Here is a 57671-nt window from a genome sequence, read left to right on the forward strand (position 1 = left end):
CTGCCCAGTCACGACTAGAACCCATCCCATAGTCCTTACCAGCAATTACCAGGCTACCAATTCCAGCCTCCTGATACTTCATAGCAACATCATAAATCGGCAGAATTTCGCCATCATACTTGGTAAAACCACCAATTTTTCCATCTGCCAACTCATTTTTAATCCGGATATTGGCAAATGTTCCTCGCATCATGACCTGGTGGTTCCCACGGCGACTACCATAGGAGTTGAAGTCAAAGTATGAAATCCCATTATCCTCTAGGTAGCGAGCAGCGGGACTGAGTCGCGCAATGTTCCCCGCTGGTGAAATGTGGTCGGTAGTGACAGAGTCTCCAAATTTGGCCAGGACTGCTAGATTGTCCAAAGGCTTGATAGATAAATCTGCCTGCATATTATCAAAATATGGTGGGTTTTGGATGTAGGTTGACTTGTCATTCCAGGCATAATTTTTATCCGACGTCGTTTCAATGGCATTCCAAGCTTGACTATCTGTAAAGACCTGTTGGTATTCTTCCTTATAAAGGTCACGGGTCACATACTGCTCGATATAGGCATCTACTTCCTCACGACTTGGCATGATGTCTGAGAGATAGACAGGTTGACCATTCTGGTCTTGACCAAGCGGCTCCGTCGTCAAGTCAACATTCATGTTTCCTGCAATGGCATAGGCCACTACAAGGGGCGGACTTGCAAGGAAATTAGCTTTGACGAGCGGATTGATACGGCCCTCAAAGTTGCGGTTTCCAGATAAGACTGCCGAAACCAGCAAATCTTCTTCCTTAATGGCTTCTGCAACTTCTACTGGCAAATCACCGGAATTCCCGATACAAGTGGTACAACCATAGCCGACCAAGTTAAATCCAAGCGCATCCAGATAGGTTTGGAGGCCTGAATTTTTCAAGTAACCTGTAACAACTTTTGAACCAGGTGCCAGAGAAGTCTTGACCGTTTTATTGACTGTCAGGCCTTTTTCAACCGCATTCTTAGCCAGTAATCCTGCCGCTAAAAGTACGTAGGGGTTAGATGTATTTGTACAAGAGGTAATAGCTGCAATGGCTACATGACCTGTCTGAATCGTCTCATCTCCATCCGCATAATGCACCGTCGCTGTCTTATCTAGCTCTGCCTTGTCCAAACCAAAACCACGAACACCAACTTCACGAGTGATGCTGGCAGCAAATTCCTCCTTGGCATCGGTCAATTCAATCAAATCTTGTGGCCGTTTTGGTCCAGAAATAGACGGCACCACCGTTGACAAATCCAACTCCAAAACCTTGGTGTAGGTTGGGAAATTGACCTCATCGTAGAACAGATGATTGACCTTGGCATAAGCCTCCGTCAAGGCGATATGGTCCTCTGAACGGTTGGTCAGGCGCATGTAGTTCAAGGTCTCAGCATCGATCGGGAAGTAACCACAAGTCGCGCCATACTCAGGTGCCATGTTGGAAACCGTCGCCCGGTCAGCCAGTGCCAATGAAGACAGACCCGGTCCAAAAAATTCAACAAACTTGCCGACAACATTTTCCTGGCGGAGCAATTGTGTCACCCGTAGAGCCAAATCTGTCGCTGTCGCAACCTTGGGCAGACTGCCTGTCAAATGAACACCAATCACTTCTGGAATTGGGAAATAAGACGCCTCTCCCAACATAGCTGCCTCGGCCTCAATACCTCCGACACCCCAGCCCAGAACACCGATACCGTTGATCATGGTCGTATGGCTGTCCGTACCGAACATAGAATCTGGATAAAGTAGGCCATCCTGCTCGATGACAACATCACTGAGGAACTCAATATTGACCTGGTGGATAATCCCTGTTGCAGGTGGCACAGCCCGATAATTCTCAAAAGAGTTTTCCGCCCATTTTAAGAATTCATAACGCTCGTTATTGCGCTCAAATTCTAGCTCAATATTTTTTTCCAGAGCCTGGTCCGTACCGAAGTAATCGACCTGCACAGAGTGGTCAACCACCAAATCAACTGGAATTTCGGGGTTAATCAAATCAGGACTGCCACCCGCCTTAACCACCGCATCACGCATGGATGCAAGGTCAACCACAACTGGAACCCCTGTAAAATCCTGCAAAATAACACGACTAGGCTTAAAAGGAACCTCACCCTGTGGAGCTGCAGCCTGGTAGGTCACCAAATCTTTAATGTGACTTTTGGTCACATCTACACCATCTTCCTTACGAAGTAAGCTTTCTAACAGAATACGAATCGTATAAGGGAGTGCCTGAATATTCACACCATGTTCTTGGGCAACCTCTCCCAAATCATAGTAAGAGAATAATTGTTGTTTGTGTTCAAAATTCGATTTGTTCTTTTGAGTCATGTCTGCTACCTCTATGTATTCATTATGTATATTATACTGGAAGTTGCTTTTTTTATTCAAACACAACTTAACCATGAATGTCATATTTTGTGACATATGGTGATTTCGCATAGAAAACAGCTCTACTACGGCTTAAACAAAGCTTGTAGACCTCATTTTCAGAAAACACTACATGTAGTATTTTCTTGTTCGTTATTCGTCTATATTTTGTGATTTGTTTAAGCTAACCCCTTGACTTTAACCCCAAAATCTTGTATTCTAGATTGGTAAATTTGAAGGGAATTATGCAATTTCCTTGTAAACAAAGGAGAAATCGAATGGTTACTATCTATTCAAAAAATGATTGTGTACAGTGCAAGATGTCTAAGAAATTCCTAGACCAACACGGTGTGGAATACAAGGAAATCAACCTGGATGAGCAGCCAGAATTTATTGACCACGTCAAAGGACTTGGTTTCTCAGCAGCGCCAGTGATCGAAACCGAAAACGACGTTTTCTCTGGTTTCCAACCTGCAAAATTAAAAGCCTTAGTATAAGAACCCTGTTATAGAAAGAGATTGCGACTATGAGTTTGAAAGATTTGGGCGATGTGTCCTACTTCCGTTTAAATAACGAAATCAACCGTCCTGTCAATGGACAAATCCCCCTCCACAAGGATCAGGAGGCCCTTAAAGCCTTTTTCAAGGAAAACGTTATCCCTAACAGCAAGCAATTCGATAGTATTTTGGATAAAATCAACTATCTTGTCGAGGAAAATTATTTAGAAAAAGAATTTTTGGAGCAGTACAGCCCAGAATTTCTCATTAAAATTGACCAATTTTTGAAAGACCAGAACTTCCAATTTAAGTCTTTCATGGCAGCCTACAAGTTTTATAACCAGTACGCCCTCAAGACAAACGACGGTGCTTACTATCTGGAAAGCATGGAGGACCGCGTCCTCTTCAACGCCCTCTATTTTGCGGAAGGTGACGAAGAATTGGCCTTGGATTTGGCAAACGAGATGATCCACCTGCGTTACCAGCCTGCAACTCCTTCCTTCCTCAATGCTGGTCGTGCTCGCCGTGGTGAATTGGTATCCTGTTTCTTGCTTCAAGTAACAGACGACATGAACTCTATCGGTCGGTCTATCAACTCTGCTCTGCAATTATCCCGTATCGGTGGCGGTGTCGGTATCTCCCTCAGCAACCTGCGTGAGGCTGGCGCTCCTATCAAGGGATATGAAGGAGCTGCATCTGGTGTCGTTCCAGTTATGAAACTTTTTGAAGATAGTTTCTCTTATTCCAACCAGCTTGGTCAGCGTCAAGGTGCCGGTGTGGTTTACTTGGATGTTTTTCACCCAGATATTATCGCTTTCCTTTCGACTAAGAAGGAAAATGCGGATGAGAAAGTTCGTGTAAAAACCCTTTCTCTCGGTATCACTGTTCCTGATAAGTTCTACGAATTGGCTCGTAAAAATGAGGACATGTACCTCTTCAGCCCTTACTCTGTTGAGCTAGAATACGGCGTGCCATTCAGCTATTTGGACATTACAGCTAAATATGACGAGTTGGTGGCCAACCCTCGCATTCGTAAGACAAAAATCAAGGCCCGTGATTTGGAGACAGAAATTTCAAAACTCCAACAAGAATCAGGCTATCCGTATGTCATCAACATTGACACGGCCAACCGCAGCAATCCAGTTGACGGTAAAATCATCATGTCCAACCTTTGCTCAGAAATCCTGCAAATCCAGACACCAAGCGTCATCAACGATTCGCAAGAATATTTGACAATGGGTACTGACGTTTCATGTAACTTGGGTTCAACCAACATTGTTAACCTCATGAAATCACCTGACTTTGGTCGTTCTGTTCGTGCTATGACACGCGCCTTGACCTATGTTACTGACCATTCGCACATTTCTGCTGTGCCTTCGATTGAGGCAGGTAATGAGCGTGCACATTCGATTGGTTTGGGTGCCATGGGACTTCATTCTTACTTGGCGCAAAACTTGGTGGACTACGGTTCAAAAACAGCCGTTGAATTTACCAATATCTACTTCATGCTCCTCAACTACTGGACTTTGGTAGAATCAAACAACATTGCACGCGAACGCAAGGCGACTTTTGATAACTTTGAAAACTCAAAATACGCAGACGGCACTTATTTCGATAAGTATGTGACAGGCGACTACCAACCACAATCTGACCGTGTTAAAGAATTGTTCCAAGGTATTTTCATTCCAAGCGGACAAGATTGGGCTGACCTGCGTGATAAGGTGATGGCAGACGGTCTTTACCACCAAAACCGCTTGGCAGTTGCACCAAACGGCTCTATTTCCTATATCAATGATGTCTCTGCTTCCATCCACCCAATTACTCAACGGATTGAAGAACGTCAAGAGAAGAAAATCGGTAAAATCTATTATCCAGCAGCAGGCTTGGCAACGGAAACTATTCCGTTCTACAAATCAGCCTACGACATGGATATGCGCAAGGTGATTGATGTCTACGCTGCTGCTACTGAGCACGTCGACCAAGGTTTGTCACTGACCCTCTTCCTCCGCAGCGAATTGCCAAAAGAGCTTTACGAGTGGAAAAATGAGAACAAGCAGACAACCCGTGACCTCTCTATCCTGCGCAACTACGCCTTCAACAAAGGCATCAAGTCTATCTACTACATCCGCACCTTCACCGACGACGGAGAAGAAATCGGATCAAACCAATGTGAAAGTTGTGTAATTTAACGTGGCAAGTGTTGTTGAAACTAACGTTTCTAACAACACTACGGAAAGTTCTATGGAACATTTCCTAGCCACCTTACTAACTTCCACAAAATAGTTAACTAACGTCCTTTGGGCGTTTTTTAACAGAAATATGATACAATAGTTTCAACACTTTATGATAAGGAAAGAGATGAACATGTCACAAACCTACTACAAAGCCATAAACTGGAATGCCATTGAAGATGTCATTGACAAATCGACCTGGGAAAAATTGACCGAGCAATTTTGGCTCGACACGCGTATCCCTCTGTCCAATGACTTGGATGACTGGCGCAAATTGACTGCCGAAGAGAAAGACCTGGTTGGCAAGGTCTTTGGTGGTCTGACACTCTTGGATACCCTTCAATCTGAAACAGGTGTTCAAGCCCTCCGCCAAGATGTGCGGACACCACACGAAGAGGCTGTTTACAACAACATCCAATTCATGGAGTCTGTTCACGCCAAGTCCTACTCTTCTATCTTCTCCACTCTTAACACCAAGTCTGAGATTGAAGAAATTTTCGAGTGGACCAACAGCAATGAATACCTGCAACGCAAGGCTAAAATCATCAACGAAATTTATGAAAATGGCACAGCGCTCGAGAAGAAAGTAGCCAGCGTATTTTTAGAGACTTTCCTTTTCTATTCTGGTTTCTTCACTCCGCTCTACTATCTTGGAAATAACAAGCTGGCCAACGTTGCAGAAATCATCAAACTGATTATCCGTGACGAATCAGTCCACGGTACCTATATCGGCTACAAATTCCAGCTCGGTTTCAATGAATTGACCGAAGAGGAGCAAGATAAGCTCCGCGACTGGATGTACGACCTGCTCTATCAGCTTTATGAAAATGAAGAAGGCTACACTCGCTCGCTCTATGATAGCGTTGGTTGGACTGAGGAAGTTTTGACCTTCCTACGCTACAATGCCAATAAAGCCCTCATGAACATGGGACAGGACCCACTCTTCCCAGATTCAGCGGATGATGTCAATCCAATCATCATGAACGGTATTTCGACCGGTACATCCAACCACGACTTCTTCTCTCAAGTTGGTAACGGCTACCTGCTTGGTGAAGTAGAGGCCATGCAGGATGATGATTACCTTTATGGTTTGTAAAATAGATAAATAAAAAAGCAGTCTACCACTGCTTTTTTTCTATACCCCAACCAATATCATGCCGTAGGCAATCAGGTTGTTGACAAAATGGAGCGCCATTGAATAGCGGATATCTCGTTTGAGCAAGAAAATCCATCCCAGATTGACTCCCATTGTAAAGTAAATCAAGAACTGCGGAATGGTTGCTGGTCCGTGTGGTAGGCTGAACAAAAGCCCTGACACAACCAAGTAAATCCCCACTGTTTTCATGCTCTGCATTTTCGGAAAGAAATAGGTGGCCAGAAAACCACGGAAAATCAATTCTTCCAGGATAGGGGCAAATACCACTACGGAGAAAAAGGCAAGAATGGGGTAAGCAGAAACAAACTGCACCACTATCATCTGGTTTTGGCTTTCCTCTACAGGAATGAGAAACTGAATGACAAAATAGACCAGGTAGACCAGAATCGGCCAGTGTAGCTTGTGGAACCAGCTGCTTTCGACGGTGTAGGCAATGGTCTTGCGTGGATAGACGACCTTCCAGAGGACCACAGCGAGGATTGTGGTCAGCACGATGCCGATAATGCCGCTAATCCAGACTGCTTGTTCCACAATTGGAGCTGGTAGCTCTGCTGCTAGTTGGTCCTTGAAGATGCCCAGCGAGATAAAGCTGCTGGTGACCTGGCTTGCTAGGAAATAAAGCACTATTAAGCCTAAGTGTTTGATAAATTTTAACATAGATAACCCCTAATCTACTTTTCTAAATTCAGCAATAGCATCTAGTCTGACCAAGCGAGTCGTGGTCTTACCGGCCTTGCCTGTCTGACTGAGCTTGACCCAATCCTCATCGCATGCCTCAATCGTAAAATCCTGTCCAATCCCATCTTCAAAGACTACATGAACTGTAGCACCAACCAATTCTTCCACCATTTTTGACATGACATTTCCTCCATTTATTTGTTTTTTGAGTTTCTTGATCTGTTTGGCCAATTTCTTGACTTTTCCATCGTAGGAAAAATAGGATACAAACAGGAAACCAACCGCTGCAAGGGCAATATACTCCATACTTTCACCTCCGACTTATCCTAATGAACCATTCATGAGCATTTGCATCAAAAGCATGAGCAAAAATCCGATGATATTGTTGATGAAATGCACCAGCATGCTGTACTCCAAGCGTTTGCCTAGGCGGTAAATGAGACCTAGCACCAGCCCCATGCCCCCATACATAATCCAAGAACCAAGCCCTGTCGGAGCGTGCATGAGACCAAAGAGTAGGCTGGATAAGATGAGACCGAAGATAGATTCCTTGCCAAAGATTTTACCCATGATAAAGCCTCGGAAGACGATTTCCTCGACAATAGGAGCAAAAATAGATGTCAATAAAAACAAGATAATCGGAGGAAATCCCATATCTTCAATGGCTTGCTGATTGACTGTGTTGAGCCCTTCACCCGACAATTGCATGACAATGCCTGCTATGATTTTAACAGCAAAAACTGCAATAAATCCAAGGCCTACATAGGCCAACATCTTGAGAAAACCGTCCTGCCAAAATTTCGAAAGTAACTTCGCTTTACCTGCTAAGAAGATTTCCAAACCTGTCACTACCAGCAAGGCAGCGCTTGCCCAGACTAGATTGAGCCCTTGGTAATTGTCCAACCGAACTAAAACAAAGGTCGCTCCGATATTTAATGCAAAAGCCAAGAGAAACCATAAAATATAGGGCCAATTTTTCACCATATTCCATTCTTTAATTTTCATCGCAATCTCCTTTATATACACTAAGTCAGTTTTCATTACTTTCTTTTTCGATCAATAGCAGAGCAGGCAAGCCCAAAACCATCGGCAGAAGGATATTCAGATTTGACAAATCAATCTGCCCAGTAGCCAGCCATTCTCCGAAAACATAGCCAACTGCGTACAAGCCAAGACCGATAAAGGAAGCAAGATAAATTTTCTTAAAGACTTTCATTGTTGATACCTCCATTTACATTAAATGAATGTGATTTTCTTACGATTGGCAAAGTAGCAACTAACAAATCCTACTAAGGTCAGAAGAACAACTGTCATGGGAGTGACAAACTGGAAATACTCTGCTGCAGATGTTCCACTTTCCTGTGGAATTTGTAACTGCCAGATACCAATACTAACCAGCAGACTGTATACTGCAATCTGTAAGGTTTGATACAGAGTTCGTTTCATCATTTTCTTCCGAGCCATTTTTACATCATCCTTGGCAACCATCAATTTATCCAGACCCAACTGTTTGATAATGGCGTCCTGTTTGAATTGAGAATAGACAAGTGTCAAAAAGAGGCTGATTCCCATGACATCTTCTCCCAGCGCAAAGCTAACTAGGAAGCTGACCAGTGTCACTGTCATAAAGAGCATATACATATTGTTGCCGAAATTGGTCAAGGCCGCATAAGACACCTCGTCTAACTCACCAACAATATCATAGAAATAACGAATTGCTCGAATGTGTAGATTTTCCTTTTTCATAACTATCACCTAAAACTCTTTCAAAAATTCTTATTTAAAATAACGTCGGACCATACGAACCTGCATGATATTGATGTAAATGTGAAGAAAGGCAACAACTAGAAAGGCTGTAATTTGTCGCTCCTGCAATAGCATGCTGAGTACAAATAGGAATAGATACAAACCTGGTAACACGATTTGATTCAAAGTGAAGACGATTTGGAAACTCATTTCGTAGTTTGCTTGTTTTTCACCTTCGTCCATCGCCTCAGCAAAGTCTTTCATTTCTTTCACCGTAGCAAAAGCGGACAACTTATAGTCACGAATTTTCTGAGTTAGTTTCACAATAAAAACCTGAGAGATGAGAAGGATAACATAGAAAACTACGTCAAGAATGGACCCATACATAACTGCACTCTCTTCTAAGAAAGTGACCCCGAATCCTAAAACCAAATTTAACAATGTCAATGATACAGCAACATTGAATGATATGGTCGCATATTCTAGATTTCGATACATTTTCATATATAGGTCATCAATCAACTCTTCATCCTCATCTGAAATAGAATGGTAAAGTTTATGAGTTTGATTAGCCTTAAGACCAAAATATACGGTTCCAGCGAAAATCAAAAACGTAAAGATACGCAAGCAAATTAGAAAGTTATCTAGATTGACAAAAGACGGCAATCCAAGCTTAGAACTCAATACTCCAAAAAAGCCACAAAATGCACCAAAGATAGCTCCTGAAAGTAAATAGATAAGATTCCTCACCCATCTTTGTTTTGTCGTTAATTGTTTCCCTTGTTTCATTCTTCTACCTCCACTAATTGAAAAACATTCTCCACATTTTCGTTAAAAATCTGTGCTATACGCATGGCAATGACCACCGAGGGCGTGTATTCTCCCCGCTCAATCAAGCTAATGGTCTGCCGTGATACTTCTGCTAATTTTGCCAACTCAGTCTGGTTGAGGCTATCCCGTGCCCGCAACTCCTTGAGCCGATTTTTTAAGACATATTCCATGAGTTTTCCTTTCTAGGCTTGGTAGATAATCAAGCCTGTTTCTGTGTCTTCGACAGCTATATTTCCCTCGGCAAACTTAACCAATAAAAGATAGGTATAGTAGAAATCGCCTGCACAAGCCGCTGCATGTATAGTAGCCAATATCAGATAAAGAGATACATCCATTCCCCCTAAGCTCGCTAGTATTGTCAAGCCTAGACTAATCACAACAAAGGGTGCTAGGGAAATCACCAACATTTGCATCCGATTGTAGAGGGAACCTGGACTGGTAGCATAAGCCATGCCCGATTTCCATTTAAACCCGTATTTGACAGGATTTTCAGGACAAAAAACCTTGAAGAAGATGCCGTGGATAGCCTCATGCACTACTATCAAAAGAGGAAATAGAACCATCCCTATCCATAACTCTGGTAAGGTAAGTGGCAAATTTTGTTCTACATTAGCCAACAAGGAAAAGGCTAACTTACCGAATAGAAGAGCAAATGGGAAAATTAGAACAGTCGAAAGAATATTCAATCCCCAAACAAACTTCTTATTTTCCATGATATTGACTTCATATAATTTCTTTTTTGCTTCCATTTTTCTTCTCCTTCTATTTCACCTAGCCCAAATTCCATAATCCTAGAGCAACTCCAATCAGTAAGCCGAATATAGTTGCCCCTGTAATCATAATCGCTGCCGTATCTGCTGAAATGTGTCGTTTCATAAGGTTTCTCCTATCTTTCCCTAGCTTTTGTCACTTTTTCTTGGGATTAACATGTTTTAAATAGAGCAACAGTGTCGCCATCAAAGGTGGAATTAAATAACTATCTTCATTCAAATTAAAGTCAAATCCTAGTAAGGCTAGAATTTTAAAGACCAAAATATTTATCAAAAAGAGTGCGAAAAACAGTAGGACTACTTTCATTCCATTTTTAACTGTCTTGTTCATTTTTCTTCTCCTTTTCTCTGCTGAGAGTGACATCTAAAAGAAGGAGAGAATTCATCATCATCAAGAGTATCATGGTATCTATCTCCCGACCAAATACGATGTTTTTAACTAAACTATAAATCAAATATAGTGCAACTAGAACCTGCACTCCTCGCACAACGCTTGTTCCTGTAATCAAAATTCCTTTTTTATTGTTATTGTTTTTCATAACGACCTCCAAGATCAATCAATACGCTTTTCTGTTTTCAATTCCTTATCCTAGAACCAGGCCGTCAAAGCCTGTCCAAACTCCAATCCAATGTGATAGAGAGTAAATATGATCTCTTTAATATCAATCAACGTAATAATAAGTAGAGCTAGAAGAACTTTCTCACGTTTGGTCCAATTATTGAAATTCACTTCAGATTTTGTAGGTGACATTTTTTTACTCATGATGATTTCCCGCTTTCTTTATTTTTACTTACTTTATTCTTTTCCCGTTTTTCTCTTTTCTGCCAGCTAGTTTCCACAAGTTCTCATCTGTCACTACGATGGCACAAATGGCAAGAACGACATGAGTATTATCCAACTGCTGCCACTTCATGATGTCAGCCAGCAGGACAAAAACTAGATAGGCAATTGCCAGTACTTGTACGAAGCGCGCAATGTGAAGATTGTTTAACTTTTTCATAATAGTTTCCTACTTTCTTTTTATATGATGATTTCGCTTTCATCTCTTATCTTGATATCATTGTAACACTTCTTTTTCTTTTTGACAAGTATATTTGTCAAAAAAATAATAAAAATTGTCAAAAAGTTTATGAAGATAGTCAAAATGTAGCTGATAATGGGCAATTAGACAAGCAAAAAAGCCCAAATGGGCTCGAATTTATAATTCTGATAAATACTTTCTCAAATCCTCATAGGTTGATGAAGGCAGGTGTACGCCGGGGTTAGCCACAATATAACTGGCGACACGATTGGCAAAGTCGAGCAACTGGTCCAAGGATTTTCCACTAGCTAATCCTGCCAATAGAGCGCCAACATGACTATCCCCCGCTCCCACCGCGTCTACCACTTGCGCTGGATAAGACCTTTGCTCATGCCATTGTCCATCGTAGGCCAAAGCTCCAGCCTCTCCTCTGGTTACCACCAGCGCTTGCCCGGTGCGTTCATTTAAGGTCTGCACAGCCTGCCTGATGTCAGTTTGACCTGATAATGTCAAAGCCTCTTGCTCATTGACATGGAGGATAGGAGACAAATCCAAGACTTGCTCCATGCGCTGCTTATCTATCAAATGTCCTCGCGGTCCCGGCGCAAAAATGAGCTGGGCAGGAATAGTTTCCAAACTGTCCACTAATGCCTGACCTGTTTCTTCCTCCACTTCTAAACCACAAACGTAAGCATAATCGTACTCCGATAAATCCAACTTGTCCAGCCAAGTGGGGTCAAAATGGTATTCCACACCATGGTCGGACAGAAAGGTCCGTTCTCCGTCGCTTTCGATAAAGCAGTAACAACAGCCGTTGGCTCTTTCCACTAAAACCCGTGGTTCAATTCCAATTTTTTCCAGCTCATTCCTGACAAAATGACCGTAAATGCCTGTCCCTACCGGTGAAATGAAATCATAGTCCACACCCATGTGGTGCAGGATATTGACCACATTGAAAGCACAACCGCCCAGAGACAGGACCTGTTTGTCAATATGCGCATCGCCTTGCCGCCCCGGTAACTGATCCAGATAAATCATCACATCACAAACGGTCGAACCGATTACCAAACATTTTCCCATAGCAAAACCTCCGCTATAGAGATAGTATAGCACAAAAACTCCCCTATCCAGAGATAAGAGAGTTTGAGAATGTTACAAATTTTCAGCGACAGCCTTCAACAAATCTGCAATCTTAGACGCATCGCTACCACCTGCCATGGCCATATCTGGCTTACCACCACCACGACCTGCTACGATTGGCGCAAGGACTTTGATGAGGTTTCCTGCATGTACATCGCTTGACTTACTTGCCACAAGGACATTGACCTTGTCGCCGATGGCCGCAACCAACACCAAGACATCCGAGTAGTCTTTCTGCTTCCAGTTGTCAGCGAAGGTACGGAGAGCACCTGCATCTGAAACTTGGACCTGGCTGGCAATGTAGCGAATGCCGTTAGCATCTTTGACATCTTTGAAGACATCTCCAGCAGCTGCTGCCGCTGCCTTTTCTTTAAGAGCTGCATTTTCTTTTTGCAAATCGCGGAGCTCCGCAGCCAGTGCCTCCACTTTTGTCGGCACTTGGTCGATTTGTGGCACCTTAAGAGTCTGTGCAACAGATTTGAGAGCATCCTCGCGGTCACGAAGAGCTAGGAAAGCTTCCTTGCCTGTCACCGCTAAAATACGGCGGGTACCTGAACCGATTCCCTCTTCTTTGACAATCTTGAAGAGACCGATTTCAGCTGTATTGCCAACGTGGGTACCGCCACAAAGCTCGATAGAATAGTCACCGATTGTAACCACACGGACCACTTTGCCATACTTCTCACCAAAGAGGGCCATGGCACCCATTTCTTTAGCCGTATCCACATCCGTTTCAACTGTGACAATATCCAAGGCTTCCCAGATTTTTTCATTGACTTCATTTTCAATGCGACGAAGTTCATCAGCTGTCACCGCTTCAAAGTGTGTGAAGTCAAAGCGGAGGAATCCTTCCTCGTTCAAGGAACCAGCCTGGATTGCATGCTCACCGATGACATTATGAAGGGCAGCATGGAGCAAGTGAGTTGCTGTGTGGTTTTTCTCAACGCCACGACGACGATTTGTGTCGATTTCAAGCGTGTAAGTTTGACCAAGAGAAATGCTGGCAGAGAGTTCTACGGTGTGCAATGGCTGACCATTCGGTGCTTTCTGCACATCCACAACTGTTGCAAGGACATCACCTGAAGCATTTTTAATCACACCACGGTCGGCAACCTGACCACCCATTTCTGCATAGAACGGGGTTTGGTCAAAGACAAGTAGGGCTTGACCTTCTGACACAGCTTCTGTCCGCTCATTGTGCGCGATAATGACTTCCAATTTGGCATCTAGGCTATTTTGTCCATAGACAAAGGTTGAGCTTTCGGTAATACCTGCCAGGGTTTCATTTTGCATACCCATTGAGCCACCTTTAACAACGGCGGCACGGGCACGGTCCTGCTGTTCCTTCATGGCAGCCTTGAAGCCTTCGTGGTCAATCTTGTAGCCAGCATCTTCTGCCAATTCCTCGGTCAATTCCACAGGGAAACCGTAGGTATCGTAGAGTTTGAAGATATCCTTACCTTCAAGAGTGTCCTTACCAGCTGCTTTCAAGTCAGCCAAAAGTTCCTCTAGGTGACCGCTGCCAGCATCAATGGTGCGAGCAAAGGTTTCTTCCTCACGTTTAACGATTTTCTCGATAAAGTCACGTTTTTCAAGCACTTCTGGGTAGTAGCTTTCCATGATATTGCCAACCGTTTCCACCAATTTGTACAAGAATGGCTCGGTGATGCCCAAACGGCGACCGTGCATGACCGCACGACGAAGCAAACGACGAAGGACATAACCACGACCTTCATTTCCTGGAAGAGCACCGTCACCGATGGCAAATGATAAAGCACGGATATGGTCTGCGATGACCTTGAAACTCATGTTATCACCATCTTGGTCATAAGTTTTGCCAGAAATCTTCTCTACCTCGCGAATGATTGGCAAGAAAAGGTCGGTTTCAAAGTTGGTCTTAGCCCCTTGGAAAATAGCTGCCAAACGCTCCAAACCTGCGCCCGTATCAATGTTTTTGTTTGGCAATTCCTTGTACTCTGAACGAGGAACAGCAGGATCAGCGTTGAATTGTGACAATACGATGTTCCAAATCTCGATATAACGGTCGTTTTCAATGTCTTCTTCCAGCAAACGAATGCCAATGTTTTCAGGGTCAAAATCTGTACCACGGTCGAAGAAAATTTCCGTATCTGGTCCAGAAGGTCCCGCACCGATTTCCCAGAAATTATCCTCGAGTGGAATGAGGTGACTTGGGTCTACACCAAGTGCAATCCAGCGGTTATAAGAATCCTTGTCATCTGGATAGTAGGTCATGTAGAGCTTATCCTTGTCAAAAGCAAACCATTCTGGACTGGTTAAGAGTTCAAAGCCCCACTCAATGGCCTCATCACGGAAATAATCCCCGATAGAGAAGTTCCCTAGCATTTCAAACATGGTGTGGTGGCGGGCTGTCTTACCAACATTTTCGATATCGTTGGTACGGATTGATTTTTGCGCGTTGGTAATCCGTGGATTTTCAGGAATGACAGATCCGTCGAAATATTTTTTCAGGGTCGCCACACCAGAGTTAATCCAAAGCAAAGTTGGGTCGTTAACTGGAACAAGATTGGCAGAAGGCTCAACAGAGTGGCCTTTTGATTTCCAGAAATCCAACCACATTTGACGAATTTGAGCAGAAGATAAATTTTTCATAATTAAGATACCAAGCCCGATTAGAAGGCGACTGAAAAATAGGAAACTGGCAGGAAATCCTTACTTCCTAGACAGTTTATTTTTTTCCGAACCTTCCGGGCGGGTTCAGTTAGACTGATTAACTGAACCATTCCTTTCGTTTTTTGTTTGTTTAATGATGTTTAGCTTGATGCAGATTCCAGCATCTCCACATAGTCAATGGCGATGACTAGGGAAATAACTAAATCAGCATAATCGTCGTGGTAAACTTTAACCGAATAATGAGAAGTTAGGTGAAAAAGTTCTTTGGAGATTTCAGCTACCAGCTGACCGTCGGCCGTCCGCAGTCGAAAATCCAAATCCCAGATATTGCCCTCAAGAGCTAGCCCCAGATTTTCCACCGAATATTTATCTCTAAAGAAAGTCAATTTCTGTTTCAGATAAAAGGAATGCCCGCTGGCCATGTCAATGGTAAATTGAGGTAGCCAGGTCAGGAATTTCTTGGTAATCTGACTGATTTCCTGGCCTTGGCTGTTTACAATAGTGAACCGCTTGGGAATTTCCAGGAAGGAACCCTGGACCTGATAGGCTAGATTGCCCTGACTATCCTGAATATCGAATTTTTCTCCACCAAAGGTGAACCGCTGTTTCACAAGAAATTCTTTCATGATAACCTCCAAAAAAATGACAAGAAACCAAACGAAGGGCGAAAAACCGCGGTACCACCTTCATTCAATGACTTGTCATTCTTCATTCAGAATCTGTATTCACAGGCAAGCTAACCTTGACTAAGGTACTAAGGTACTGAGCTCTGGATACAGGTTCTCACTATTCAATTGTGCTAACGAGTAGCAAGATGATTTACTCAGATGGCTCGCAACGACCGCCAATTTTCTGAACTGAGTGGATAACCATCCATTCTCGATAGATTATTTGTTTTCATCTTTCTTTTCTTCAGAGCTTGATGAAGCATCTGTCGAAGACGAAGCGTCTGTTGAAGATGAATTAACTTCAGATGGAATATACTGAGAAAGAATGTTTTGGAAGGCTGGGTCTTTGACCTTAACGTTAGCTGCTTTCAACTCTTCTGAAACAACAGTCGAAATGAAGGCTGCATCGTTTTGCTTAGCTGTAAGAATGACTTCTTTCAACTTGTCTTTGTATTCTTTCCAATCTTTTGCTTTTTCAGTTTTGCTTTCCAATTTTACAACATAGTAACTTGTTGTATAAGTTGTCGGGTCAACCACAGGGACGATAGACGCGCCAACTTGGCCATTGTCAAGTGCAAAGACTGCTTGTTGAACTTCTTTTGGCACTTCTGTTGAAGTAGAGTCAAACTTGACTTCTCCACCCTTGTCCTTAGTCTTGCTGTCTGCTGAATTATCCTTAGCCAATTGGGCGAAATCAGCACCGTCTTCCTGAGCTTTTGCCAAGATTTCTTTCGCCTTAGCTTCGTCTGTCAATTGGATGACACGCGCAGTTACTTCTGGCGTATAGTTTTCATAGGCAGCCTTATAGTTGTCATCTGTCAACTCTTTTTCTGCTGCTTGCTTAACAGCATATTCAACCAATTTATTGGTACGGATTTGTTGCTTATAGCTCTCTGTATTCAAGCCAGCTGATGCCAGGGCCTGCTGGAATGAATCACCATACTGCTCTGCCATTTTATCAAAAGCCTCAGTGACTTCCTTGTCTGATACCTTGTCTCCGTAATTTTCTTCAAATACTTCTGTAATCAGCATAGACAAGAGAACCTGCTGAGCATTTGGATTGTTTTTTACTTCGTCATAGAATTCCGAAACAGTAATGGTTTGCCCTTTTAAGCTGACAATATCCTTATCAGTTGATGAAGTACAAGCTGCTAGGGTAACTGCTGCTAACAATGTTACCGCACCAGCAATAATTTTTCTTGATTTCATTCGAAAATTAACACTCCTTCTTTCTTTAACCCATCCATTATACCATAAAATCTTATAAAATTCTTAAATATCATCTAGATTCAGCTCAACATTTTCCAAATTTTTACGGAGCATCAGGAGCCCATCACTGAGTGAAACAAGACTGGCTGTCAAATCTGGATTATCCAAGGTCGCATTGAAGAGTTTCTGTAAACCCTTGTAAATAGTCCGCTGACCACGACGCACTTCCATAATGTCCTTAGCCACATCGCCTCCCTGGAAAATATCATCGATGACAATGATACCACCCACCTTAACCTTCTTCAGAACTTCAGGCAAGAAAACGATATATTTGGACTTGGCAGAATCCATGAAAATAAAGTCATACTGGTCATCGGCCAGAGTTGGAAGTAACTCCATGGCCTCCCCTTCCAGCAAAGAAATCTGCTTGCGACTATCATACTTGGCAAAATTTTCTTTGGCTAGACCAATCATTTCCTCGTTGCGATCAATAGTCGTAATCTGAGCATTTGGACTATTTTCAGCCATCAAAAGGGCCGAAAATCCGATTGCTGTACCAATTTCAAGAATATTCTGCGGTTGCAGGGTCTGCAAGAGCAGGCGGAAAAAGGCTACCGTCTCATGTGGGATGACCGGAATATTTTCCTTCTGAGCAAAGACTTCGAGCTCTTTCAAAAATCCTCTATTCTGCGCCTGACGTGTCCGCATAAAGTCCACAATTTCTTCCTTGACAACAGGCCGGCGCATATTGTGGTTTGCGTTTTCTGAGTATGATTGTACCATGTTTCCAAGTATATCACACGCCCGAAATTCGGTCAAGAATAGCTATTTCACAAGAAAAAGACAGGCTAGAGCCCATCTTTCCATGCTTGTGATATTTTCAGAATGCGTGCTATTTGTTCAGCTGTTCTTTCCAGGTTCACTTCCGCTAAAGCCAGCGACTCCTCTAAGCTCGCTAATTTAGAGATAATGGGAAATGCGGCGCAGATATTTTCAAAAGGAAAATCAGGCAAATCGTCCGCAAGACTACCACATATAGCAACAACAGGTACTCCCTGCTTGACCCGGCGGGCAACACCAATCGGAGTCTTACCAGAAAGACTCTGTCGATCCAGACGGCCTTCACCAACTATCACCAGATTAGCCTGGCTAGCACGTTGTTCAAAATCCAGCTGATCCAGCACAAAGTCAATACCCGAATGAATTGTAGCGCCGGCAAAGGCACAAAGCCCTGCAGCCATACCGCCGCCCGCACCAGCTCCTTCCTTTTCAATCAAATCAGGATTAACGAGCTGATAAAAATCGTGCATCTCCTTATCAACTTGGGCAAACCTTTCCGGTGCCAATCCTTTTTGAGCTGCAAATACATAGGTCGCCCCATTCTGCCCGCACAAGGGATTGGTCACATCAGTGATTAAATCAATCTGAATAGCAGCACTATCAAATCCTGTATCGGGTTTGGAATAGCTGACCACCTTGCCCAAATTGGCCCCTATCGGCTCCAACTCCTGACCATCCTTATCGAAGAATTGAAATCCCAAGCCAGCCGCCATGCCCATTCCACCATCATGACTAGCGGAACCACCCACTCCAATCATAATTCGCTCCATACCGGCCTCAACCAGATGGACAATGAGCTCCCCCAGTCCTCTGGTCTGAATCTGTAATGGAGCCCGACTTTCTATTGGAATAGAAGCCAGACCCACAAGCTCAGCCATTTCAAACATGGCCAAACTTCCTTTTACCGCATATTGAACCTGAATGTTCTCCCCAAAAGGACCGGTAACCTGGGTTGATTGCCTGTTTAATCCCAAACTATGCACCAGGCTATCCAGTGTCCCCTCTCCTCCATCTCCAAGCGGCATCAAATCGTAGGAGGCTTCTGGAAATACCTTTGAAAATCCATATTTTATAACCCTAGCCACATCTGGAGCGGCCAAGGATTCCTTAAAAGAATCTGGCGCAATCAAAACATGCATCTAGCTGTCCTCCGAGCATCTACTCATTTTCGACTTGGAATTGAATCAAGTAATTCTTCTTATCCAGCTGACCGGTAAAGTTATCGCCGACTTTGATAAATGGTAACCTGTCTGTACTGTCTTCCGTCGCCTTAACCTTATAAATCTTGCCTTCCGACTGGATATAGTAGACCGTTGAGCCAGCAATCATCTGACTACCCAAGGCCTCGATTTTACCAGAGACAGTCTCGAGCTCTGCTGCCCCTTGTCCATCTGCTGTGCTTGCCAGACCTGACAAGCTAGAGGCATCTGCCCCGGATACCTGAGAAATCAAGGTTGCCACGTCATTGTTAACTGTCACCTGCTGGTAATCTTCGGCATCGACCAGGGCATAGGATTTTACTAGACCGGCGTCGTCCTTGAGAGAAACCAGGTAGTAGGCGGTGTCGGCTAGCTTGACCAGACTTGGTGCCGTTGCTTGGTAGCCTTTTTCTTGGACTTCTCCTTCAGCCGATTCTTGGGCGGCTGTCTCGGTTGCTGATGCCAGCTTGTAGTTGGTTATATCACGGGTCCGCATATTGACTAGAATAAAGCCCAGGTTAGATGAATCTGCTGTAGCTGAAGTAATCCCTGTGTAGAGATAGATATCCGAACCGATTGAAATATAGTTGTAGCTGTCAGTCGTATTTTTAACGCCGGTTTGGCTAAAGACCGTATTCCAGAAACCATTTTGATAAGTATAATGGTCATCAACACGGCTGATGACATTTTCGGCAGAGTAGACACGGTCCACCCATTCTGGAATGTCAGCTAAGCTATACCGCTTGCTTTCTCCTGTAACGGCATCTAGTACGATAGCACCTGTTGGGTCATTGGATGACAGACCGAATTTCGGTTGATAGATCGTAGCAATATAGTAGGGATTGCCCTGGTCGTCAACTTCAAAGGAGGGATTGCCAAAAATCGTGGTCGGATATTGAATTCGCAGATGACGCTTGGTATCATTGAACCAATATTCTGAATCGGAGAAATGCATGGCCTGTGCCAGCTTGGCAAGCTCTGCTTTTCCTGTCGTCTGGTTGACCTTGACATAGTAGCCAATCCCATCTTGGTGGTTGCTCAGCCATTTCCAAAAAGACTTATATTCCAAAGGCGACACGCGAAAAGGTTGCTGGCCAATGGTAATCTGGCGATAATCATCCGAAATACCGAACTGAGAAACCTTGTCTATGGTGCCTAGATAGGTATCTCCAATCTTCTCAGCTGATGCCCGATCCAGGAGAGCCAGTCTAGAAATATCTGTCTCTGGGAAATCCGCCTTGAAATCCGCATCCTGAACTGTGATGACACCAGCATAGTCCTTGGCACGGAAAATGCGAGTATTGAGAGCAGCGAGCAGGGTTAAGACAAGGACAATCCCCAGCAGCAGGCGACTAAACCAACGCAGATAGCTAGGTAGCCCGTTGGGCTTGAGCTGATAGGTGTCGACAGAACGATTGCGTCCAGAGATTTTTGTCACCTTCTGGACCATACCTCCTGCGGACGAGAAGACCAGTATCAACCAGACCAGCCCCAGTGATTGGAGCAAGAAGAACCAAAAACCCAGGCTCCAAATGTTGAGGGCTGGTAGATTGTACCAGTAGTATATAGCCATTTCTAGCACAAGAGCCAGCCAGGCTAATCCAATCAATTGTCTTTTCATAGAAATCTCCTCCATATCAATTCTAGTTATATTATAGCATATTTTCCCACTTGTGAAAGCGAAAACAATATTTTATTTCAGTTTTTCTCAGTCGCATCCATAGGGGAATTTTGATATAATGGAGCGATAGAAAAAGTGAAAAGGATAGAATATGAAACTCATCTCATGGAACATTGACTCCCTAAACGCGGCCCTGACTGCGGAATCGCCACGCGCCCTACTCTCGCGCGCTGTCATTGACACCTTAGTCGCTGAGGATGCAGACATCATCGCCATTCAGGAGACCAAGCTGTCTGACAAGGGACCGACCAAAAAGCATTTGGAAATTCTAGAAGGCTACTTCCCAGGCTATGCCAATACCTGGCGTTCTTCTGTAGAGCCTGCTCGTAAGGGCTACGCTGGCACCCTCTTCCTCTACAAAAACCACCTGACTCCTACCATTAGCTTCCCAGCAATCGGTGCTCCTACCACTATGGACTCTGAAGGGCGCATCATTACCCTGGAATTTGACGATTTCTACGTGACCCAGGTCTATACGCCAAATGCTGGCGATGGCTTGAAGAGATTGGCTGACCGCCAAATCTGGGACGTTCAGTATGCCGAATACCTATCACAGCTTGACAGCCAAAAGCCCGTCTTAGCAACAGGCGACTACAACGTTGCCCACAAAGAAATCGACCTGGCCAACCCAGCCAGCAACCGCCAGTCACCAGGATTTACCGATGAAGAGCGTGAGGGCTTTACAAACCTGCTTGCCAAAGGCTTCACCGACACCTTCCGTTACCTGCATGGTGACGTCCTCAACGCCTATACCTGGTGGGCGCAACGCAGCCGTACCAGCAAAATCAACAACACAGGCTGGAGAATCGACTACTGGTTGGTTAGTGACCGTATCGCTGACAAGGTGACCAAGTCGGCTATGATTGACTCAGGTGCTCGCCAAGACCACACACCAATTGTGATGGAAATAAGCATTTAATTTTTAGTTTATTAGATAATTCAAACCCGGCAAATGCTGGGTTTTTAAATGTATCTGATTTGAAAACGATTACTTTTTGTGGTATAATAAATATATAGATATCATTAAAGGAGGAAACATGAATAACAAGAAAATCGAACGAAAATCACTCACTGTATCAGCTATCGTCAACGGACTTAGCGGAACCGCTGGAGTGGCAGTCTATATCATCACTGGCATGAATGCCCTGCTCCTGGATGGCGTATTCTCACTGATTGCTTTCATATCATCTCTAGTCGCATTCTATATTTCAAAAAATAGCCACAAGAAAACAGCAACCTTTCCGCAGGGACTTTACTTTTTAGAACCTCTCTACGCCATTATGAAATCACTGGCGACCCTGCTCTTACTATTGTTTGCTGTCCTCGAAACCAGTGCAACAGCCTTTGCCTATTTTGTCAATGGCATTGGAAATCAGATGACCACAGGGCCTGTTATCCCTTATTCAGTTACGATGTTTTTCGTCTGTATTGCCCTTTATCTCTACAATCTCCACATGAGCGCCAAACTCAACCACATGTCAACGATCATTTTGGCAGAGGCAAAAGGAAATTTGGTCGACGGGCTCATCTCAGGGGCCATTGGCTTGGCAATCCTACTGCTATTCTTTGTCCCAATCAATGGACCGCTTGGATTTCTCCACTACACCGGTGACTTTTTCCTGACTGTGGCCTTGGCTTTGATTTCCTTTAAGGAGCCTTGGAATGGTCTCCTAACTGCCTTCAAGGAACTGGCCAACGGAACAACCCATGTGCCTGAAATCCATGAATCCATCTATCAAATTCTTGGTTCTTATCTTGACGAAGATGCTCAAGATATAGATATTCACATCTTCAAACAAGGTATGAACATCCGGGTAAAAATCAATCTGCACGATGTAGAACACCAGTTAGTGCAACAATTGCTGGCTGAAAAACCACAGATGCTCTATCTCCTGCAAAAACAGCATGAGTACATCTCAGTTGAATATGCTTTATAAGAAAAAATCTCGGCCTAGAAACCGAGATTTTCGTATGGTGTCTTGTAACCAATCTGAAGAATTTTCCCATCCTGAATGAGCAAGGGGCGCTTAATCAACATACCATCATTGGCCAACAAATCCAAGGCCTCATCAACCGTCAAGTCTGCAAACCTGTCTTTCAAACCCAATTCGCGATAGCTGTTGCCCGATGTATTGAAATACTTTTTCAACTCCAATCCAGTCGCATCCATCCACTCTTTCAATTGAGCAGCCTTGGGCGGTGTTGCCTTGATGTCGATAGCTTCAAATTCTAGACCCAGTTTTTTGAGTTCAGCCTTAGCTGCCCGACAGGTTGAACATTTTGGATATTCGTAAAATAAAATCATTTCCTCACCTCAAAATACGGATTTTCATGTTGCAGGAGCCAAATTTTTCTATCCAAGCCCCCAGCATAGCCAGTCAACTTCATGTCACTTGACAGAACACGGTGACAGGGAATGATGATAGACAAGGGATTTCTTCCCACTGCTCCGCCGATTGCCTGACCTGATTGGATGTCCAAGGCCTTGGCAATCTGACCGTAGCTTGTCGTCTGACCTACAGGAATTTCTTGTAAAATTCTCCAGACCTTCATTTGAAAATCCGTCCCTCGTAAATCCAGTGGCAATTGGCTAAAGTCAGGGAATTTTCCAGCAAAATACTCTGCCAACAAGCGTGCTGCCTGGTCCAAATGAGGATGAGGTGTGAGAGAAATTTCCTCTGCCACTCCCCTCTCAAAATACTTCTGACCATGAAACCAAGCCCCTACCAAGCCCTGGTCACTCGCAATCAAAGAAATGGGGCCAAGGGGACTAGTGTAGATTTGTTTGTATAGCATTATTTATGTTTAATGACACGAACCTTGATAATAGCATCCAGGTCTTCAAACTTAGCCACCAGGCTGTCAATTTTAGACTTATCTGACTCGTCTAAATCCAGCAAGGTATAAGCATAGTCACCCTTAGAACGGTTGATGATATTGTCGATGTTAATCCCTAGCTCAGACACAGCTGTCGTGATTGTCGCCACAATATTTGGCACATTTTTGTTGATCAAGGTAATGCGATACGGTGCATCGAGGAATTGCTTAACATTCGGGAAGTTGACAGAGTTGATAATCTCACCCGTCTCCATAAATTGACGAATGGTCTGACCAGCCGCAATGGCACAGTTGAGCTCCGCCTCCTCGGTCGATCCACCAACGTGCGGAAAGACTGTAATGTGCGGTTTGTTGAGGACCTCTTCTGTACCAAAGTCCGTCACATAGTTTTTAACAACACCTGCATCAATCGCCTCAAACAAATCAGCGTTGTTGACCAATTCACCACGGGCAAAATTGACCAAGGTAACCCCTTTTTTCATGAGAGCAAAGCTGTCTGCATTGAAGAGCTCACGAGTCTTGTCAGTCAATGGCACATGAACGGTGATGTAGTCTGACTGGGTAAAGATTTCCTTCAAATCATCCACGCGCTTGACGTGGCTAGAAATGGTCCAGGCTGTCTCAACAGACACATACGGATCGTAACCAAGGACATTCATACCTAGACGACGGGCATCATTTGCAATACGAGCACCGATAGCACCCAGACCGATGACACCGAGTGTCTTGCCAGAAATCTCTGTCCCAGCAAACTGCTTTTTACCTGCCTCGACCTGCTTTGGCACATCGTCGCCAGACAGGGTATTGGTCCAGGTAGTCGCACCGATATAATCACGAGCAGACAGGAGAATAGAGGCGATAACCGCTTCTTTTACCGCATTGGCATTGGCACCTGGGGTATTGAAGACCACAATCCCTTTTTCAGTTGCCACATCAATTGGAATATTGTTTGTACCAGCACCAGCACGGGCAATAGCCTTGAGATTTTCTGGAAAATCAAAGCCATGCAGGTTTTCAGAACGGATGATAAAGGCATCAGGATTGCCTGCCTGATCCCCATCTATCTGGAAACGATTGCCCAGTTCCTTGAGACCAACCTGGTTGATATTATTAAAAGTTCTAACGCTAAATACCATTTTTTTACCAAAAAGGCGGATTAGCTTCCGCCCTACTTTCATTGTTTAATTTGAGTTTAGGAGCCAACGGTCATCTTCATTCACCTCTTGATATAGACTGCGTTCGCTCTTGTGTTTGATTTTTTGATAGGCCAGGCGTTCCCCGTCAATGGGAACCTTGCCACAATAGACATAGCCCAACTTCAGCAAGATATGTTGCATAGCCTTATTTTGCTCGTGGGTATCACAACGGAAGTCTGGTCCCTTCTGGCCTTCAATCAAGCCCTGCAAGAAAGTCTGACAAAACTTTTGACCACGAACACTGGCTGACACTGCCACACGATGAAAGGTCGTATAGACTGGATTATTGTGCTGCCATTTGCCGTCATAGATTGCCTCATAGGCCTCTTCCTGACCAGGATGCACCGCTGCATAAGCCACAATCTTGCCATCTACCAAGCCCACATAACCCTTACCAGATAAGATATCCTCGATTGCCTCACTCGCGCTTGGATACTCTCCCTGCCATTGGTCAATGCCAGAGGCCGCTAAGTAAGCTCGTGCCTCTTGAAAAATTGCTTCGATGGCCCCGACTTCATTGGGATGTGCCAGACGGATTTCCATTAGGCATTCTCCGCAGCAAATTTCTTCATGAAGTCAATCAAGTCTACAACGCCTTGACGTGGGAAGGCATTATACAAGGAAGCACGCATGCCACCAACGGAACGGTGACCCTTGATGTTCTTAAAGCCAGCTGCCGTTGCTTCTTTGACAAACTTAGCATCCAATTCTTCGCTTGGTGATACAAATGGAATGTTGGCCACTGAGCGCTGTTCCTTGATGCGAACAGGGTTGGTATAGAAAGCAGACTGGTCAATGTAATCGTAGAGCAGACCAGCTTTTTCGCGGTTGATTTTTTCCATTTCATCAACGCCACCGATTTCTTTGACCCATTCAAAGACAAGTTTTGAAATGTAGATAGAGTAAGCTGGCGGTGTATTGTAAAGTGACTCATTGTCTGCTTGGATACGGTAGTCCAGCATGCTTGAAAGTACTGGCTCGTCGTTGAGGAAATCTTCACGGACGATAACTACTGTCACACCTGCAGGGCCTATATTTTTCTGAGCACCTGCATAAATCATGGCAAAATCTTCCACATTATAGCGAGCTGCCAAGATGTTTGACGACATGTCACCAATCACAGGTACACCATTGGTATCTGGAATATCATAAACTGCAGTTCCTTCAATTGTATTGTTGGTAGTCAAATGCACATAGGCTGCATTTGGGTCGATGTCATTTTTGTCAAATATAGGCAATTCTGCATAGGTAATTTCCTCAGAAGAACCCAGCAAAATTGGCTCAAAGTCAATAGTTTTAGACAGCTTGACAGCTTCAGTATAGGCTTTTTTCCCCCATGAACCACCAGCCAAATAGTAGGCTTTCTTGCCCTTAGCAAAATTGAGCGGAATCATGGTAAATTCAAGGGATGCACCACCCTGCAAGAAAATAACCTTATAGTTATCTGGAATAGCCATCAGCTCGCGCAGGGTCGCCTCAGCACCTTTAATAATATCGTCGAAATCCTTGGAGCGATGGGACATCTCCAACACACTCATTCCCGAACCATTGTAATCCAAAAATTCAGCTTGTGCCTTTTCCAGCACTGGTTTTGGCAAGACTGCAGGACCTGCAGAAAAGTTGTAGATTGTCATAAAATCCCTCCAAATTAAGATGAGCCTATTATACCACATGAAAATGAAATTTCACCATTATTTTCCATTTTTAGTGACTAAATATTCGGTTTATCATCAAATTTTTCCGAAAAATTTCATATATTATTCTGAAATAAACTTGTTTTTATACATTTTTCTAAAATTATATTATAAAAAGACCAGCCTAAGCCAGTCCATGATAGAGGTCATATACTTCTTGTTTTTTTAGTTGATAGCGTTTGGCAACTTCTTTAATAGCTTGATTTGGTTTGCGACCTACTGCGATTTCTGCCTCAACTTCCGCTACCAAATCGACCTGGTCTACGGAAGGAATTTCCTCATCGCTAGCTCCAGCTACAATAATCAAGCATTCGCCTTTGAGGGGATTATCTGCTAGAAAATCCAATAATTCTGAAATGGTCCCACGTTGGTATTCTTCGTAAAGCTTGGTCAATTCACGAACGACCGTCACCTGACGATCTCCGTAGACAGCGAGCATATTTTCCAAGGTATCAGCCACACGATAGGGAGATTCGTAGAAAATCTGTGTTTCTGGATACTGTAGCTTTTGCTGGAAAAATTCCTTTTGCTGACCTGATTTTCGCGGTAAGAAGCCATAAAAAATATGAGGCTGTGGAGCTATTCCTGATCCAATTAAAGCTGTGATCCCAGCCGAGGCACCAGGCAGGGCAATGACCGGAATATCCTCCGCAATAGCAGCCTTAACCAAATCATGACCCGGGTCTGAAATAGACGGTAGGCCTGCATCCGAAACCTGGGCCAAGGATTGACCTGATTTAAGCAAATTTATCAGCCCAGGAATTTTTTCATGGGCATTATACTCGTGAAAAGAGGTCTGCTTGGTTTCAATTTCGAACTGCTTTAGGAGAAGTCCTGTATTGCGCGTGTCCTCAGCTGCAATCAGATCAACATTTTTCAGCGTGTCAATAGCCCGCAAGGTCATATCTTGCAGGTTACCAATCGGTGTCGGTACCAGGTAAAGACTGCCGTAAGCTGTTTGTCCCTTAAATGATTTTTGTAGTTTCATCTTACTCTCGATTCAATATGACATCACAGAACATACATGGTTCATCATTGTCCCGACGTTGACCGTAGAAGTCATTGCAAATATGGAAACCATCCAAATATATAGCCTCCAGATTGCCTAGACTTGAATGCGTCGCCCTATTTTCAGTAGCAATCTCTTTCTTCAAACGTTCACGAATCTTGGCATTTTCCAATCGCAAAGCTGTATTTTCATCAATCACAGCCTGGAGATTTTTCTTAATTGATTCTACCTCAGCAAGAGTCTCAAATAAATTCTGCGAGAACCCATCCAAGGCATGAAAAATATCTTTTTTATCCATCTTATACTTTCTATTCTAACTAAGAGTGAGGTATTCTAGGCAATTTTGCAGACTAACATTAGACTGCCACATTTTCTTCACCGTCAGCAATGAATCCAGCCTATCACGCGCATCCACTTTGTCCAGATTCTCTGCCAAAAGGATAGTCAGTAAATCCAGCAATTGACCCTGCTCCACTTTTTCAGGCACAAGCCCCACCAGGGTTCCCGCCTGTAAATAAGCCAGATTGGGCTGCTCCTGCAGGAGGTCAATGAACTTTCTCGCCTGGACCAAGGCCTCCAAAAAGGACTTGTTTTTAGCTAGCTTTTGAGCTTCATCTTGACTGGAAACCAGCTGAGCCAATAAACTAGCCTGGGTCTTTAGCAAACCAGATTCTTCTAAGATGCGTTCCAAAAGCGCCAGATTCTTGGGAAATTGGACAATCTGTGTCCGACTTTTGATGGTTGGCAACACTGCTTCCAATTGATTGGTCAACAGAAAAATGTAGATTTCTGACTGGGGTTCTTCTATGACCTTCAAGAGCGAATTGGCTGCATTGACGTGCATCTTCTCCGCATCCTTGATAATAAAGACCTGTTTCGATGATTCAAAACCAGATTGAGAAAAATTCTTCACGATTTCGCGGACCGCATCCGTCTTTATGGTATTGCCCTGGGGTGATAATATGGTCACGTCCGAAAATTCCTGGCTCTCAATCAAACGGCAGGTCCGACACATTTCGCAGGGAAGGGAGTCTGTCTTTTCCGTACAGAAAATAGCCTTGGCCAAAAACAGGGCCATTTCAAAATTCCCAAAATCACCAGAAAACAGATAGGCGTGTGCCAGATGGCTCCCTTGTAAAATATGAACGAAATCTTCAATCAGTTTCGGCTGCAAGTTGCTTAAATTCTTATAATTCATTTGCTTTCAATAGTCGCTCTTGGATGATACCGAGCGCGTCCTGGACAACAGCCTCTAGGGGCTGGCTGGCATCAATTTTGACAAACCGCTCTGGTTCTTTTTCTAAAATGGCCAAATAGCCTTGTCGGACCCGTCTGTGCATGTCCGCTTTTTCCATATCCAACCGGTCCACATCGCGTTCAGCATTGCGGGCGATTCTTGCCAGCCCTTCTTCGGCATCTATGTCGAAATAGAGGGTCAAATCGGGCTTGACTCCATCCGTCGCATAGTGATTGAGCCAGTCAATATCGGCAATATCTAGACCACGACCATGTCCCTGATAGGCCACTGAAGAATCAATAAAGCGGTCAATAATGACCATCTTCCCTTCTTGGAGTGGTGGCAAGACTTTCTCAACCAAATGCTGTCTCCTAGCAGCAATGAACAGCAGGAGTTCCGTTTTATGATCCATGGCTGTATTGGCCGGATCAAGAATGATTTTCCGGATGTCTTCTGCGATGGCAACTCCACCCGGTTCTCTAGTAGTAATCACTTCCAGACCAAGTACCTGTAATTTAGGCAAGAGCTCTTGCAAGACCGTTGTCTTTCCAGCCCCATCTGGTCCCTCAAATGTAATAAAATGACCTTTTTCCATGATTACCACCTTTTTCATTGTTCTCATTATTGTAACAAATTTCAGCAGAAAAAGCACTTACAAATTGACTTGTATTTCAATAATAAATGACGTACAATATTAGTATATATAAACTCACATAGCTGAAAATCTTGTCGTGCCTAAGGAGAGACTATGCTACGTATTCGAAATATTTTGGCCATCATTATTGGCAGTGCCTTGTTTGCCTTTTCTTTGAACTATCTGGTCATGCCCAATCACCTATTTGAAGGCGGAGTGACTGGACTGACGCTCATTCTCTACTACTTGTTCAACATCCAGCCCTGGTTGATGAACATTCTCATTAATATTCCACTATTCGTCATCGGCTGGAAATTGCTAGGCAAAAAAGTTCTTTATTTAAGTATTCTGGGAACCTTTAGCGTTACGCTTTGGCTGGCAATTTTTGAAAAATTCCCCTTGGCTATCAATCTGGAACATGACTTATTTTTGGTCAGCACCTTTAGCGGAATTTTGATGGGAATTGGACTGGGTTTGATTTTTAAAGCTGGGGGAACTACTGGCGGTAGTGATATTATCGCCCGTATCGGTCATAAGTATCTGCCCTATTCAATCGGTCAAATAATTTTAGCTGTCGATATCATCATCCTGACCTTTATCGTCCTTGTTTTTAAAGACTTGAGACTGGTCCTCTATACCCTGATGATGGTGGCCATTGCTACTCGTGTCATTGATTTCATTTCAGATGGTGGTTATGGCAGCAAGGGCCTGATGATTATTTCCCAGAAATCGCAGGAAATTGCTACTGCTATTGATGCGGAGATAGAGCGCGGTGTTACCTTTATCAAGGCCGAAGGATTTTACAGTAAAACGCCAGTAAATATGGTTTATTCGGTCATTTATAAGAGCCAACTCCAGGAAACCAAAGAACTGATTCACCGCATCGACCCTCATGCCTTCATCACCATTACCGACGCCCACGAGGTCTTAGGGGAAGGTTTTACACTGGACAAAAATAAACAACCGCTTGAAAAACATTGAACCCTGGCCTCCCATACTCGGTCGATATAAAAAGTCCTTGTTGAAACTTGTAAGGACTTTTTTATCTTTTTTATCTTGTTTTCCAAGCTATTCTACTTCAATATCATAGACTTGATAGGCTCAAATGTCCGACGGTGAATGGGTGTCACACCATGTTTTGCTAGGCCTTGTAAATGCTCTGCAGTACCATAGCCAGCATTTTGGGCAAAGCCATAACCCGGAAATTGACGGTCGTAGTCTGCCATCATCTGGTCCCGCGTCACCTTGGCAACAATAGAAGCTGCTGCGATGGACAAACTGTTGGCATCACCCTTGATGATGGAAGTCTGCTGGATGGTAGTGTCTAATGTCATGGCGTCAATCAAAAGGTGCTGCGGTTGCTGGTCCAGCTTTCCCAAGGACTCCAACATGGCTAATTTAGTCGCCTCGTAGATATTGACTTGGTCGATGATGTGATTATCCATCACACCAATTCCCACAGCTACTGCCCGCTCCATAACCTCCTCATATATGGCCTGGTGCTTGGCTTTGGGGATTTTCTTGGAATCGTTGAGGTGACGAATTTTGCAGCCCTTGGGCAAGATAACAGCTGCTGCCACCACGGGACCTGCTAGAGGGCCACGCCCGACCTCGTCGATACCAGCAATGAACTCCACCCCATTTTCATAAAGGGCTCTTTCGTAACATAGCATAGCTTCTAAGCGGGCATCTTCTGCTGCTTCTTTTTCCAACTCCTTACGGCGTTTCTTGATGGCAGCCTGGACCCCTGCTCGCTCATCCTGAGCTAAGTCCGCCCAGACAGGGCTGTCTAGACTGTCCACCTGGGCCAGCAGAGCAGTCACTTCCTTAATCGTTGCCATCGAAATCACTCACCTTGTCCAATGTGTAGACGCCCAACTTGCCATCACGCACTTCCTTGACAAAGAGATTGTAGAAGCGGTCATAGTCGTCGCGGAAACCGAGTTTGCGGGTCCAGTCTATGATGAGGTCAGCCGTTTCCTGCTCCAAATCCATGCCCTTGAAACGCTCCTGCAGGCGATCAGGATAATTGGCTTTGAAGTAATCTAATCCGAAAATCGTAACTTCGTCCATGGGCAAGAGCTGGTCTTTGATAGCCCCTGTCAATGCCAACTTGAGCCCGACTTCTTGGTCCTCAAATTTCGGCCAGAGAATACCTGGCGTATCGAGAATTTCCAAATCCTTATTAGACTTGAGCCACTGCTGTCCCTTGGTGACGCCGGGCTTGTTTCCTACGACAGCGATTTTCTTGCCTGCCAGACGGTTCATGAGCGTTGACTTGCCTGCATTTGGAATACCGATAATCATGGTCCGTAGGGTTTCGTTTTGAATACCACGTTCGCGGAGACGCTCTAGCTTATCCTTCATTAGGCTTTTTGCTGCGTCGGTCACTTTTTTGACTGTGGACTGCTCTTTTGAATTGATGGCCAAGGTTTTCATCCCTTGACTTTCATAGTAGCTCTGCCATTCTTTAGTACGGGCAGGATCCGCCAAATCAACCTTATTTAAAATCATGAGTTTGGGTTTGTCGCCGACAATTTTAGTCAGCATGGGGTTCTGACTGGATAGGGGCAGACGGGCATCGACCAAAATGGTCACGAAGTCCACGTGCTTAATATTTTCCTGAACCTGACGGCGCGCCTTGGACATGTGCCCCGGAAACCATTGAATAATTGCCATGGGATTAAAACTCCTTTACTTTGGGCTTTTGTGAGCCTAACTTGATATTATTTATAAGAAATGGGCAGTTATTGGGCAAAATCAAGCTTTTTAAAATAGATAGCTAACTCATCTATTCTACCATTTTTTTTAATTTTCGTCTTCATTGTTTTATTTTCTTTTTGTCCTTATATCTCAGAAATTCTTCAAATCGGTCAATTTGAACAAACAATGTTTTATGTGATGGATTAATAACTGCATCTCGAAATTTTTTTCTCTTCTTCATTTCACGTAGCCATCTGTTCAAAGTGTGTATAGACAACCCAGACCAAATTTTTAAAATGGTTTTCTTATTACCCCAGCCACTTTCGATACCAAAATTCATATCCGATACTTACTATTTTTTGAATTCATAAATTGATCCACTTTCTTAACTCAAAAATAGTATGCCACGATTGCAGTGAAATTTAGACAAAAAATAACAGTAAGTCTTTTTCTGATGAAAAAAAGTTACATAGAAGTGATTAAATAAAGATTGTTCAACGAAGAATAAGTTGATAACAACAATAGGCGAGGGTACTTCTCATGATTCGTTGTTACTACATCTTATTGACGACCATGAGACCTCACGGGATAAGTCGTACATTTTTCCTCGTTTACACAAGATATGAGGACCTTAGTCCGAGTTCAATTACACTCGTGAATTACGCATTTAGGTTACGACTACCTTTTTGTATTTTAGTTTTCTGAGCCACCTTGTACGCTATATACGCCTTCGTATCACGTTTCTGTTGGTAGTTCCACAATTTCGCTATCCCTTCCTCTGACGATCTTGGTTTCTAGCGTCAGAATTAAAACGGTCTCTCCCCAGACCGTTTTAATCCGCTACCTCACGATAGTCAGGCTTGGGAGTCGCTATTGGGTTCACCTGTAGCGGGTGCCAACGGAGGACTTCCACCTCAGATGTACGACATGCCCGTCGTACACAGAAAAAGACAAACAGGCTCTATGAGACTGTAGTGGGTAAATCCACTGTAGAGATTATCGAGCCTTTTAGAGTGTAGAAAAAAGCCCCATATGACCTATAATGAAAAGCGAAAAAACTATCATTTAGAGAGACTCATATGGAACAATTCAATTTTATCACACAACTACTCGGAATTAAAGACCCTAATATCATTATTTTGGAGATTGTGGATGCCAGGAGCCGCAAAGAGGTCATCGCTAAGCTGGATTACCCTGCTCCCAAATGCCAACATTGCCAAGGGCAGATGGCCAAGTACGACTTCTAAAAACCATCCAAAATACCCTAAAACCGGGACCAATTGGTCATCAAGAGCAGCCGCTCGGTCATTCAAGAGTATAGCGTCACGCATGGCTCTTCCCCCACATTCTTATTTGACATATTTTCTCACATTTTCATGCAATTTTCAAGATTTCAATTGGCTTGTAGGCAAGAATTTCTATAAGTAACGAAGGAGGGATAAAATAACTGCCAACGTTACAAGGAAAATGATGGTGAGGTAAAAATAATTCCGTCTCTGCTTGTTTTTCTTAGGCTCAACATAGCGAGCTTCCTTGATCTGTTTCTCAATCGCTTCATCCAACAAGGGATTACGTTTCTCTGTCATTTAGCGCTCCTCCTTCCCAAGTAACTGTTGGTATCCAGTAACAGATTCATTGCTAGTTTCTTCACGCTGCAAGGCCACCATCTGTGGATAAGATGCTGCAAAGCCTGCCAAGGCCATCACCATGTTAGTTGGCTGGCTGGCATCAAAGCGGTGGGAAGCTGGAATCAGATCACGGTTATGAACGGTTTGCTCAAAGGCCAAAATCACCATATTTTGCTCAAAGGCCTTGCGAACCGCATCCATTACTTCTCCACTATGATTGATATCGAGGTAGATATCGCATTCTTGGAACAACTGTTGCAGTTGTTTCTGTGAAATATTTGGATAGAGGGTAATATTTGACTTCGCTTCAAAAGCCATCAATCGTTGAGACATTTCTGTCAAGGCGCCGATATGGAAGTGGAAGTCTGGTAGTGCTTGAGTTAGCTCCTCTAATTTCTCAATCTGATCCGAGTTGGTTAGGATAAGGATTTCCTTTCGTCCAGCATTCTCACGCAAGCTTGGATAGATATAACCTAGGTAAGCAATCTTGGCCTTTTGTTCTTCCGGCAAGATATCAATCATCTTCTGATAAACATGACGCTGCTGTACCAAAACACGTTGTGTACGAACGTGGGAAGAATTCAACATGACCTTCATGTTTCCTGGGATGTCCTCCTGGATACCTTCCTGCCAAAATAGGACATCTTGACCTGCTTCTGGACTGTTGTAGGAGAGGAAAAAAGGAGTCGATAAAGAGTTGTACCAAATCTCTGACAATTCCCAGCCCATTTCCGCAAAATAATGGCGGAACAATTCCACACGATTGTCAAAGAAATACACTTTTCCCTGCCAGTTTAACTGAATGTCACCCGTCATGAAATTCTCAACCAAGACCTCTTGTTTTGCCTGATTGAAATAAATACGGCTAGTCACCTTCTGCTCGGCATTAAAATAGGTTCGTGCAAACAACCAACCAAAGCGATTGTAGTGGTCTGTAAAACGTACCTTTTCATTTGGTCCAAACCAGTCAACATTTTTGATGCGACGGAGGTGCTTGGGTTCAGCATAAAAAATCTTTGCCTTCCGTTGGCTGTAATCCCAGACTTCTCCTTCACCATTGGTCCCTGTAATTTCCCAAAAAGGAGGGACTTGGAGTTGGTTGAAATAAAGCGAGCACCCCTGACCTGTCTCCATTTGGCAATAGTATGAATAGGCAGAGGTCACACCTTCTGGTAGAAAACCATCATCATTAATGACAACGACAGGACCTTGGAAACCTGCCTGAGTCAGTGAATAATACAGATCCTTACTGGCCTGATGGAAGCTATCATATAATTGAATCATTTTAAACCTCCTCAATAAAGCGCAACCACGCTTTTTCCAATTCGACCGTCAGAAATTCCTTGGCACGATCATAGGATGCCGCCTGCCAGTCTTCCAGCTGACCTGATTGGAATAGGTCCAGCAGTTTTTCGGCAAAAAGTCGGCTATAGACAGTTGGATCATCAATGTCCAAACGACTGATCAAGCTACCGTTTCGTCCATCCTGAACAAAGGTTTGGTTGCCATAAGGAACATCCAAGCCAATAATCGGCAGGCCAGAACCAATGGCTTCCATCAAGGTCAAACCAAAACCTTCTGAGGTCGAACCTGCCAAGTAGGCTTGGTAGTGTTTATAAACCTCTGTTAAATCATGGTGCCCCATCAAGCGAATAAAAGAGGACGCATCGTGTTCTTTGATCATGGCTTCCAAGCGGCTACGTTGCCCACCCTCACCATAAATATCAAACTGAAGGTCTGGCAAGTGTTTTTGGGCCTGAATCACCGCATCCACCAGCCAATCAATGTGTTTCTCACTAGCCAGTCGCGAACAGGTCACCAAAGAGAAAGGACGACGGTCCAATTTGGGCTGGCGCAATTCATCCAAACTACCAACTGGTAAAGTAAAAATTTTCGGGCGGAAAGGCGTATAGGTCTCAAATTGGGCCGCCAGCGTTTCCGCTTGCGCCTTGGTTGAGGTAATAAAGGCATCAATCTTATCCGCATTCGAAAACTGATATTCATAATAGTTATTCCAAAGAATAGTTTCTTCCGTCACAGAATTCATATTGTAATGCTCTGCATGAATCACGACTGCCACACGGGCCTCTCCTCGGTGGCGCAGAATCGCCTGACCTGTCCCAGTAGCACGATCAATCAAGATAATGTCCTCTTTTGTCAGAGCCAATCGGTCCAACATGCGACCAATCAACTCCTCTTTTGTACAAAGGATAGCATCAGGAAAACGGAAGATACTCTGGTCACCAGAACAGTTTTCTTCATAGGCGATAGAACCATCTTCGTTGAAAAATACCCGCACATTTAAAACAGGTGCATTATCCACTGGAGCATAGTATTCCGAAAACATCTTGGTATAGCTATAGTAGTCCTTGCGAATCAGCTTCCCTTTGGAAAGAAACTCTACCTTTTGCACATAGTCTGGATGATTTTTCCGTGTAAACACCAAGATGACCAAGTCCTTGTCTTTATGCTGGTATTTGACAGATTCGGGGCTCTGTGAAACCTTGACAAAATCAGAATCTAGACTGGCTTCAAACTCCATCAAAGGATAGGTTGTCGCTGCGATCTTGACATCGGTAAAAAAGCCATAGAGCCAGATAATTTCCTGGTCTTCAAAGCCAATATTGGCTGTAAAATGAGCCAGGTTTTCTCCTTGAAACATATCTGTAAAAATAAATTTACTATCTTGGCCAATCTTTCTAAAAATGCTGGCCCGATAGGCTTGGGCATACTCTACTCCGCTGCTGGCCCAACCAATTCCACGGTTGACATTATAAATGGTCATCTTCTGTTCCTTTTCTTATACAAAATAAATAGAATGTTTTCCATCTTTCGATTGCTCTATGGTACTGAGCATAACATTTCGAGCGATTTTCTGTTTGACAAAATCAGACATCTGTTTGTAGGAACGCAGGGATTCTTGGTAGTATTCGGACATCCCATCCCTCTGGGCTGTAGATCGTGTTGTGACAACCCCCTTCAATTGTTGGAGACTGTCAACTTCTTCGACCCAGCACTCATCAATTGCCTTCAAAACAGACAGACGATAGAACTCTGACAAAGCTTCTTCTGACTGCAAAAGCATCCCTTTTTTAGCCACTTCTTCTTCCACCAATTTTAACAAATAGTTCTTAACGTCCTGGTCATCGTCCAAGTCTAAAGCTCTTGGGAAATACCTGAAAGCATAGCTATAGTTGTCCAAGATATAGCGGCGTAGCTGATGGCGTGTTCGCTCCTTGTTCTCGGCCAAATAAGAATCGATCACTTCTTCCATAATCTGGCGGACATTTTCCGCCAAGTTCTCATCATCAAGAATCAAGCGGTCCCGCAAGCCATAAATCTTCTGGCGCTGGACTCGCAGGCTTTCATCAAAGCGAATAGTTGATTGACGAGCACTGACAGCATTATCCTCACTCTTTTCTTGAGCTTGATGAATAGCCGCATGGAAGCGGCGACCTGTCAAAGCTCGACCATAATTTCTACGATCTTCACGATTATGCTTTTTAAAGTATTTTTTGACCCATTCCGGACCATAGTTGGTCAACAATTCATCTTCCAAGGAGACAAAGAACTGAGACATGCCTGGTTCACCTTGACGGCCTGCTCGACCGCGCAACTGCCAGTCCATCCGACTATTGGCCATCCGCTCGGTTCCAACAACTGCCAAACCACCCAATTGTTCCACACCTGGTCCCAACTTAATATCAGTCCCACGGCCGGCCATAATAGTCGCACAAGTCACCGTCCCCAACTGACCAGCCTCTTTGATAATCAAGGCTTCTTTTGCCACATTATTAGCTGTCAATGTTGAATGGGCAATGCCTTCTTGCAAGAGCAGTTGCGAATAAATTTGGGTGATTTCCACAGTTCCAGAAATCAACAGCACAGGTTGTCCCTTGGCATGCAGCTCCTTAACTAGCTCCATCGTTGCATACAATTTTTCTGGAAGAGTGGTATAAATTTTATCTGGATAATCGATTCGTTGAATCGGCACATTGGTCGGAATGGAGATAACTGGAACCTTATAAGTCGAAATCAACTCATCCTCTGCCTGGTGTCCTGTACCTGTCATTCCTGCAAGTTTAGGGAACATGTTGAAGAGGCTTTGATAGGTAACTGAGCCCATGGCACGACTTTCTTTGGTTTTCTTCACATTTTCCTTGGTTTCCAAGGCTTGGTGAATACCAGATTGTAGACGGGTGCCTTCTAACACGCGTCCTGTTCGATTGTCCAAGAGTTTGACCTCATCATCCTGTACCACATAATCATAATTTTTCTTGTAGAGATAGTGGGCCCGTAAGGCTAGGTTGATATGGCGATTGAGCTCCCAGTTGTCTGCATTGTAAATGCTCTCTTCTGCGAAATAGTGTTCCGCATAGTCATTTCCCTTGTTCGTCAAATAGACTTCTTTTTTATCTGGGTCAAAGTAAAACTCCTCTTCTCCCAAAGTTAGTACAAACTGATCGCAGATATCGTACATATTGGATTGAACTCGAGGGGTCCCTGAGATGATGAGAGGAGTTTGGGCGCTATCTAGCAAGACCGCATCCGCCTCATCAACAATAACATAGTTAAAGTCACGTAGGAACTTCTCGCTCTTTGAAGAAGCAAGGTTATCAGACAGGTAATCAAAACCCAGACCAGCACCTGTTACATAGGTGATATCGGCTCCATAGACCATTCGTTTAGTCTCTGCATCTCCTTCTTGGTCATCATCATAGACACCAAGACCAACAGATAGGCCGAGAAACTCATAGACCTGCCCCATTTCCAAAGCATCCCGCTTGGCCAGATACTCATTAGTGGTGACTAAAATCGCACCTTTTCCTGATAGAGCATTGAGGTATAGGGGCATTGTCGCCGTCAGGGTTTTTCCCTCACCAGTCTTCATCTCCGCAATGGTCCCTTGATGGAGGGCAATTCCCCCCATCACCTGTACATCATATGGAAATTGACCTAGGACACGGTAACAGGCTTCCCTACAAACCGCAAACGCTTCTACCAGCATATCGTCTAGGTCCTCACCTGCTTCCAAGCGCGCCTTAAAGAGACTTGTTTGATTCGACAAGTCTTGATCGGTCATCCCTTCATAGGTATCGGACAGAGCATTAATCTGTTTGGTTAATTTTTTAATCTTTCTCAACCGAATCTGATTCAGCAAAGAAGTCTTGTATTGCATGGTTGCTATTCCTTTATCCTTTTTGGTGAATCAAGCGGCTCACCAATCTTAGTTCCTCAGGCTCCTGACCTGATGTGTAGCTGCTGACTTGATTTCTTTCTACCAAAGGTTTGGCGCTATTTTCAGGTCCATAAATCGCAATATGGAAGAATTCCACCTGCCGACAACCTGCACTCATTAGGGAAATCCGATAGGTGAAGGCATCTTTAGGAAAGGTAAATTCTTCTTGCCCATTTCTGAGGATATCCCGTTGGATTTCCTCATCCTGGCGATTGAAATATTGAATTTGAAAATAGGCGGTCTGTTCAGGCGTGATGGTGACCTTTTGCTCTAGGCGATAGGTAACTCCTGGATAGAGCAAGGGGAGTTCTGGACAGGAACGATTGGCCTGGTAGTTAGTCCGAGACCGCCAAGTTTTAATGGGTTTACCTGGTGAAAAATGAAGATTCTCAAAGAAAATCGAGTCTTCCTGTATCTGGATCATTGAACCGTACAGGTAGTTCACACCTGGAGTTACTCCTGTCCAGAGTAATTTTTGCACTAATGCTTCTACCATTACATGTCCCTTCCAAAATCATTTTTTAGAATCTTATGGTACTGAGCCATAAACCAACGGTTGATAGCTCGACTATTGTCGTTGTGTCGGCCTTCATACCCCTTACAGAAAATATGGACATCCTTATCCGCCAAATAATCAATCAGGCGTTCCATAGCATGGCCATCATAGTCATCCTGCTCCATATACGCAATCGCAAATTGAGTCGTATGAAAATCTGATTCGCCAAATTTATCCCAGAATCGTTGGTTAAAGGCTTCAACTGAGGCAGAATCAGCTCCACCGACCACATTCCGAATCATGTCACCACTGGTTTCAAACTCACCGGGACGCTTCAACTTCAAATTAGAAACAGTCTCTCCTAAGTTTGTAAACGGCTTCCCGACGATAACAGCATGGGGATTAAAATGAGACGCATAGTACAAGCCACCAAATGCTCCCATTGATAGACCGGAAAGAATAAGTTGGTTCGAATCAAATCCCAAATAATCCAAAGCTTCTTGAATCGCAGATTGTAAATGACCTTCTAATTCATCTGTTCCAGAATAGAAGCATCCTCCCTCCAAACGTGGATCGGCTATGAGTAGAAAGGGAGCTCCCAAGCGTTTCATCATGAAGAAACCTTCAAATCCTTCCGCTCCACGAAAACCAGAGAAATAAACATTCAAAGGTGGTTTCATATCTCCAGGGTTAAAGTAATGAAAAATTTCTTGGCGCTTGGCATCCGAATGACGCTTCCCCCCTAAGATAAAACGACCAAGTCCAGAACGCGAATAACGCCAATGGAGTACACCAGTCTTGATAGATCCTGTCCCTCTGGCAGAAACAGACACACTATAGAAACCAACCTCTGGATGTCGTGCTAGAACATAAGGTTCTTTCATTTCTTCTTCACTCAAAATCTGTTGCTCAAAAACATCCGCTAAAGATCCCTTACGGATCAGATCCAACTCTAGACGAAGTTCACAGTCTCCATTTTTTATGTATTCCAACCAGATTTCAAGAGACGTGGGAAAGGTCCCCAAGTTATAACGAAATGTCATTAGGGGTTGAAAATCCTCCCCAAAATCACCTGTAAACGTAACACCGACATTGCCCTCATAATCAACTTGACCTGTAAAGTTGGGATTAACATCAATCTCAGGGATCTTTAACTTAGCCCCATATTGTCCTGAAAAAAGGTTCATATGGAGAAAAGCGATCAACTCTTCCTGGCTTCCCTGTATAGGTAGGTAAGACATCACCTTTCTGCGGTAAAAACCAGTCGGAGCTATATCAAAGACCTCCACATTTTCTGTCATAAAGACAGCATAAGCTTCGATGCTATTCATCAAAGGTTCAAGTTGCTTTTCCGACAGAGAATCGGTTACCAGGATTCCTGTAAAGTAAAGAGGGACCTTGGGATTTTCTCCCATTTCTGCTAATTTTTCAGCAGGAATTTTTGCCAAAGCTGCATCGTTTAAGTCTTGGAGAAGGTCTGTAATGCCTTCTGCACTCGTATAAAGCCATTCCAGGTCTGCTGGAAGCTCCTTTCCTTGCGACCAATCTTGGCTTCCTATCTGTAAAATTTTCATTCTGTTAGCCTTTATTTTCTAATAATTCTTTCCATTGATCAATAATGCGACCGCTAGTGTAGTCCCCCATTTTTTGAACAGTTGAAACAAGGGACCTATTCCAGTTTGTCAGACCATCAAAGTAATATGCGACTGCTTCAATCAGATCTTTGATTTCCTTCACAATCCAACCATTTTCCCCATGCGTTACATACTCTGAAGCTTGGCGATTGATTTGTGGAATTCCAGCGCTAATACTAGCAATCTGAGTATAAAGATGCGGAACCTGTCCCAAATCCAATACCAATCGGGTCGTATCTAATTGGCGAATAATCTGATTTTCATTGGAAAAGGTATGGAAGCGAATGCTGGACAAGGTCATCTCTTGATCCTCTTCCAATTGGTTTTCACCAGCCTCTTCCGATACTTCCATGAACCGAGCAAGTGTGTATTTTTCCTGCAGAAGAGCAATCAAATCACTTTCCAAAGCCTTCATATTGCGTGCACGTTCATAGCTGACAATATCCAATTCAATCAAGGGATTTTCTTCCATTAACTGCAATAAAACATGCAGGGTTTGTAAATAGTCTTCACGGCTTGCGCCGTCTATCTGCCAGTAAATAATCAATTCCTTGACCGTCTGACTGCGTCCTAAACGCAAACGTGTATCAAACGGCGTCACCTTGCTGACATGGTGAGCAGGGGTTCCCAGCTGGGCCAAACTGTACTCAAGGGCCAGCTTGTTTTTCTCCGAATCCACTACCAGGACATCACCTTCCTGAGCAAGACGCTTTAAGTCACTGCCCTCTTGGAGACTGTAGCGGTCACCGCTAAAGGACAACACTTTTTTCTGTTGTTCAAAAGCATCCAACAAGAGGTGATTGTGTTGTTCATGGACTGCCATAACCAAGTAGTCATGTTCTGTCATACGCAGACGTTTGAAGAAGAATAATTTCTCTAAAATCAAATCATCCCAACTCTCATAAGCCAGCTGGAAGAATTCCTGATCTGCCCGTGGGTTGATGGTAATGAGATTGGAAGCTTTTGTCAAGTGCTCACGAATCTGCCAGACCCCTTTTTCATTCAGATAATCCTGATGGCTAGGCTTCCCATCTGAAAAATAAAGGATACTCGATAAAAATCCACGATCGTCGAACAGGTAGTGGTAGGTGACTTCATTCTCCTTAAAGTATTCCACTTTCAAGAGATTGCCGCTTTCAGCAAAATGTACTTCCGCAATCCGTTCATCCCCAATTTTGACCAACAAGGCAAAGGGAGTATAGACAAAACGTGCCCCCTGTGGCCATGTCAAATCCGATACCTGGACCACCTTGGTATTTTTACTTTGGATATTCTGAATCTCGTCAAAGAAGGACCAGTAAGGGGTTGAAAGAATATCTTGACGGTGCAAAAAATAGCGCAAATGAGGTTGGTACCCCAACAAGAGCATTATCGTTTCTTCGCCCGCAGCCTGGAAGGTCTTCAATTGATTCACTGCATCGTCAAAGGTCATATTTTCAATGGCACGAAACCATAATGGGGCTTCCATATACCACTTACGATTTCCTTGATACCAGGATGGGACAAAATAAAACATAGTAACTCCTTTAAATAATCTCGTCGTATTCTCTCCATGAACGAAGAATACGAACCTGTTCCACTATGCCCAACAAAAGGGTAGTGACAATATAAATATTGTTGATCAACAGTGCGATACTGATTTGCCCTTGCTGGCTCCACACCAGGATCAAGGGCACACCTCCCATCAAGCAGGTATAGATCGCACCAACCAAGGTTAAACGATTTAGATAGAAGGAAATGTACTTCCGAGTTGCCTCTCCTGGACGAACATTCTCGATATAGTCCCCACTTTTCTGCATATTTTCCGCGACTTCAGTCGGGTCTATATTGAAGTAGGCAAAACCAATAGCTAAGATGAAGAGCAAGAAGATATACACCAGAATCCCGAGTAATTCTGAAATACTCACCTTCCCAACCAGCTCCTTCAATATAGGATTTTCTGGAAAAATCTGCAACATAGCTGAAATCAGAATTGGTGGCAAGGACATCAGCGTCATCGCATACATGAAAGGCATCCCTCCTGCCGGCGTCACCCGAATTGGGATATAGGTGGATTCGGCAAATGCACTGATAATCATTATCCGTCGAATCGGAATCCGATACTCTGCTCGATAAACGACGACTGTAATCCAAATCAAGGCAGAAGCGATTAGTGCAATCACCGCAATCGTCAACAAAAATTCGAGGCCTCCCAATCGTTTTTCTGAAAAATACCGGATGATATTAATGATAAAAGTTAAAATCATGTTGGAGACAATAATAACCGATGGGCCTCCTAAGCCCTTACGGCCATTCACATTTGCCAACCACATGAGGACAAAACTACCGGTAATCATCACTACCATTGTAATTCCCCTTACGATTGGGAGTGAATAGTCACCAAACTGACTAAACTGATAGTACTCTGATAGGGAACTAACCCCAATGGACTGGATCAAGGCTACAATAAACATCAATAACATGCGGTAGCGATGGCTTTGTTGGGCAGTTAAACCTTTAATTGTCTTAAAGAGCGTCAAAAAACGCCACAAGATCATCCCTGTCATCCAAGGACTCAGCCCGAGAGAAAATAGATTCAGGGTCGAAAACTGACCACCTGTTACCATGGCCAAGTTCTCCAAGGCACTATCTAATTTATATGCACCCGCTTCAATGCCTGCAACAGGAAGGGTTGCGATTGGGATATATTTCCCCAACATATAGACAAATACGATACCAACCATCCAGGTCAGACGGTTAGCTAGAGTAGAAGAACGATAGTTTCTCCATATATTTTTCATAATATAAACTTCCTATTCCTTATCATATCTAGGGATAAGACCTTATTTATCCCCACATATGATAAATCGAAGTCGCCCTCGTTAAAGAGCAGCTTCGATTCAACTAGTATGACTTGCTCATTCTTATTCGCTGTTTCAAGAAAAGTGTTAAAAAACCATTTTTTTAACTGCGTTTTTTGCTCATGTCTTACTAGTTTTAAATATGTCCAAAAGAGTCTCCCAATTCTAGCACTATTGCTAGGCTAAGTCAATAAAAATACTATGAAAACACTAAGTTTCTTCAATGAATACATTTTCAATTTTCCTACGGAAAATATAGCTAGTTGGCACATATTTTTCCTTTTTTGAGACTACTATTTTTAGGTTAAATGAATCTAAAAAATCTTATGCGCCAGCTTTTTCCATAAAAACTGCTAGCCGTTCCATTACTTATCTATTAGTGTACTGTTTCTTTATCTATTATTCAACTGATTATCGGTTTTTCCATATTTAAATCAGAACTTGATGCAAAGAAAGTAGCTGGCATTTGCTAGCTACTTTTCTTTTTTCCTTATAGCTATAATTACTTTTCTTCTTCGTCTTTTTTGCGACGTTTGTACAAGGCACCAAACAAGAGGCCTGCTCCAAGCAATCCTGCCCAAGATGACGACTCCTCACCTGTACTTGGCAATACTGCTGACTTATGAGGAAGCTGTGAATCCTGTGAAGGAGTTGATTCAGATACTGATTCAGATACTGATTCTGATACTGACTCAGGTACTGATTCACTGATTGACTCGGATACAGATTCAGAAATGGATTCAGAGACCGACTCTGATATTGATTCTGAAACTGATTCAGAGTTAGATTCTGAGACTGATTCGCTTGCAGATTCAGAAATGGACTCGGAGACGGATTCAGACACGGATTCTGAAATTGATTCTGAGACGGACTCGGAAATAGATAAAGACTGGCTAATAGATTCTGAAACTGATTCGATATCTATTGGAGGTAGTGGTGGATTTACTAAACCTGGACCATTAGAGTGAACTTCTACACTTGACTCGGAAATGGACTCAGATACAGATTCGCTGACTGATTCTGAAATTGACTCTGATACAGATTCTGAAATCGATTCTGATACTGACTCTGAGATGGATTCCGAGACGGACTCTGATACTGATTCGCTAATTGACTCTGATACAGATTCTGAAATTGACTCAGAGACTGACTCGCTCACTGATTCTGATACTGACTCTGATACTGATTCGCTGACTGATTCAGATACAGACTCAGAGATTGACTCTGAAACTGACTCAGAGACTGACTCTGATACTGATTCAGAAATTGATTCTGAGATAGATTCTGAAACTGATTCTGAAACTGATTCGCTTACTGATTCTGATACGGACTCAGAAATTGATTCTGAGATTGATTCTGATACTGATTCAGAAATTGATTCTGACACTGACTCTGATACTGATTCAGAAATTGATTCTGAGATAGATTCTGAAACTGATTCTGAAACTGACTCAGAGATTGACTCTGAGATTGACTCTGATACTGATTCAGATACTGACTCGCTTACTGATTCGCTGATTGACTCTGATACTGATTCAGATACAGATTCTGATACTGACTCAGAAATTGATTCTGAAACGGACTCAGAGATTGACTCTGATACTGATTCAGAAATTGATTCTGATACTGACTCTGATACTGATTCAGAAATTGATTCTGAAACTGACTCAGAAACTGATTCAGAAACTGATTCTGAAATTGATTCAGATACTGACTCGCTTACTGATTCAGAAACGGACTCAGAGATTGACTCTGAAACGGATTCAGATACTGATTCTGAGATAGACTCAGAAACTGATTCAGAAATTGATTCTGATACTGATTCAGAAATTGATTCTGAAACGGACTCAGATACTGATTCTGAGATAGATTCCGAAATTGATTCTGATACTGACTCAGAAACGGACTCAGAGATTGACTCTGATACTGATTCAGAAATTGATTCTGATACTGACTCAGAGATTGATTCTGATACAGACTCGGAGATTGACTCAGAGATTGATTCTGATACTGACTCGGAGATTGACTCAGAGACGGATTCGCTGATTGATTCAGAAACGGACTCAGAGATTGACTCTGAAACGGATTCAGATACTGATTCTGAGATAGACTCTGATACTGATTCAGAAATTGATTCTGAGACTGACTCGGATACTGATTCAGAAACTGACTCAGAGATTGACTCAGATACTGACTCAGAAACGGACTCAGAGATTGATTCTGATACTGATTCTGAGATTGATTCAGAAACGGACTCAGAGATTGACTCAGAAACTGATTCAGAAATTGATTCTGAGACTGACTCTGATACTGATTCAGAAATTGATTCTGAGACTGATTCTGAAATCGATTCTGAGACTGACTCAGAAACTGATTCTGATACTGATTCTGAAATGGACTCAGAAACTGATTCTGAGATTGATTCTGAAATTGATTCTGAAACTGATTCACTTACTGACTCAGAAATGGATTCTGAGACTGACTCAGAAACAGATTCAGAAACTGATTCTGAAATTGATTCTGAAACTGACTCGGAGACTGATTCTGATACTGATTCTGAGATGGATTCAGAAATGGACTCTGATACTGACTCTGAAACAGATTCTGAAATAGACTCAGAAACTGACTCTGAAATGGATTCAGAGAGCGATTCTGAAATAGACTCAGAGACTGATTCAGACACTGACTCTGAAATAGATTCAGAAACTGATTCTGAGACTGACTCTGAAATTGACTCAGAAACTGATTCTGAGACTGACTCTGAAATTGACTCAGAAACTGATTCTGAGATTGACTCGCTTACTGACTCAGAGATTGACTCAGAAACTGATTCGGAGACTGACTCTGAGATGGATTCTGAAACTGATTCTGAGATCGACTCACTTACAGACTCAGAGATTGATTCTGAGACTGATTCTGAAATTGATTCAGAAACTGATTCTGAAATTGATTCTGAAACTGATTCTGAGATGGACTCACTTACAAACTCTGAAATTGATTCGGAGACGGATTCAGAAATGGATTCAGAAATTGATTCTGAGATAGATTCTGATACTGATTCAGAAACTGACTCGCTGACTGATTCTGAAATGGACTCAGAAACTGACTCAGAGATGGATTCTGAGACTGACTCTGAGATTGATTCAGACACTGACTCAGAAACTGATTCAGAAACTGACTCAGACACTGACTCGCTTACTGATTCTGAAATAGATTCAGAAATTGATTCTGAGACTGACTCTGAAATGGATTCTGAGACCGACTCTGAAATGGATTCGCTTACTGATTCAGAAACTGACTCTGATACTGATTCTGAGATTGATTCAGAGACTGATTCTGAAATGGACTCAGAAACTGACTCTGAGATGGATTCTGAGACTGACTCTGAGATTGATTCAGACACTGACTCAGAAACTGATTCAGAAACTGATTCAGAAACTGATTCAGAAACTGATTCAGAAACTGATTCTGAAATGGATTCTGAGACTGACTCAGAAATGGATTCAGAGACTGACTCAGATACCGATTCAGAAATTGATTCTGATACTGACTCTGATACTGATTCGCTGATTGATTCACTTACAGATTCAGATACTGATTCGCTGATTGATTCTGAGACGGATTCACTTACAGATTCAGATACTGACTCAGAGATTGATTCAGATACCGATTCTGAAATCGACTCTGATACTGATTCAGAGATTGATTCTGATACTGATTCAGAGATGGATTCTGATACTGATTCTGATACAGACTCTGAAATGGATTCAGATACAGATTCTGAAACTGACTCTGATACAGATTCTGAAACTGACTCTGATACTGACTCGCTGACTGATTCTGAGATTGATTCTGATACTGACTCAGAGATGGATTCAGAAACTGACTCAGAAATTGATTCGCTGACTGATTCAGAAATGGATTCGCTGACTGATTCAGAAATGGATTCGCTGACTGATTCAGAAATGGATTCTGATACTGACTCAGACACTGACTCGCTGACTGATTCTGAGATTGATTCTGATACTGACTCAGAGATTGACTCAGATACTGATTCTGAGATTGACTCAGATACTGATTCTGAGATTGACTCAGAGATTGATTCAGACACTGATTCTGAGATTGACTCTGAAACTGACTCAGAGATTGATTCAGAAACTGACTCTGATACTGATTCAGAAATCGATTCTGAAATTGATTCAGAAACTGACTCAGAGATTGACTCTGATACTGATTCTGATACTGATTCAGATACTGATTCTGAGATTGATTCAGAAACTGACTCAGATACTGATTCTGAGATTGATTCAGAAACTGACTCAGAGATTGACTCAGAAACTGATTCTGAAATGGATTCAGAAACTGACTCGCTGACTGATTCTGAAATGGACTCTGAGACTGATTCAGACACTGATTCTGAGATTGACTCAGAGATTGATTCAGACACTGATTCTGAGATTGACTCAGAGATTGATTCAGACACTGACTCTGATACTGACTCTGATACTGATTCTGAAATTGATTCTGAAATTGATTCAGAAACTGACTCTGATACTGATTCTGAAATCGATTCGGATACTGATTCTGAAACTGACTCGCTTACTGATTCAGAAATGGATTCTGATACTGACTCAGAGATTGACTCTGATACTGATTCAGAAATTGATTCAGAGACTGACTCTGATACTGATTCTGAGATTGATTCAGACACTGACTCAGAGATTGACTCTGAAACGGATTCAGATACAGATTCTGAAACTGACTCAGAGATTGATTCAGACACTGATTCTGAGATTGACTCAGAGATTGACTCAGAGATTGACTCAGACACTGACTCTGATACTGATTCTGAAATTGATTCAGAAACTGACTCTGATACTGATTCTGAAATTGATTCAGAAACTGACTCGCTCACTGATTCAGATACTGATTCTGAAACTGACTCTGATACTGATTCTGAAACTGACTCAGAGATTGACTCTGATACTGATTCTGAGATTGACTCAGAGATTGATTCAGAGATTGATTCAGACACTGACTCTGATACTGATTCTGAAATTGATTCAGAAACTGACTCTGATACTGATTCGGAAATTGACTCTGAGACTGATTCAGACACTGACTCAGAAACGGATTCACTGATTGACTCTGATACTGACTCAGAGATTGACTCAGAAACTGACTCTGATACTGACTCACTTACTGACTCAGAGACGGATTCAGAAAGGGATTCTGACACTGATTCAACAACTGATTCTCGTACAGATTCTGAGATGGATTCTGACACTGACTCTTTAATTGAAGTTGAAATGGATTCAGAAAGCGATTCACTTGCAGAAATTGAAGTCGATTCAGATTTAGAAGTTGATTCTGACTCTGATGCAGATTTAGAATTCGAAATGGATTCAGATGTTGAAGTAGACTCAGATTCTGATAAAGATATAGAATTTGAATTTGATAACGATTCTGACTCAGATTTGTCAACTGTATACCAATGAGTTGTTTCATTTACAGACGTTGACAAGGGATTTCCTAATCCATACTGAATACCGTAGTCACCTACACCTGTCGAACTTGAGTTCGCAGTCCAAAGTCCCCACTTTCCAGTCTTATCTAAAGACTGCCTACCGAAGAAGAATCTCCCATATTGAGTCCCACCTTGTTCTTTACCACCACTCCAGTACCCTATTAAACGCCAATTTTTAGCTGGACTAGTATAGAAGACCATAATACGTTGCCCATTATGCGTAGTCGTTGTATAACTTGGTTCAATAGTTGAATAAGTATTATAATTAGTCCCTGATGTTGAAGTGGAAGCTTTTATCTCACTTGTCTCAAATATCTTGATAAATCCAGTCGTATCTGTACCATTCCAATCAACTGTACCTGTATAGGTTGGATCGCGATAGTATAAACTCCTCTTAATTGTTCCTTGATCATCAACAATTGTAATCAATGTTTTAGTCCCCTGATTTTCTACCTTACCATGCATATATACAGTTCCAGGAGTTAAAGATCTAGTTGAAGTGGCATTTGTGGTAGTGGAATGGTCATATCCAACAAATGAACGAACGCCAGATGGTGTCACTGTTTGTCCACCAATTGTCATGACAGAATAGGTAGCAATAATGGTACCGTCAGTTGTTTTATAATAGGTCGTATTTAGTGTATATGTTGGAACCAATGTAGTCCCATATACATCAGCAGAGCTGGTACTAAATCTTAATCCACCAGGAATTCCCGAAGCTGTTGCCAAGGAAGTGTCGTAGGTAATAGTGATTGGTGAGTTATCAGAATCAAGAGTGCTTGGGTAAGTAAAGGTTGCACTAGATCCAGGATCAATTTTATAAGACTCTAATACAGTACCAGTTTTACTTACCAATTCTGCCAGTACTGTGTAAGTATTTGGATCTTCGTCTAATGAATAGCGAATATAGGCATTTAAAGCTGTACCGCCTGAACTCTTATGGTTTTGATCATAAGTATCTGTTGCTGTATAACTAAATGTATGCCAACCAGCTACACTTGTACCAGCATATGGCGATGAAAATGTCAGATCAGTAACTTTCGCCCCATGGGCATCTGTCATCACAGGGGTTGCCGTTGAAAGCGTGTCAACTAAAACACCATAACCTTCACCAACTTTAGTCACTGTTGCAGTCGTTGCTGTGTCAAGAGCAAAAGTAATCACTCCATCTTCATCATTTTCCAACAACAAAAGACCAATTGCTTGATTGCTTGATTGCAAACTGCTGATAATGGTAGCAAGGTCAGCCACAGTTGCATCCGCATCTCCTAAGATGGTTTGAGCCAACAAAATCTGGTCACGACTGGTCTCAATCGCAGTCAGCAAGGCTTGGCTTGGTGCAGTTTGGTTACTTGCGATTTGCACTAAAACCTCTGCTTCCGAAATAACTTGCTCTAAAGTTTGCTTTTCTTCTTCTACAGTTGTAGGGCCTGTTTCGCTCGCACTGGTTTCTGAACCTGTTTCACTTGCTGCTGTTTCACTTGCTGCTGATTCGCTTGTGCTGGTTTCAGAGCTTGTCGAACTTGATGTCGTAGTCGATCCGGACTCAGATTCCGAATGTGATACAGAAGTTGATTCTGAGACAGAGAGCGACTCTGAAGCCGACTGACTTTCTGAGTTTGATACGGACTCTGATGAACTGAGCGATTCGGACTCCGAAATCGATATCGATCCCGATGCTGAGGTTGACTCAGATTGACTCGCTGCTTCGGAAATCGATGTTGACTCCGAGGAGCTTACTGAAACCGAATCTGAGTCGACAACTGTCGTTAACACGACAGTGTCTGCTTCTGCCAAGGTTGATGCACTTGTCTCTGATGTCGCGACAACTTCAGAAGCCATAACGGTTTCAACCGAGACATTTCCCCCCACAACAGCTCCCGCTGCTGCTAATCCGCGTAACAATTGGCTTGCAGTCATTGAACGTTTTACAGTGGCAAGGTTGACCTCGGCTGAACTTGCCGAAGACTTGCCTCCAATACGCATCAAACCAATTTGCGACATGACTGTCCTCACCCAATGCTTACCGGATTTATGCATTTTTACACGACTTTTTCGAGATACTTCGGTAAAGTCATCTTTTCTTTGCATTTTCATTCAAAGAAATCCTCCTGATGTTGCTTTATTATTTAGTGCCCTAAAAATGTCCCAATCAGCAATAGTCCGCTAAATAATCACTCCATTCTACCAATGAGTTATACTAATGTCAATAATTTTGCTTAAATGAAAACGTATTTTTTCTTTTGTTTTTCTAGCTTAATATATTGTTAAAAAATAGTTTTCAAAATAGATTTCTTTCGTATATTTTCATTATTTTTCACTTTTATATCAATAAAATCATGAAACCAGTTGAGTACAACTGGTTTCATGATTATTCTTGCTCTTCTTTTTGTTTTTCTTTTTGAGTAGTCCAAATAACAGCATTCCTCCGAGCAAGGAGAGGGATTGCTGGATAGAGTTGGATAGTGACTCGGAGACGGACTCAAAGACAGATTCCTATACGGAGAGACTCAAACTCTCTGTCATAGGCTGGTAATGAAAAGAAAAGATAAGATTACTCTCACCTTTTCCATTTTTCTAAAATTGAAATCTTTTGCATACATTTTTGATAGTCTTGCATCTGACCAGTTTTCAAATAATAATCCTTGTGTAGATTCAATCGCCATCTATACGCCATTAATTCCGGCGCAATATCAAAACCAATTAATGACAAAACTGTAATTCGTTCTTCAATACTTTTTAGAGGAAAGACAGAAGAGATTTCGACCGTTTTAGTAACACTTGTTTGTCTTTTTCGATGGTAATATAAACTCATATTTGAAAAGACAATACGATCAGCATTCAGATAAATTTTCCAGGTTGTATAGTCGTCCTCAACTTTTTCATCTTCTGGATAAACAATGCCTTCCAATAGGGAGGATTTATAGAGTTTGCACCACGGAACTGTAAAGCATTGACTAATCGCAAATCGGCCTTCATACTCTTTTTTAAACCATTCTTGCGGACTATAAACCTGTCTAAAGTAATCTTGAGCTTGTAAATGGAAAGCAAATGAACTCGTCTCTTCCATAAATTGTGTAAAGTTAACCACAGCAATATCTGCATCCGTCTCGTTCAACGACTGATAGAGATATTCAATGTGATTCGGTTCCAACCAATCATCATTATCAACAAAGAGAATATAGTCTCCACTCACCAATTGTAAGGCTGTGTTTCTGGCTGCACCTACTCCGCCCCCACCCAGAGGCTTATTCACCAGTTTAACTCGACTATCTTTTTGTCGGTACTGCTCACAAACGCTAGCACTTCCATCCGTTGAACCATCATTCACCAATACTATTTCAAGATTTTGATAGGTTTGATTTATAATACTATCCAAACACTGTTTCAAATAAATACCCGCATTAAACACAGGAACGATAACCGATACTTTTTCCATCCTACTTAAACTTTCTAAATTGATCGTATAATTCTAACTTCACCCTTATCGTTCGATACAATTCTATCTGTCCTGTATAGAGGGCATCGGCTTTACATTTTTCTAAGCGAGCAACATACGAAGCGATCTGAGCTTTTGGATTGTACCCCATCGTCACTAGCAGAGCAATACGCTCCTCGGCATTACTAATCATGGTCATAATATCCTGCAACATAGCAGATCGAGATAGTCCTTCCGGCCGTTGAGAATAGTAATAAGGACCTTCATTGGTGAAATGAATCTGGTTAGCTTTCAAATACAACTTATAAATCGTTGCATCATCTTCTCTAAGACGCCCTACCGGATAGCGAATATCCCCAAACAAGGACCTTTTAAATAGTTTCAAAGGAGAGAAGGTGAAAGCAAGATGCATATTGTTCTTCATATCTCCTTCTAGATCCAACCACTCCTGGACAGAATAGACTGTTTGGAAGTAATTTCCTTCGTTATGGTAAAAAAGGAAAGACTGCCGTTCCTCGTTGAAAGAGGTGAAATTTGTGGCAGCAATATCCGATCCTGACTCTATCGCTCCATCATACAGATGTTTTAGATAGAAATCTTCCACAAAATCATCCGAGTCAACAAAGGTAATATATTCCCCTTTTGCATTATCGATTCCCTTGTTTCGAGCAGCAGATACTCCTGCGTTTTCCTGATGAATAACTCGGATCCGCTCATCTTTTTTGGCATATTCTTCCAAAACGAAGGCACTTCCGTCTGTCGAACCATCATTAATTAAAATCAATTCAAAATGAGGATAGGTTTGTTTCAATAAGGAATCAATACAACGTTTTAAGTATGGCTTCACATTATAAACAGGGACAATAATACTAATCAAAGTAGATTCTGATTGCATTTTATGCTCTTCTTTCACCGAAACCTCCTGTAGAGTTTGCGGCGCAACACCCACCCAAGCCTTTACGGAAAGAAGGTAGTCCGCATCATCTGTAAACTGAATATCTGTATCAAAATTATGCTCAGCAGTGTGCTTGTGGTCAAGTTTCACCTTGGAAGTCGCTTTCATTTGGAACCATTCATACTCAGAATCGATGTGGCCCAAATCAATTGCCTGATGACCTCTCTTCATCAAATCAACTCCCAAGACCTTGGCTGTTGGCCCCAACATCAGAAGGACCAGCTTATCATCTGCATGCTCTAGAATCGCTTCTAAAATGTCATCGTATTTAGCAAAAGCATTCTTTGATGGACAAACGATTCGAGAAACAGATTCTGCTCCAGCAAACAGATCATTACCAACTCCTGATCGACTGGTCTCACCTTCGACAATCAAAATATCTCGACCCCGCCATAAGTCCTTAATGGCTGCAAAATAGGCTGCCGCAGGTTCCTTATCCACCAAGTCAATATAGGGACGTGAAATGAAGGTTGAACCGTACCAATCAGATTGACACTCGTGGGCATAAAATTGACCATAGCGCTCAAAATGACTCTTCCAAAATTGTTGAGCATTTGAATTATACCGTTCCAATCCTTGAAAGACATCTGGCAAACACACCACTAATTCCGGAGAACTTGGAATGGTCAAAATAGCTTTTAAGGCTGCCGCTAATTCTGAATCATATGGCTGATAGGGGATACTAGACCCCTGAATCACATCAATTTCTCCATCTCCAAATCTCACAACAGAGGATTGGTGTTCTTTGATATAAGCAAGGCTATCTAAAATCGGCAAAACACGAATTTCTTCTAATTTTCTCATCCTTCTCCCCCATCACATATGGCACTAAAGACAGCATCGATCAATAATTTTTTCGTAAAATAGCCTTGTCGAACCAAGGGATTAAAGGCCCTTACTCTAGCCACAAATCCCTGATAGTCAGCTGGTGTCATAGCTTGAATTTTTTCAGCCGCTTCATCCAGACTGTCTACAACCAAACCAAGTCCATTCGCCTCGATGATTTCCTGATTGGCAATTCCTCTCTGAACAATCACAGGGATTCCTGCTGCTACAAAAGCACCTAATTTATACGGACAATAGAGGGTTTGATACCCCTTGTCATGATCATCCATCCAGACCAAGCCAAATCCGCCCTGCGACATTTCTAACAAGAGCTGTTCATCTGGGCGATAAGGCAGGCGTTTCACCATGGTTGGCAACTCCACCTCTTGGCGACAATAAAGATGAACCTGAACAGGATAGTTCCAGCTTTTCATGAAACTAAAACGCTCTGGTGAGCCCGGAAAGTGAATTAAGGGCTTGTAATAAGCTGGTAATTGCGGAGCATTGGTCGGATGATCCCACATCCCCTGAACTAGTGTCTTTTTCACAGTCAAACCATGTTCACGCAAGACATCAATCATCTTTTGACTCGGAGCCACAATGACATCTGCTAGATTATAATAGGCAATGGTCCGGTCCATCAAGTAGTAATTCCCCGCAAACATTAAAGGAACAACATCGTGGATAAAAATCACAATTTTGATTTGATAGGCCTTCAACTTTGCCATCAAGCGCTCATCAAAATTCGTTGTATTCCAAGTCGGCGTTTGGAAGATGACAACATCTCCATGCCGCAAGCCAGCCACAATCCCATCCAAGCGTTTACTGAGTTCAGACGGACTATCTGCCTCCATATTATAAGCATAGACCCCCAGTTCACGATAGCCAAGCCCAATCGCAATATCTGTCACCATATTTTGTCCAAGCTGCGCCGTTGAAGATGCTGCTTGACCGTTTAAATTTGTAATATAGACTCTCATTTAGTTGTTTCCGTATTTATCTATCATCCGCTTGCGGAATTCCAGGTTCTTATAAGCTACTACATCCCCATTACGCAGTTTGCTATCCCGATTTATCTGCGAACGCCATTTGTAGGCGGCAATTTCCCGTGACAAATCAAAACCAAGCAAACCCAGCACCTCAAGGCGTTCTGCCACTGGCTCCGTTGAAAATATTGTCGCCTGATCGGCTGTCTGGGTCATCGACCCCGCATTGACACGATAAATCAGACTAGAGCGATGCATATAGGCGATTCGATTCGCTGCCAAATATGTTTTCCAAGTTGTCCGATCGTCCTCCCCAAAACCATCTGTCGGATAGAGGATGTATTCAAACAGAGACTTTTTATACATTTTGCTCCAAGGTACTGTGAAACAGAGGGAAATATTGTGGCCAACACCATATTGGAAAGCAAACCACTCTTCTGGGCTATAAACAGCCTCGTAATAATCATCTGTCCCAATGTGTAAATTAAACTGCCCAGTCTCCTCGTAATACTGAGTAAAGTTGGAAATGGCTATATCACTTCCTGTACGAGTAAGTAGTTCATGCAAATCAGAAATATGATTGGGATCTATCCAATCATCTGCATCTACAAAGACGATATACTCTCCTGTCGCCACTTCAAGCGATGTATTACGTGCAGCACCTAGGCCCTCATTCTTCCTCTTGTGAACCACTCGAACCCGTGAATCTTGCTTACGCAACTGCTCGCACAAGAGAGCTGACCCATCTGTCGAACCATCATTGATCAATAAGATCTCTAGATTTTTATAATCCTGTGCAATAATACTTTCGACACACTGACGAAGATGTTTTTCCCCATTGTAAACAGGTACAATTACACTCACTTTTTCCACTTATATGCCTCATTCCCTCTTTATATATTACCATTATCATAGCATGCCTAGACTAGAAATGCAAAAATAGTCTGTTATTTTTCTATAAACAAAAAGGGGATTTTCCCCTTTTTAACGATAGATTCCATAATACTGGTGAGCTGACCATAGCCCCGTCACCATTGACTGGACCAATTCTGGATCCATCAAAAAATCTGTAACTGCCTGCCCATTGAGGTATCCAGCTTCGCTCTTAAAACCTGTGAAGGCTTGGCAGCGTTCCTCTAGTTCCTTCCGAATGTCCAGATACTTTTGTGGATTTTGCAGAGGCTGGTTCACATCACAAGCTCCTGCCAAAAACTCCTCAATCGTCATGTGATTGGCCAACTCACGCAAACCAGCAAAACGCCCTTCTTCAAATCCTTGTTCCTGAATATTCAAAACAGGTGTTCCAAGCGCCAAACATGGCAAGGTTCCATGCAGACGAGTGGTGACGACAAAACGTGCTGATTGATAGAGATAGAGGTAGTACTGAGCCACTTTCATCCGTTGAGAAGGGCTCATGTACTGGTGGTTGATATCTGCACTCATCCGAATAACAGGATAAATAGATTCTCTTGCCAACTTATCATAAACAGCATTTGGCAAATCAATCGCTAAGACAAAATCCTGCTTTTTCACATTCTTTTCTGGTTGAATGGTTAATGTCAAGCAACCAGACCAGTACGAGTCTACACCGATCGATTCAAGGAAGTCTTTGGTAGCTCCACTCCTCGCACCAACTGGACCATATTTTTTGAAAAATGCTCTATTTTCTTCCGTAGAAAATTGCTCTTGCACCAGATCATCGATAAACATCGATATCAATAAAGGATCGATTTTTTCATTTTTTAATGGAAAATTTTCCGGGCGGTGGGAATACCAGCCATTCATGATAAGCTTGATTGATTCCTCACCATCATACTGGAACTCATTTAAATAATCCCTGTTCACATAGTAATCTATCTGTGGTAAAAAACGACTCGTCGCTACCGACTGAATCTCATCTCCAATATTACCAGTGGTATACGAAAAAAGGGCATATTTGGTCATGACATCTCCTACTTTCTTATTTGGTTCTAGTATAGCACAATATAGTAGGAATGCGAAGCTCGTAGCTTAGATTGTTCGAGCTTGACCTACCCCATTATTGATTTTAAAGACATACTTATGCCCCTGAGTCAGACTATGATAAAAACCATCTCCCTC

53 protein-coding genes and 3 pseudogenes (2 of these 56 cut by a window edge) are annotated in these 57671 nt (G+C 42.8%); 8 read left to right on the top strand and 48 right to left on the bottom strand.

All coding sequences use genetic code 11. The features are described 5' to 3' along the window. Nucleotides 1-2428 carry the 5' portion of an aconitate hydratase AcnA gene (gene acnA / locus ACHBGV_RS01605; RefSeq protein ID WP_394735516.1) on the bottom strand. 338 nt of this gene lie to the left of the window's left edge, so 2428 of the gene's 2766 nt are visible here — the first part of the coding sequence; it begins with the start codon at nucleotides 2426-2428; its stop codon lies off the left edge, out of view. Nucleotides 2429-2649: 221 nt separating this feature from the next. Between acnA and nrdH the strand changes: the two genes are divergently transcribed. From nrdH to nrdF, 3 genes are all read left to right on the top strand, one after another. After that, nucleotides 2650-2868, top strand: a complete 219-nt coding sequence (gene nrdH, locus ACHBGV_RS01610; RefSeq protein WP_105101028.1) for a glutaredoxin-like protein NrdH — start codon at nucleotides 2650-2652, stop codon at nucleotides 2866-2868. A gap of 29 nt (nucleotides 2869-2897) precedes the next feature. After that, nucleotides 2898-5057, top strand: coding sequence for a class 1b ribonucleoside-diphosphate reductase subunit alpha (nrdE, locus tag ACHBGV_RS01615; protein ID WP_105110321.1), 2160 nt, complete (start codon nucleotides 2898-2900; stop codon nucleotides 5055-5057). Nucleotides 5058-5232: 175 nt separating this feature from the next. Continuing rightward, the gene (nrdF, locus tag ACHBGV_RS01620; protein WP_125265516.1) at nucleotides 5233-6195 is read left to right on the top strand and encodes a class 1b ribonucleoside-diphosphate reductase subunit beta; all 963 of its coding nucleotides are present in this window, start codon (nucleotides 5233-5235) and stop codon (nucleotides 6193-6195) included. A 39-nt stretch (nucleotides 6196-6234) separates the two neighbouring features. Here nrdF and ACHBGV_RS01625 read toward each other — a convergent pair whose 3' ends face one another. The 18 genes from ACHBGV_RS01625 to ACHBGV_RS01710 form a co-directional block, all read right to left on the bottom strand. After that, complete coding sequence (locus tag ACHBGV_RS01625; RefSeq protein WP_105111442.1) at nucleotides 6235-6912, bottom strand: CPBP family intramembrane glutamic endopeptidase; 678 nt, start codon at nucleotides 6910-6912, stop codon at nucleotides 6235-6237. 9 nt (nucleotides 6913-6921) lie between these two features. Continuing rightward, nucleotides 6922-7239, bottom strand: coding sequence for a hypothetical protein (locus tag ACHBGV_RS01630; protein WP_125265518.1), 318 nt, complete (start codon nucleotides 7237-7239; stop codon nucleotides 6922-6924). A 15-nt stretch (nucleotides 7240-7254) separates the two neighbouring features. Beyond that, nucleotides 7255-7938 carry a CPBP family intramembrane glutamic endopeptidase gene (locus ACHBGV_RS01635; protein WP_161943061.1) on the bottom strand — a complete coding sequence of 228 codons (684 nt, stop codon included), beginning with the start codon at nucleotides 7936-7938 and terminating at the stop codon, nucleotides 7255-7257. A 25-nt stretch (nucleotides 7939-7963) separates the two neighbouring features. Then, nucleotides 7964-8149, bottom strand: a complete 186-nt coding sequence (locus ACHBGV_RS01640; protein ID WP_105111439.1) for a hypothetical protein — start codon at nucleotides 8147-8149, stop codon at nucleotides 7964-7966. Nucleotides 8150-8169: 20 nt separating this feature from the next. Beyond that, nucleotides 8170-8679: a DUF3278 domain-containing protein gene (locus ACHBGV_RS01645; RefSeq protein WP_105111438.1), complete on the bottom strand. Its 510-nt coding sequence runs from the start codon at nucleotides 8677-8679 to the stop codon at nucleotides 8170-8172. Nucleotides 8680-8709: 30 nt separating this feature from the next. Beyond that, complete coding sequence (locus ACHBGV_RS01650) at nucleotides 8710-9468, bottom strand: DUF3169 family protein (protein WP_105111437.1); 759 nt, start codon at nucleotides 9466-9468, stop codon at nucleotides 8710-8712. Continuing rightward, nucleotides 9465-9680 (bottom strand): helix-turn-helix transcriptional regulator, encoded by a 216-nt coding sequence (locus tag ACHBGV_RS01655; RefSeq protein WP_004299042.1) that lies wholly within the window; start codon nucleotides 9678-9680, stop codon nucleotides 9465-9467. Before ACHBGV_RS01655 ends, ACHBGV_RS01650 begins: the two co-directional genes overlap by 4 nt. Nucleotides 9681-9692: 12 nt before the next feature. Next, a complete protein-coding gene (locus ACHBGV_RS01660) occupies nucleotides 9693-10259 on the bottom strand; it encodes a DUF3267 domain-containing protein (RefSeq protein WP_394735517.1) in 567 nt (188 codons plus the stop codon). A gap of 157 nt (nucleotides 10260-10416) precedes the next feature. Then, nucleotides 10417-10611, bottom strand: a complete 195-nt coding sequence (locus ACHBGV_RS01665; protein WP_394735518.1) for a hypothetical protein — start codon at nucleotides 10609-10611, stop codon at nucleotides 10417-10419. Next, nucleotides 10595-10819, bottom strand: coding sequence for a hypothetical protein (locus tag ACHBGV_RS01670; protein WP_105122178.1), 225 nt, complete (start codon nucleotides 10817-10819; stop codon nucleotides 10595-10597). Before ACHBGV_RS01670 ends, ACHBGV_RS01665 begins: the two co-directional genes overlap by 17 nt. A gap of 252 nt (nucleotides 10820-11071) precedes the next feature. After that, complete coding sequence (locus ACHBGV_RS01675; RefSeq protein ID WP_105122177.1) at nucleotides 11072-11281, bottom strand: hypothetical protein; 210 nt, start codon at nucleotides 11279-11281, stop codon at nucleotides 11072-11074. A gap of 198 nt (nucleotides 11282-11479) precedes the next feature. Continuing rightward, on the bottom strand, nucleotides 11480-12382 hold the full coding sequence (locus ACHBGV_RS01680) for a carbohydrate kinase family protein (protein WP_105122228.1): 903 nt from the start codon (nucleotides 12380-12382) through the stop codon (nucleotides 11480-11482). Nucleotides 12383-12454: 72 nt separating this feature from the next. Then, complete coding sequence (alaS, locus tag ACHBGV_RS01685; RefSeq protein WP_394735519.1) at nucleotides 12455-15073, bottom strand: alanine--tRNA ligase; 2619 nt, start codon at nucleotides 15071-15073, stop codon at nucleotides 12455-12457. Nucleotides 15074-15234: 161 nt separating this feature from the next. Beyond that, nucleotides 15235-15720 (bottom strand): LURP-one-related/scramblase family protein, encoded by a 486-nt coding sequence (locus ACHBGV_RS01690; RefSeq protein ID WP_105122175.1) that lies wholly within the window; start codon nucleotides 15718-15720, stop codon nucleotides 15235-15237. 261 nt (nucleotides 15721-15981) lie between these two features. Next, a complete protein-coding gene (gene prsA, locus ACHBGV_RS01695; protein ID WP_105122174.1) occupies nucleotides 15982-16971 on the bottom strand; it encodes a peptidylprolyl isomerase PrsA in 990 nt (329 codons plus the stop codon). Between the two features lie 63 nt (nucleotides 16972-17034). Beyond that, a complete protein-coding gene (locus ACHBGV_RS01700) occupies nucleotides 17035-17754 on the bottom strand; it encodes an O-methyltransferase (protein ID WP_105122173.1) in 720 nt (239 codons plus the stop codon). 65 nt (nucleotides 17755-17819) lie between these two features. Further along, nucleotides 17820-18950, bottom strand: a complete 1131-nt coding sequence (locus tag ACHBGV_RS01705) for a glycerate kinase (protein ID WP_394735520.1) — start codon at nucleotides 18948-18950, stop codon at nucleotides 17820-17822. Between the two features lie 19 nt (nucleotides 18951-18969). Continuing rightward, a complete protein-coding gene (locus tag ACHBGV_RS01710; protein WP_394735521.1) occupies nucleotides 18970-20631 on the bottom strand; it encodes a hypothetical protein in 1662 nt (553 codons plus the stop codon). Nucleotides 20632-20782: 151 nt separating this feature from the next. Here ACHBGV_RS01710 and ACHBGV_RS01715 point away from each other — a divergent pair, with 151 nt between their 5' ends. Together ACHBGV_RS01715 and ACHBGV_RS01720 are read left to right on the top strand one after the other, a co-directional pair. Beyond that, nucleotides 20783-21610 carry an exodeoxyribonuclease III gene (locus ACHBGV_RS01715; protein WP_172095951.1) on the top strand — a complete coding sequence of 276 codons (828 nt, stop codon included), beginning with the start codon at nucleotides 20783-20785 and terminating at the stop codon, nucleotides 21608-21610. A gap of 118 nt (nucleotides 21611-21728) precedes the next feature. Continuing rightward, nucleotides 21729-22628 (top strand): cation transporter, encoded by a 900-nt coding sequence (locus ACHBGV_RS01720; protein WP_105160045.1) that lies wholly within the window; start codon nucleotides 21729-21731, stop codon nucleotides 22626-22628. A gap of 14 nt (nucleotides 22629-22642) precedes the next feature. On the opposite strand, the gene ACHBGV_RS01725 is transcribed toward ACHBGV_RS01720, so the two are convergent. The 9 genes from ACHBGV_RS01725 to tmk all read right to left on the bottom strand — a co-directional run bounded on the left by ACHBGV_RS01725 (nucleotide 22643) and on the right by tmk (nucleotide 29260). Continuing rightward, nucleotides 22643-22996 (bottom strand): arsenate reductase family protein, encoded by a 354-nt coding sequence (locus tag ACHBGV_RS01725; protein ID WP_394732043.1) that lies wholly within the window; start codon nucleotides 22994-22996, stop codon nucleotides 22643-22645. Further along, nucleotides 22993-23490 carry a methylated-DNA--[protein]-cysteine S-methyltransferase gene (locus ACHBGV_RS01730; protein WP_161948215.1) on the bottom strand — a complete coding sequence of 166 codons (498 nt, stop codon included), beginning with the start codon at nucleotides 23488-23490 and terminating at the stop codon, nucleotides 22993-22995. The genes ACHBGV_RS01725 and ACHBGV_RS01730 overlap by 4 nt, the downstream gene beginning before the upstream one ends. Then, a complete protein-coding gene (locus tag ACHBGV_RS01735) occupies nucleotides 23487-24665 on the bottom strand; it encodes a phosphoglycerate dehydrogenase (RefSeq protein WP_172022995.1) in 1179 nt (392 codons plus the stop codon). The genes ACHBGV_RS01730 and ACHBGV_RS01735 overlap by 4 nt, the downstream gene beginning before the upstream one ends. Nucleotides 24666-24710: 45 nt before the next feature. Then, the gene (locus tag ACHBGV_RS01740) at nucleotides 24711-25268 is read right to left on the bottom strand and encodes a GNAT family N-acetyltransferase (protein ID WP_257104422.1); all 558 of its coding nucleotides are present in this window, start codon (nucleotides 25266-25268) and stop codon (nucleotides 24711-24713) included. After that, nucleotides 25268-26359: a 3-phosphoserine/phosphohydroxythreonine transaminase gene (gene serC, locus ACHBGV_RS01745; protein ID WP_257117790.1), complete on the bottom strand. Its 1092-nt coding sequence runs from the start codon at nucleotides 26357-26359 to the stop codon at nucleotides 25268-25270. Before serC ends, ACHBGV_RS01740 begins: the two co-directional genes overlap by 1 nt. 184 nt (nucleotides 26360-26543) lie before the next feature. Next, the gene (gene rsmI / locus ACHBGV_RS01750) at nucleotides 26544-27407 is read right to left on the bottom strand and encodes a 16S rRNA (cytidine(1402)-2'-O)-methyltransferase (protein ID WP_105111419.1); all 864 of its coding nucleotides are present in this window, start codon (nucleotides 27405-27407) and stop codon (nucleotides 26544-26546) included. A 1-nt stretch (nucleotide 27408) separates the two neighbouring features. Continuing rightward, on the bottom strand, nucleotides 27409-27726 hold the full coding sequence (gene yabA / locus ACHBGV_RS01755) for a DNA replication initiation control protein YabA (RefSeq protein WP_105111418.1): 318 nt from the start codon (nucleotides 27724-27726) through the stop codon (nucleotides 27409-27411). A 15-nt stretch (nucleotides 27727-27741) separates the two neighbouring features. Continuing rightward, nucleotides 27742-28626: a DNA polymerase III subunit delta' gene (locus ACHBGV_RS01760; protein ID WP_394735522.1), complete on the bottom strand. Its 885-nt coding sequence runs from the start codon at nucleotides 28624-28626 to the stop codon at nucleotides 27742-27744. Further along, the gene (gene tmk / locus ACHBGV_RS01765; RefSeq protein WP_172067921.1) at nucleotides 28616-29260 is read right to left on the bottom strand and encodes a dTMP kinase; all 645 of its coding nucleotides are present in this window, start codon (nucleotides 29258-29260) and stop codon (nucleotides 28616-28618) included. Before tmk ends, ACHBGV_RS01760 begins: the two co-directional genes overlap by 11 nt. 153 nt (nucleotides 29261-29413) lie before the next feature. Here tmk and ACHBGV_RS01770 point away from each other — a divergent pair, with 153 nt between their 5' ends. Next, complete coding sequence (locus ACHBGV_RS01770; protein ID WP_394735523.1) at nucleotides 29414-30280, top strand: YitT family protein; 867 nt, start codon at nucleotides 29414-29416, stop codon at nucleotides 30278-30280. 92 nt (nucleotides 30281-30372) lie between these two features. On the opposite strand, the gene ACHBGV_RS01775 is transcribed toward ACHBGV_RS01770, so the two are convergent. From ACHBGV_RS01775 to ACHBGV_RS01785, 3 genes are all read right to left on the bottom strand, one after another. Continuing rightward, nucleotides 30373-31140, bottom strand: coding sequence for a ribonuclease HII (locus ACHBGV_RS01775; RefSeq protein WP_105160038.1), 768 nt, complete (start codon nucleotides 31138-31140; stop codon nucleotides 30373-30375). After that, nucleotides 31127-31978: a ribosome biogenesis GTPase YlqF gene (gene ylqF, locus ACHBGV_RS01780; protein WP_172067884.1), complete on the bottom strand. Its 852-nt coding sequence runs from the start codon at nucleotides 31976-31978 to the stop codon at nucleotides 31127-31129. Before ylqF ends, ACHBGV_RS01775 begins: the two co-directional genes overlap by 14 nt. Nucleotides 31979-32120: 142 nt before the next feature. Further along, nucleotides 32121-32342: a DNA-binding protein gene (locus ACHBGV_RS01785; protein WP_172023005.1), complete on the bottom strand. Its 222-nt coding sequence runs from the start codon at nucleotides 32340-32342 to the stop codon at nucleotides 32121-32123. 739 nt (nucleotides 32343-33081) lie between these two features. Here ACHBGV_RS01785 and ACHBGV_RS01790 point away from each other — a divergent pair. Beyond that, nucleotides 33082-33246, top strand: a pseudogene (locus tag ACHBGV_RS01790) (ISL3 family transposase); the annotation flags it as partial. 174 nt (nucleotides 33247-33420) lie between these two features. On the opposite strand, the gene ACHBGV_RS01795 reads toward ACHBGV_RS01790, so the two are convergent. From ACHBGV_RS01795 to ACHBGV_RS01835, 9 genes are all read right to left on the bottom strand, one after another. After that, nucleotides 33421-33588 carry a hypothetical protein gene (locus ACHBGV_RS01795; protein WP_161943337.1) on the bottom strand — a complete coding sequence of 56 codons (168 nt, stop codon included), beginning with the start codon at nucleotides 33586-33588 and terminating at the stop codon, nucleotides 33421-33423. Continuing rightward, nucleotides 33589-34914: an accessory Sec system glycosylation chaperone GtfB gene (gene gtfB / locus ACHBGV_RS01800; RefSeq protein WP_394735524.1), complete on the bottom strand. Its 1326-nt coding sequence runs from the start codon at nucleotides 34912-34914 to the stop codon at nucleotides 33589-33591. A gap of 1 nt (nucleotide 34915) precedes the next feature. After that, nucleotides 34916-36415, bottom strand: a complete 1500-nt coding sequence (gtfA, locus tag ACHBGV_RS01805; RefSeq protein WP_394735525.1) for an accessory Sec system glycosyltransferase GtfA — start codon at nucleotides 36413-36415, stop codon at nucleotides 34916-34918. A 15-nt stretch (nucleotides 36416-36430) separates the two neighbouring features. Continuing rightward, nucleotides 36431-38809 (bottom strand): accessory Sec system translocase SecA2, encoded by a 2379-nt coding sequence (gene secA2 / locus ACHBGV_RS01810; protein ID WP_394735526.1) that lies wholly within the window; start codon nucleotides 38807-38809, stop codon nucleotides 36431-36433. Between the two features lie 13 nt (nucleotides 38810-38822). Next, nucleotides 38823-39365: an accessory Sec system protein Asp3 gene (gene asp3, locus ACHBGV_RS01815; RefSeq protein ID WP_394735527.1), complete on the bottom strand. Its 543-nt coding sequence runs from the start codon at nucleotides 39363-39365 to the stop codon at nucleotides 38823-38825. Then, a complete protein-coding gene (gene asp2, locus ACHBGV_RS01820; protein WP_172058947.1) occupies nucleotides 39365-40939 on the bottom strand; it encodes an accessory Sec system protein Asp2 in 1575 nt (524 codons plus the stop codon). Before asp2 ends, asp3 begins: the two co-directional genes overlap by 1 nt. 4 nt (nucleotides 40940-40943) lie before the next feature. Then, nucleotides 40944-42515: an accessory Sec system protein Asp1 gene (gene asp1, locus ACHBGV_RS01825; protein WP_394735528.1), complete on the bottom strand. Its 1572-nt coding sequence runs from the start codon at nucleotides 42513-42515 to the stop codon at nucleotides 40944-40946. A gap of 10 nt (nucleotides 42516-42525) precedes the next feature. Then, nucleotides 42526-43779: an accessory Sec system protein translocase subunit SecY2 gene (secY2, locus tag ACHBGV_RS01830; protein ID WP_394735529.1), complete on the bottom strand. Its 1254-nt coding sequence runs from the start codon at nucleotides 43777-43779 to the stop codon at nucleotides 42526-42528. Between the two features lie 562 nt (nucleotides 43780-44341). Continuing rightward, nucleotides 44342-44683 carry an LPXTG cell wall anchor domain-containing protein gene (locus ACHBGV_RS01835; protein WP_394735536.1) on the bottom strand — a complete coding sequence of 114 codons (342 nt, stop codon included), beginning with the start codon at nucleotides 44681-44683 and terminating at the stop codon, nucleotides 44342-44344. Here ACHBGV_RS01835 and ACHBGV_RS01840 point away from each other — a divergent pair. Next, nucleotides 44574-44807 (top strand): hypothetical protein, encoded by a 234-nt coding sequence (locus ACHBGV_RS01840; RefSeq protein WP_394735530.1) that lies wholly within the window; start codon nucleotides 44574-44576, stop codon nucleotides 44805-44807. The genes ACHBGV_RS01835 and ACHBGV_RS01840 overlap by 110 nt on opposite strands. A gap of 2048 nt (nucleotides 44808-46855) precedes the next feature. Here ACHBGV_RS01840 and ACHBGV_RS01845 read toward each other — a convergent pair. The 8 genes and pseudogenes from ACHBGV_RS01845 to ACHBGV_RS01880 all read right to left on the bottom strand — a co-directional run. Continuing rightward, a pseudogene (locus ACHBGV_RS01845) lies at nucleotides 46856-50428 on the bottom strand (DUF445 family protein); the annotation flags it as partial. Between the two features lie 900 nt (nucleotides 50429-51328). Then, nucleotides 51329-51463 (bottom strand): annotated as a pseudogene (locus tag ACHBGV_RS01850) (KxYKxGKxW signal peptide domain-containing protein); the annotation flags it as partial. 463 nt (nucleotides 51464-51926) lie between these two features. Further along, the gene (locus tag ACHBGV_RS01855; RefSeq protein WP_394735531.1) at nucleotides 51927-52805 is read right to left on the bottom strand and encodes a glycosyltransferase family 2 protein; all 879 of its coding nucleotides are present in this window, start codon (nucleotides 52803-52805) and stop codon (nucleotides 51927-51929) included. Between the two features lies 1 nt (nucleotide 52806). Continuing rightward, nucleotides 52807-54564 (bottom strand): SP_1767 family glycosyltransferase, encoded by a 1758-nt coding sequence (locus ACHBGV_RS01860; protein ID WP_394735532.1) that lies wholly within the window; start codon nucleotides 54562-54564, stop codon nucleotides 52807-52809. Next, nucleotides 54561-55565: a sugar transferase gene (locus tag ACHBGV_RS01865; RefSeq protein WP_172023025.1), complete on the bottom strand. Its 1005-nt coding sequence runs from the start codon at nucleotides 55563-55565 to the stop codon at nucleotides 54561-54563. The genes ACHBGV_RS01860 and ACHBGV_RS01865 overlap by 4 nt, the downstream gene beginning before the upstream one ends. After that, entirely contained in the window at nucleotides 55566-56435 is an 870-nt protein-coding gene (locus tag ACHBGV_RS01870) for a glycosyltransferase family 2 protein (RefSeq protein ID WP_394735533.1), read from the bottom strand. Nucleotides 56436-56555: 120 nt separating this feature from the next. Further along, a complete protein-coding gene (locus ACHBGV_RS01875) occupies nucleotides 56556-57515 on the bottom strand; it encodes a polysaccharide pyruvyl transferase family protein (protein ID WP_394735534.1) in 960 nt (319 codons plus the stop codon). A gap of 66 nt (nucleotides 57516-57581) precedes the next feature. Continuing rightward, on the bottom strand, nucleotides 57582-57671 hold the final stretch of the coding sequence (locus tag ACHBGV_RS01880) for a pyridoxamine 5'-phosphate oxidase family protein (protein WP_105122846.1). 360 nt of this gene lie beyond the right edge of the window; the window shows 90 of its 450 coding nt (coding positions 361-450); its start codon lies off the right edge, out of view; the stop codon is at nucleotides 57582-57584.

This window comes from Streptococcus sp. A34, from assembly GCF_043674115.1.
Lineage (GTDB): Bacteria > Bacillota > Bacilli > Lactobacillales > Streptococcaceae > Streptococcus > Streptococcus suis_V.

Excerpts from the sequence above, each read along its gene's own strand:
- nrdH (WP_105101028.1), top strand. The coding sequence starts at position 2,650 with ATGGTTACTATCTATTCAAAAAATGATTGTGTACAGTGCAAGATGTCT.
- nrdE (WP_105110321.1), top strand. The coding sequence starts at position 2,898 with ATGAGTTTGAAAGATTTGGGCGATGTGTCCTACTTCCGTTTAAATAAC.
- nrdF (WP_125265516.1), top strand. The coding sequence starts at position 5,233 with ATGTCACAAACCTACTACAAAGCCATAAACTGGAATGCCATTGAAGAT.
- ACHBGV_RS01625 (WP_105111442.1), bottom strand. The coding sequence starts at position 6,912 with ATGTTAAAATTTATCAAACACTTAGGCTTAATAGTGCTTTATTTCCTA.
- ACHBGV_RS01630 (WP_125265518.1), bottom strand. The coding sequence starts at position 7,239 with ATGGAGTATATTGCCCTTGCAGCGGTTGGTTTCCTGTTTGTATCCTAT.
- ACHBGV_RS01635 (WP_161943061.1), bottom strand. The coding sequence starts at position 7,938 with ATGAAAATTAAAGAATGGAATATGGTGAAAAATTGGCCCTATATTTTA.
- ACHBGV_RS01640 (WP_105111439.1), bottom strand. The coding sequence starts at position 8,149 with ATGAAAGTCTTTAAGAAAATTTATCTTGCTTCCTTTATCGGTCTTGGC.
- ACHBGV_RS01645 (WP_105111438.1), bottom strand. The coding sequence starts at position 8,679 with ATGAAAAAGGAAAATCTACACATTCGAGCAATTCGTTATTTCTATGAT.
- ACHBGV_RS01650 (WP_105111437.1), bottom strand. The coding sequence starts at position 9,468 with ATGAAACAAGGGAAACAATTAACGACAAAACAAAGATGGGTGAGGAAT.
- ACHBGV_RS01655 (WP_004299042.1), bottom strand. The coding sequence starts at position 9,680 with ATGGAATATGTCTTAAAAAATCGGCTCAAGGAGTTGCGGGCACGGGAT.
- ACHBGV_RS01660 (WP_394735517.1), bottom strand. The coding sequence starts at position 10,259 with ATGGAAGCAAAAAAGAAATTATATGAAGTCAATATCATGGAAAATAAG.
- ACHBGV_RS01665 (WP_394735518.1), bottom strand. The coding sequence starts at position 10,611 with ATGAACAAGACAGTTAAAAATGGAATGAAAGTAGTCCTACTGTTTTTC.
- ACHBGV_RS01670 (WP_105122178.1), bottom strand. The coding sequence starts at position 10,819 with ATGAAAAACAATAACAATAAAAAAGGAATTTTGATTACAGGAACAAGC.
- ACHBGV_RS01675 (WP_105122177.1), bottom strand. The coding sequence starts at position 11,281 with ATGAAAAAGTTAAACAATCTTCACATTGCGCGCTTCGTACAAGTACTG.
- ACHBGV_RS01680 (WP_105122228.1), bottom strand. The coding sequence starts at position 12,382 with ATGGGAAAATGTTTGGTAATCGGTTCGACCGTTTGTGATGTGATGATT.
- alaS (WP_394735519.1), bottom strand. The coding sequence starts at position 15,073 with ATGAAAAATTTATCTTCTGCTCAAATTCGTCAAATGTGGTTGGATTTC.
- ACHBGV_RS01690 (WP_105122175.1), bottom strand. The coding sequence starts at position 15,720 with ATGAAAGAATTTCTTGTGAAACAGCGGTTCACCTTTGGTGGAGAAAAA.
- prsA (WP_105122174.1), bottom strand. The coding sequence starts at position 16,971 with ATGAAATCAAGAAAAATTATTGCTGGTGCGGTAACATTGTTAGCAGCA.
- ACHBGV_RS01700 (WP_105122173.1), bottom strand. The coding sequence starts at position 17,754 with ATGGTACAATCATACTCAGAAAACGCAAACCACAATATGCGCCGGCCT.
- ACHBGV_RS01705 (WP_394735520.1), bottom strand. The coding sequence starts at position 18,950 with ATGCATGTTTTGATTGCGCCAGATTCTTTTAAGGAATCCTTGGCCGCT.
- ACHBGV_RS01710 (WP_394735521.1), bottom strand. The coding sequence starts at position 20,631 with ATGAAAAGACAATTGATTGGATTAGCCTGGCTGGCTCTTGTGCTAGAA.
- ACHBGV_RS01715 (WP_172095951.1), top strand. The coding sequence starts at position 20,783 with ATGAAACTCATCTCATGGAACATTGACTCCCTAAACGCGGCCCTGACT.
- ACHBGV_RS01720 (WP_105160045.1), top strand. The coding sequence starts at position 21,729 with ATGAATAACAAGAAAATCGAACGAAAATCACTCACTGTATCAGCTATC.
- ACHBGV_RS01725 (WP_394732043.1), bottom strand. The coding sequence starts at position 22,996 with ATGATTTTATTTTACGAATATCCAAAATGTTCAACCTGTCGGGCAGCT.
- ACHBGV_RS01735 (WP_172022995.1), bottom strand. The coding sequence starts at position 24,665 with ATGGTATTTAGCGTTAGAACTTTTAATAATATCAACCAGGTTGGTCTC.
- ACHBGV_RS01740 (WP_257104422.1), bottom strand. The coding sequence starts at position 25,268 with ATGGAAATCCGTCTGGCACATCCCAATGAAGTCGGGGCCATCGAAGCA.
- serC (WP_257117790.1), bottom strand. The coding sequence starts at position 26,359 with ATGACAATCTACAACTTTTCTGCAGGTCCTGCAGTCTTGCCAAAACCA.
- rsmI (WP_105111419.1), bottom strand. The coding sequence starts at position 27,407 with ATGAAACTACAAAAATCATTTAAGGGACAAACAGCTTACGGCAGTCTT.
- yabA (WP_105111418.1), bottom strand. The coding sequence starts at position 27,726 with ATGGATAAAAAAGATATTTTTCATGCCTTGGATGGGTTCTCGCAGAAT.
- ACHBGV_RS01760 (WP_394735522.1), bottom strand. The coding sequence starts at position 28,626 with ATGAATTATAAGAATTTAAGCAACTTGCAGCCGAAACTGATTGAAGAT.
- tmk (WP_172067921.1), bottom strand. The coding sequence starts at position 29,260 with ATGGAAAAAGGTCATTTTATTACATTTGAGGGACCAGATGGGGCTGGA.
- ACHBGV_RS01770 (WP_394735523.1), top strand. The coding sequence starts at position 29,414 with ATGCTACGTATTCGAAATATTTTGGCCATCATTATTGGCAGTGCCTTG.
- ACHBGV_RS01775 (WP_105160038.1), bottom strand. The coding sequence starts at position 31,140 with ATGGCAACGATTAAGGAAGTGACTGCTCTGCTGGCCCAGGTGGACAGT.
- ylqF (WP_172067884.1), bottom strand. The coding sequence starts at position 31,978 with ATGGCAATTATTCAATGGTTTCCGGGGCACATGTCCAAGGCGCGCCGT.
- ACHBGV_RS01785 (WP_172023005.1), bottom strand. The coding sequence starts at position 32,342 with ATGAATTTTGGTATCGAAAGTGGCTGGGGTAATAAGAAAACCATTTTA.
- ACHBGV_RS01795 (WP_161943337.1), bottom strand. The coding sequence starts at position 33,588 with ATGACAGAGAAACGTAATCCCTTGTTGGATGAAGCGATTGAGAAACAG.
- gtfB (WP_394735524.1), bottom strand. The coding sequence starts at position 34,914 with ATGATTCAATTATATGATAGCTTCCATCAGGCCAGTAAGGATCTGTAT.
- gtfA (WP_394735525.1), bottom strand. The coding sequence starts at position 36,415 with ATGACCATTTATAATGTCAACCGTGGAATTGGTTGGGCCAGCAGCGGA.
- secA2 (WP_394735526.1), bottom strand. The coding sequence starts at position 38,809 with ATGCAATACAAGACTTCTTTGCTGAATCAGATTCGGTTGAGAAAGATT.
- asp3 (WP_394735527.1), bottom strand. The coding sequence starts at position 39,365 with ATGGTAGAAGCATTAGTGCAAAAATTACTCTGGACAGGAGTAACTCCA.
- asp2 (WP_172058947.1), bottom strand. The coding sequence starts at position 40,939 with ATGAAAATTTTACAGATAGGAAGCCAAGATTGGTCGCAAGGAAAGGAG.
- asp1 (WP_394735528.1), bottom strand. The coding sequence starts at position 42,515 with ATGTTTTATTTTGTCCCATCCTGGTATCAAGGAAATCGTAAGTGGTAT.
- secY2 (WP_394735529.1), bottom strand. The coding sequence starts at position 43,779 with ATGAAAAATATATGGAGAAACTATCGTTCTTCTACTCTAGCTAACCGT.
- ACHBGV_RS01840 (WP_394735530.1), top strand. The coding sequence starts at position 44,574 with ATGGATTCAGAGACCGACTCTGATATTGATTCTGAAACTGATTCAGAG.
- ACHBGV_RS01855 (WP_394735531.1), bottom strand. The coding sequence starts at position 52,805 with ATGGAAAAAGTATCGGTTATCGTTCCTGTGTTTAATGCGGGTATTTAT.
- ACHBGV_RS01860 (WP_394735532.1), bottom strand. The coding sequence starts at position 54,564 with ATGAGAAAATTAGAAGAAATTCGTGTTTTGCCGATTTTAGATAGCCTT.
- ACHBGV_RS01865 (WP_172023025.1), bottom strand. The coding sequence starts at position 55,565 with ATGAGAGTCTATATTACAAATTTAAACGGTCAAGCAGCATCTTCAACG.
- ACHBGV_RS01875 (WP_394735534.1), bottom strand. The coding sequence starts at position 57,515 with ATGACCAAATATGCCCTTTTTTCGTATACCACTGGTAATATTGGAGAT.